Source organism: Nonomuraea guangzhouensis (genome assembly GCF_019396345.1).
Taxonomy (GTDB): domain Bacteria; phylum Actinomycetota; class Actinomycetes; order Streptosporangiales; family Streptosporangiaceae; genus Nonomuraea; species Nonomuraea guangzhouensis.
On record NZ_JAHKRM010000035.1, the window covers coordinates 56,434 to 113,596 of the forward strand.

The 57,163-nt window shown below is 70.0% G+C and carries 50 protein-coding genes (2 of these 50 running past the window's edge); 36 read left to right on the forward strand and 14 right to left on the reverse strand.

The window, feature by feature from the left end:
* A protein-coding gene (locus KME78_RS65415) for an SGNH hydrolase domain-containing protein (RefSeq protein WP_308127433.1) crosses the window boundary here: on the reverse strand, positions 1-302 show its start. 439 nt of this gene lie to the left of the window's left edge; 302 of the gene's 741 nt are visible here — the first part of the coding sequence; it begins with the start codon at positions 300-302; the stop codon falls past the left edge of the window.
* A gap of 210 nt (positions 303-512) precedes the next feature.
* On the opposite strand from KME78_RS65415, the gene KME78_RS50445 reads away from it, so the two are divergent.
* Complete coding sequence (locus KME78_RS50445; RefSeq protein WP_219537148.1) at positions 513-860, forward strand: hypothetical protein; 348 nt, start codon at positions 513-515, stop codon at positions 858-860.
* An 8-nt stretch (positions 861-868) separates the two neighbouring features.
* Here KME78_RS50445 and KME78_RS50450 read toward each other — a convergent pair whose 3' ends face one another.
* Complete coding sequence (locus tag KME78_RS50450) at positions 869-2,254, reverse strand: SPFH domain-containing protein (RefSeq protein WP_219537149.1); 1,386 nt, start codon at positions 2,252-2,254, stop codon at positions 869-871.
* Between the two features lie 119 nt (positions 2,255-2,373).
* On the opposite strand from KME78_RS50450, the gene KME78_RS50455 reads away from it, so the two are divergent.
* The 4 genes from KME78_RS50455 to KME78_RS50470 all read left to right on the forward strand — a co-directional run bounded on the left by KME78_RS50455 (position 2,374) and on the right by KME78_RS50470 (position 7,608).
* Positions 2,374-3,264: an arginase family protein gene (locus tag KME78_RS50455; protein WP_219537150.1), complete on the forward strand. Its 891-nt coding sequence runs from the start codon at positions 2,374-2,376 to the stop codon at positions 3,262-3,264.
* Positions 3,265-3,635: 371 nt separating this feature from the next.
* The gene (locus tag KME78_RS50460) at positions 3,636-4,829 is read left to right on the forward strand and encodes a hypothetical protein (protein ID WP_219537151.1); all 1,194 of its coding nucleotides are present in this window, start codon (positions 3,636-3,638) and stop codon (positions 4,827-4,829) included.
* A gap of 1 nt (position 4,830) precedes the next feature.
* Positions 4,831-6,894, forward strand: a complete 2,064-nt coding sequence (locus KME78_RS50465) for a tetratricopeptide repeat protein (protein ID WP_219537152.1) — start codon at positions 4,831-4,833, stop codon at positions 6,892-6,894.
* Between the two features lie 3 nt (positions 6,895-6,897).
* Positions 6,898-7,608, forward strand: a complete 711-nt coding sequence (locus KME78_RS50470) for a flavin reductase family protein (RefSeq protein ID WP_219537153.1) — start codon at positions 6,898-6,900, stop codon at positions 7,606-7,608.
* On the opposite strand, the gene KME78_RS50475 is transcribed toward KME78_RS50470, so the two are convergent.
* On the reverse strand, positions 7,525-8,115 hold the full coding sequence (locus KME78_RS50475) for a helix-turn-helix transcriptional regulator (RefSeq protein WP_219537154.1): 591 nt from the start codon (positions 8,113-8,115) through the stop codon (positions 7,525-7,527). The genes KME78_RS50470 and KME78_RS50475 overlap by 84 nt on opposite strands.
* Positions 8,116-8,615: 500 nt before the next feature.
* On the opposite strand from KME78_RS50475, the gene KME78_RS50480 reads away from it, so the two are divergent.
* From KME78_RS50480 to KME78_RS50495, 4 genes are all read left to right on the forward strand, one after another.
* Entirely contained in the window at positions 8,616-10,223 is a 1,608-nt protein-coding gene (locus KME78_RS50480; RefSeq protein ID WP_219537155.1) for a phospholipase A2, read from the forward strand.
* Positions 10,224-10,297: 74 nt separating this feature from the next.
* On the forward strand, positions 10,298-12,250 hold the full coding sequence (locus tag KME78_RS50485; protein ID WP_219537156.1) for a S8 family peptidase: 1,953 nt from the start codon (positions 10,298-10,300) through the stop codon (positions 12,248-12,250).
* A gap of 142 nt (positions 12,251-12,392) precedes the next feature.
* Positions 12,393-13,427, forward strand: coding sequence for a hypothetical protein (locus KME78_RS50490; protein ID WP_219537157.1), 1,035 nt, complete (start codon positions 12,393-12,395; stop codon positions 13,425-13,427).
* Positions 13,428-13,526: 99 nt separating this feature from the next.
* On the forward strand, positions 13,527-14,858 hold the full coding sequence (locus KME78_RS50495; protein ID WP_246653952.1) for an MFS transporter: 1,332 nt from the start codon (positions 13,527-13,529) through the stop codon (positions 14,856-14,858).
* Positions 14,859-14,869: 11 nt separating this feature from the next.
* Here KME78_RS50495 and KME78_RS50500 read toward each other — a convergent pair whose 3' ends face one another.
* The 3 genes from KME78_RS50500 to KME78_RS50510 all read right to left on the reverse strand — a co-directional run bounded on the left by KME78_RS50500 (position 14,870) and on the right by KME78_RS50510 (position 19,321).
* Positions 14,870-16,093 (reverse strand): serine hydrolase domain-containing protein, encoded by a 1,224-nt coding sequence (locus tag KME78_RS50500; protein ID WP_219537158.1) that lies wholly within the window; start codon positions 16,091-16,093, stop codon positions 14,870-14,872.
* 278 nt (positions 16,094-16,371) lie between these two features.
* Positions 16,372-18,474 (reverse strand): substrate-binding domain-containing protein, encoded by a 2,103-nt coding sequence (locus tag KME78_RS50505; RefSeq protein ID WP_219537159.1) that lies wholly within the window; start codon positions 18,472-18,474, stop codon positions 16,372-16,374.
* A gap of 142 nt (positions 18,475-18,616) precedes the next feature.
* A complete protein-coding gene (locus KME78_RS50510; RefSeq protein ID WP_219537160.1) occupies positions 18,617-19,321 on the reverse strand; it encodes a TetR/AcrR family transcriptional regulator in 705 nt (234 codons plus the stop codon).
* Between the two features lie 123 nt (positions 19,322-19,444).
* Here KME78_RS50510 and KME78_RS50515 point away from each other — a divergent pair, with 123 nt between their 5' ends.
* Positions 19,445-20,344 carry an NmrA/HSCARG family protein gene (locus tag KME78_RS50515; RefSeq protein ID WP_219537161.1) on the forward strand — a complete coding sequence of 300 codons (900 nt, stop codon included), beginning with the start codon at positions 19,445-19,447 and terminating at the stop codon, positions 20,342-20,344.
* Between the two features lie 112 nt (positions 20,345-20,456).
* Here KME78_RS50515 and KME78_RS50520 read toward each other — a convergent pair whose 3' ends face one another.
* The 3 genes from KME78_RS50520 to KME78_RS50530 all read right to left on the reverse strand — a co-directional run bounded on the left by KME78_RS50520 (position 20,457) and on the right by KME78_RS50530 (position 24,628).
* A complete protein-coding gene (locus KME78_RS50520; RefSeq protein WP_219537162.1) occupies positions 20,457-21,134 on the reverse strand; it encodes a hypothetical protein in 678 nt (225 codons plus the stop codon).
* A 112-nt stretch (positions 21,135-21,246) separates the two neighbouring features.
* On the reverse strand, positions 21,247-22,254 hold the full coding sequence (locus KME78_RS50525; protein ID WP_219537163.1) for a hypothetical protein: 1,008 nt from the start codon (positions 22,252-22,254) through the stop codon (positions 21,247-21,249).
* A gap of 49 nt (positions 22,255-22,303) precedes the next feature.
* Complete coding sequence (locus KME78_RS50530) at positions 22,304-24,628, reverse strand: AfsR/SARP family transcriptional regulator (protein WP_219537164.1); 2,325 nt, start codon at positions 24,626-24,628, stop codon at positions 22,304-22,306.
* A 202-nt stretch (positions 24,629-24,830) separates the two neighbouring features.
* Here KME78_RS50530 and KME78_RS50535 point away from each other — a divergent pair, with 202 nt between their 5' ends.
* From KME78_RS50535 to KME78_RS50605, 15 genes are all read left to right on the forward strand, one after another.
* On the forward strand, positions 24,831-26,363 hold the full coding sequence (locus KME78_RS50535; RefSeq protein WP_219537165.1) for an amino acid adenylation domain-containing protein: 1,533 nt from the start codon (positions 24,831-24,833) through the stop codon (positions 26,361-26,363).
* A gap of 13 nt (positions 26,364-26,376) precedes the next feature.
* The gene (locus KME78_RS50540; RefSeq protein ID WP_219537166.1) at positions 26,377-26,595 is read left to right on the forward strand and encodes an acyl carrier protein; all 219 of its coding nucleotides are present in this window, start codon (positions 26,377-26,379) and stop codon (positions 26,593-26,595) included.
* The gene (locus KME78_RS50545; protein WP_219537167.1) at positions 26,592-27,932 is read left to right on the forward strand and encodes a flavin monoamine oxidase family protein; all 1,341 of its coding nucleotides are present in this window, start codon (positions 26,592-26,594) and stop codon (positions 27,930-27,932) included. Before KME78_RS50540 ends, KME78_RS50545 begins: the two co-directional genes overlap by 4 nt.
* A complete protein-coding gene (locus KME78_RS50550) occupies positions 27,925-29,628 on the forward strand; it encodes a class I adenylate-forming enzyme family protein (protein ID WP_219537168.1) in 1,704 nt (567 codons plus the stop codon). The genes KME78_RS50545 and KME78_RS50550 overlap by 8 nt, the downstream gene beginning before the upstream one ends.
* Positions 29,625-30,992 carry a KamA family radical SAM protein gene (locus tag KME78_RS50555; RefSeq protein ID WP_219537169.1) on the forward strand — a complete coding sequence of 456 codons (1,368 nt, stop codon included), beginning with the start codon at positions 29,625-29,627 and terminating at the stop codon, positions 30,990-30,992. Before KME78_RS50550 ends, KME78_RS50555 begins: the two co-directional genes overlap by 4 nt.
* Entirely contained in the window at positions 30,989-31,981 is a 993-nt protein-coding gene (locus KME78_RS50560) for an ATP-grasp domain-containing protein (protein WP_219537170.1), read from the forward strand. The genes KME78_RS50555 and KME78_RS50560 overlap by 4 nt, the downstream gene beginning before the upstream one ends.
* On the forward strand, positions 31,978-33,207 hold the full coding sequence (locus KME78_RS50565) for an AMP-binding protein (protein WP_219537171.1): 1,230 nt from the start codon (positions 31,978-31,980) through the stop codon (positions 33,205-33,207). Before KME78_RS50560 ends, KME78_RS50565 begins: the two co-directional genes overlap by 4 nt.
* Positions 33,204-34,457 (forward strand): MFS transporter, encoded by a 1,254-nt coding sequence (locus tag KME78_RS50570; protein WP_219537172.1) that lies wholly within the window; start codon positions 33,204-33,206, stop codon positions 34,455-34,457. Before KME78_RS50565 ends, KME78_RS50570 begins: the two co-directional genes overlap by 4 nt.
* Positions 34,454-35,302, forward strand: coding sequence for an SDR family NAD(P)-dependent oxidoreductase (locus tag KME78_RS50575; RefSeq protein WP_219537173.1), 849 nt, complete (start codon positions 34,454-34,456; stop codon positions 35,300-35,302). The genes KME78_RS50570 and KME78_RS50575 overlap by 4 nt, the downstream gene beginning before the upstream one ends.
* Positions 35,299-35,700, forward strand: a complete 402-nt coding sequence (paaI, locus tag KME78_RS50580) for a hydroxyphenylacetyl-CoA thioesterase PaaI (protein ID WP_308127434.1) — start codon at positions 35,299-35,301, stop codon at positions 35,698-35,700. Before KME78_RS50575 ends, paaI begins: the two co-directional genes overlap by 4 nt.
* Entirely contained in the window at positions 35,700-37,019 is a 1,320-nt protein-coding gene (locus KME78_RS50585; RefSeq protein ID WP_219537174.1) for an MFS transporter, read from the forward strand. Before paaI ends, KME78_RS50585 begins: the two co-directional genes overlap by 1 nt.
* 9 nt (positions 37,020-37,028) lie before the next feature.
* Positions 37,029-38,285, forward strand: coding sequence for a phenylacetate--CoA ligase family protein (locus tag KME78_RS50590; protein ID WP_219537175.1), 1,257 nt, complete (start codon positions 37,029-37,031; stop codon positions 38,283-38,285).
* Between the two features lie 91 nt (positions 38,286-38,376).
* Positions 38,377-38,928: an RNA polymerase sigma factor gene (locus tag KME78_RS50595; protein ID WP_219537176.1), complete on the forward strand. Its 552-nt coding sequence runs from the start codon at positions 38,377-38,379 to the stop codon at positions 38,926-38,928.
* Positions 38,925-39,614, forward strand: coding sequence for a hypothetical protein (locus tag KME78_RS50600; RefSeq protein WP_219537177.1), 690 nt, complete (start codon positions 38,925-38,927; stop codon positions 39,612-39,614). Before KME78_RS50595 ends, KME78_RS50600 begins: the two co-directional genes overlap by 4 nt.
* A 74-nt stretch (positions 39,615-39,688) precedes the next feature.
* Positions 39,689-40,177 carry a hypothetical protein gene (locus KME78_RS50605; protein WP_219537178.1) on the forward strand — a complete coding sequence of 163 codons (489 nt, stop codon included), beginning with the start codon at positions 39,689-39,691 and terminating at the stop codon, positions 40,175-40,177.
* On the opposite strand, the gene KME78_RS50610 is transcribed toward KME78_RS50605, so the two are convergent.
* Positions 40,152-40,853, reverse strand: coding sequence for a TetR/AcrR family transcriptional regulator (locus KME78_RS50610; RefSeq protein ID WP_219537179.1), 702 nt, complete (start codon positions 40,851-40,853; stop codon positions 40,152-40,154). The two genes, KME78_RS50605 and KME78_RS50610, sit on opposite strands and share 26 nt — an antisense overlap.
* Positions 40,854-40,915: 62 nt before the next feature.
* Between KME78_RS50610 and KME78_RS50615 the strand changes: the two genes are divergently transcribed.
* Genes KME78_RS50615 through KME78_RS50625 form a run of 3 tightly spaced genes read left to right on the forward strand, consistent with a single transcriptional unit; the run spans position 40,916 to position 45,604 of the window.
* Complete coding sequence (locus tag KME78_RS50615; RefSeq protein WP_219537180.1) at positions 40,916-41,095, forward strand: hypothetical protein; 180 nt, start codon at positions 40,916-40,918, stop codon at positions 41,093-41,095.
* A gap of 39 nt (positions 41,096-41,134) precedes the next feature.
* On the forward strand, positions 41,135-41,431 hold the full coding sequence (locus KME78_RS50620; RefSeq protein ID WP_219537181.1) for a hypothetical protein: 297 nt from the start codon (positions 41,135-41,137) through the stop codon (positions 41,429-41,431).
* A gap of 36 nt (positions 41,432-41,467) precedes the next feature.
* The gene (locus KME78_RS50625) at positions 41,468-45,604 is read left to right on the forward strand and encodes a DUF8616 domain-containing protein (RefSeq protein WP_219537182.1); all 4,137 of its coding nucleotides are present in this window, start codon (positions 41,468-41,470) and stop codon (positions 45,602-45,604) included.
* A 51-nt stretch (positions 45,605-45,655) separates the two neighbouring features.
* On the opposite strand, the gene KME78_RS50630 is transcribed toward KME78_RS50625, so the two are convergent.
* Entirely contained in the window at positions 45,656-48,976 is a 3,321-nt protein-coding gene (locus tag KME78_RS50630; RefSeq protein WP_219537183.1) for a S8 family serine peptidase, read from the reverse strand.
* A gap of 90 nt (positions 48,977-49,066) precedes the next feature.
* Here KME78_RS50630 and KME78_RS50635 point away from each other — a divergent pair, with 90 nt between their 5' ends.
* The gene (locus KME78_RS50635) at positions 49,067-50,077 is read left to right on the forward strand and encodes a TrmB family transcriptional regulator (RefSeq protein WP_219537184.1); all 1,011 of its coding nucleotides are present in this window, start codon (positions 49,067-49,069) and stop codon (positions 50,075-50,077) included.
* A 144-nt stretch (positions 50,078-50,221) separates the two neighbouring features.
* Here KME78_RS50635 and KME78_RS50640 read toward each other — a convergent pair whose 3' ends face one another.
* On the reverse strand, positions 50,222-51,631 hold the full coding sequence (locus KME78_RS50640; protein WP_219537185.1) for a glycosyl hydrolase family 28 protein: 1,410 nt from the start codon (positions 51,629-51,631) through the stop codon (positions 50,222-50,224).
* A 153-nt stretch (positions 51,632-51,784) separates the two neighbouring features.
* On the opposite strand from KME78_RS50640, the gene KME78_RS50645 reads away from it, so the two are divergent.
* Positions 51,785-52,234: a hypothetical protein gene (locus tag KME78_RS50645; RefSeq protein ID WP_219537186.1), complete on the forward strand. Its 450-nt coding sequence runs from the start codon at positions 51,785-51,787 to the stop codon at positions 52,232-52,234.
* 11 nt (positions 52,235-52,245) lie between these two features.
* Positions 52,246-52,608, forward strand: coding sequence for a cupin domain-containing protein (locus tag KME78_RS50650; RefSeq protein ID WP_219537187.1), 363 nt, complete (start codon positions 52,246-52,248; stop codon positions 52,606-52,608).
* Here KME78_RS50650 and KME78_RS50655 read toward each other — a convergent pair.
* Positions 52,592-52,987 (reverse strand): YybH family protein, encoded by a 396-nt coding sequence (locus KME78_RS50655; protein WP_219537188.1) that lies wholly within the window; start codon positions 52,985-52,987, stop codon positions 52,592-52,594. The two genes, KME78_RS50650 and KME78_RS50655, sit on opposite strands and share 17 nt — an antisense overlap.
* Positions 52,988-53,168: 181 nt before the next feature.
* Between KME78_RS50655 and KME78_RS50660 the strand changes: the two genes are divergently transcribed.
* The 5 genes from KME78_RS50660 (at position 53,169) to KME78_RS50680 (ending at position 56,444) form a co-directional block, all read left to right on the forward strand.
* On the forward strand, positions 53,169-54,323 hold the full coding sequence (locus KME78_RS50660; RefSeq protein ID WP_219537189.1) for an FAD-dependent monooxygenase: 1,155 nt from the start codon (positions 53,169-53,171) through the stop codon (positions 54,321-54,323).
* A gap of 64 nt (positions 54,324-54,387) precedes the next feature.
* Positions 54,388-54,951 (forward strand): TetR/AcrR family transcriptional regulator, encoded by a 564-nt coding sequence (locus KME78_RS50665; protein WP_219537190.1) that lies wholly within the window; start codon positions 54,388-54,390, stop codon positions 54,949-54,951.
* A gap of 18 nt (positions 54,952-54,969) precedes the next feature.
* A complete protein-coding gene (locus KME78_RS50670) occupies positions 54,970-55,365 on the forward strand; it encodes a tautomerase family protein (RefSeq protein ID WP_219537191.1) in 396 nt (131 codons plus the stop codon).
* A gap of 87 nt (positions 55,366-55,452) precedes the next feature.
* Entirely contained in the window at positions 55,453-55,974 is a 522-nt protein-coding gene (locus tag KME78_RS50675) for an RNA polymerase sigma factor (RefSeq protein WP_219537192.1), read from the forward strand.
* Positions 55,971-56,444, forward strand: a complete 474-nt coding sequence (locus tag KME78_RS50680) for a hypothetical protein (RefSeq protein ID WP_219537193.1) — start codon at positions 55,971-55,973, stop codon at positions 56,442-56,444. Before KME78_RS50675 ends, KME78_RS50680 begins: the two co-directional genes overlap by 4 nt.
* A 24-nt stretch (positions 56,445-56,468) precedes the next feature.
* Here the strand turns inward: KME78_RS50680 and KME78_RS50685 are convergent, their stop codons facing one another.
* Positions 56,469-57,163, reverse strand: the 3' portion of a protein-coding gene (locus KME78_RS50685; protein WP_219537194.1) for an alpha/beta hydrolase family protein. 226 nt of this gene lie beyond the right edge of the window; only the last 695 of its 921 coding nucleotides appear in the window; its start codon lies beyond the right edge, outside the window; the stop codon is at positions 56,469-56,471.

A 57,163-nucleotide genomic window follows, 5' to 3' on the forward strand; every position in this document is an offset into this window, starting at 1 on the left:
CGGTAGGAGGCGAGGTTCTCCTTCAGCGTCTTCCAGGTGTCCGCGGCCGTCATGGCCGTCACCTTGTTGTCACCGGCGACGATGTTGCCGCCGCCGTCGGAGGTGGCGTTCCTGAACGCCACGCCGCCGGCCTTCAGCGCCGCCTCCAGGGCCGGGGCCTGCGCGCCTGCGATGGAGTCACCCATCCACAACACCCTGACGCCGGTTGCGGCCTGTCCATTGGATGCGCCGCATCCCGCGAGCGTGGCCGCGATCGCGACGGCTGCGGCTATAGGGGAGAGGTTCGTCGGTTGCATGGCCATCAGGAAAACAGGCGAATCCACCGGCCGGCCGCGTTGTCATCGTTTCATCACACGATGGGGGAACGGCTGTCACCGATGTCCGGTGAATGGCCGGTTGGTGACCTGGTCTTGCCGCGCGCGGACGTAAAGAGTGGCCCCAAGAGACCTGCGATCCGTGGCCACGGCGCCGGCGTATTCGCGCACCACTCCGGAACGGAAAGGAAAGGCGTCATGACCCTGCACATCAAGAAAATGGCCGCCGGGCTGTGCACGGCGTTCGCGCTGATGGCGGGCGGGATCGCGAGCACGGCTCCGGCGTCGGCTGAGTCCACGGCCGACTTGGCGCTCGCCGTGAGCTGCTCGAACTCGGCCGCCCCTGGGGGCTCCTTCCTGGAAGCCACCTACTCCCAGCCCAACGCCTGCCTGAAGTGCCGAGCCTCAGGAGAGGTCTACGAGGCGACCGGAAACTACCGCGCCTACTGCAAGAACGTCCGCGACGGAAGCAGCGTCGTCGCAGTTCAGCTCTGGCTCTTCTGCGTGGTGTGCAGGAACGAGGAGGCGGCGGCGGGCGCGCTCTAGCGCGGTGATCAGGAGGCCGGCCGGTCCCCGTCGAGTGCGGAACGCAGCACGCCGACCACGATGGCGAGCTCGGACAGCAGCCCGGACACAGTGGTGCGGTCGCCGCCGTTGATCGACACCATGCGCAGTTCCTCCGGTTTGGGGAGCTTCGCCATGATCTCGGGCAGCAGGCCGATCAGCTGGGCCTGCAGGCTGGCCGGGGTCTGCTGGTTGTCGATGTCGGCCCGCAGTCGCGTGCGCTCCACGTCGAGCAGGGCCCGCTCGTGGTCGGACTGTGTCCGGGAGCGGGCCAGATCCAGCTCGCCGTCGAGCTCAAGGCGCTTCAGCTCCTGCTCCCGCTCGACCCGGAGTCGGCCGGTCTCGGCCTCCTCGGCGTGACGTTCGCGTTCCATCCGCAGGGCGTGCCGGGTGGTCTCGGTCTCCAGTTCGGCGACCGCCCTGGAGTCGTCGTGCTTTCGCTGGGTACGGCGCAGCCGCTCGGCCACCTCGGTGTCGAACTGCCACGCCTCGTTGCGGGCCCGCAGTTCGGCGAGCTCTCGCTCGTACTCCAGGCGCTGGGTCTCCTTGAGCCGCTCGGTCGCCATCTCGCGCTGGGCGACGGCCTCCTCGGACTGCAGTTCGGCCAGCCGGGCGATCTGCCCCTGTTCGGCCCGGTACGGCTTCTGCAGGTTCTCCCAGAGCCGCGACGAGCTGACGACGGCTTCCTTGATCTGGACGGTGACGATGCGCAGGCCGAGCCCCTGGTCGCTGTCGGCCTCGCCCTCGGCCACCGCGCGTAGCCGGGCAGTCAGCTCCTCGATGATGGGCTGCTTGTCGCTGAGCACGTCGCGGACGCCCATGGTCGCGACCTTGTCCTTGATGGCCGCCTCCGCCTGTTCGCGCAGTTGGAGGTTGACCAGCCGCATCGGGTCCTCGGAGTCGCCGAAGTCCAGTTTGCGGTAGGCGATGGGGAAGGTGTGGATGATCCACTGAACGTACCCCTGCACCAAGACGCCCTGGAGTTCGCGGCAGATGCAGTACGCGTTGATCAGGATGGTCTGGGTGGCGCCCGGAACTACCAGGAAAGAGTCCGTGGCCGGGTTGAAGCGGAATGAGACGCCTAATCCGATGTGCAGGGGCTCTTCGCGGCCGCGGCGAGTGTGTACGACGAAGGCGTTCGGCGGGACGAGGACGTTCTTCCAGCGCCAGAAGCCGGTGATCCGGACATCCACCGGACCCGGTGTCAGCCTGTCCGGTGCCGAGCCCAGAGCCCGGTCGCGCTTGGCCAGCGGGCCCGCCACGGGCGCCGGCTCACCGGGGGCGGAGCCGCGGCGAGCCCTCAGATCGTCCTCGAGCACCGCCTGCTGTGCGACCACCTGTTCCAGATAGGCGTTGCCTCTGTCAGCGGTGCTCATCGTCCCCTCCGCCCAACCTCACGACTGCCGATGAGTCTCGTCTACGCCGCCGAATCACCGCAACCGAAAAGTGCTTGCTGGAGCCGGCGGGGTAGGAGAGCCGAGGGGAAGGAGCCGGGATGTGGCGTCGTGGTCAGGTGGAGATCATCCAGGTGCGTACCAACCTCGGCCTGGTGCCCGGCGTCGAGCGACTTGGTGGCGCGCTGCTTGACGAAGGCCTGGCCAAGGCGCTTGACGCGACCGTCGGGCCGGTGGTGGAGGCGCCCCCGTACTCGCGGGATCGCACTCATCCGAGTCGGCTGCTCAACGCCGAGGCCATGGCCGAGGTCGCACTGCGCCAGGCGGTCGCGGTGGGAAACGCGCTCGACGCGGGCCGCTTTCCCCTCGTGCTCGGTGGGGACGACAGCGTCATCTTCGGCAGCCTGCTGGCGCTGCGCCGCAGAGGCGCCCATGGCCTGGTGTTCCTCGACGCGCACACCGACTTCTACCCGCCCGAGGACTCCCCGACCGGTGAAGCGTCGGACTCCGAGCTGTACCTCGCCTTCGGGCACGGCACCGACCTCATCGCCGACCTGGACGGCTCGAAGCCGCTGGTCGCCGCCCGCGCCGCGGCGCTGATCGGCCGGCGCGACCCCGACGAGCAGCGGGAGACCGGCGCCGCGCTGAGCGCCACCGACGCCCTGGTCGTCTCCCTCAGGGAGATGCGCGAGGCGGGGGCGGAAGCCACGGCAAGGCGGGCGCTGGCCCACCTGGATGGCGCGGGCGTGGAAAGGTTCCTCCTGCACGTCGATGCCGACGTGCTCGACGACGCCCTCATGCCGGCGGTGGATTATCGCCTGCCGGACGGGTTGGGCAGGCGGGAGTTCGCTGTGCTGGCGGGGACGCTGCTGGCCGATGGGCGGGTCGCGGCCCTCGACGTCACGATCTACAACCCCACGCTCGACCCCGGTGGCGAAGCGCGGCGCAACCTCACCGGCTGCCTGCTCGACGCGTTCGAGCATGGGCGTTAAGTGGCGAGCACGTTCTGGCCGGGGGCGTGACGGTGGTCGGATGGGCGCCGGTCGTGTCCTGAATCGCCATGCGGTCCATGATGGCGCATCGGGTGGCGATCCGGGCGTACGCAATTTTGCGAATGGGCGGAAACTCCGTCGGCATGCATTCTTGGGGCTGTCGCCGAAATCGGCGATATACACCCCAGGAGGATTCCATGAAGTCGACCAGCCGGATCAAGAAGATCTCCGTCCGCCGTACCGGCGACGTGCGTCTCACGAGCGCCGCCTGCTCCTGCCCTTACCCGGCCAGCAACTGACGCGCGAATAGCGGATAACGGGGGGCCGTGCGCTCCGGTGCACGGCCCCGTCTTTCCCTACGGAGAATGTCCATGGGTGACGTCGCGGTTGCTTTTCACGAGTTGAGTTTCGTCCCCGAGGGGGACGAGGTGGTGGTCGGCAGGGTCGATGCCGATTCGTACGCGGTCCTGCCCGCCGACGGCGCCGCCCTGCTGCGCGAGATGACCAGAGGCGTGCCCCCCGAACGCGCCGCGCGCTGGTACGAGGACACCTACGGCGAGCCCGTCGACATCGAGGAGTTCCTGGAGACCCTGCATGAGCTGGGGTTCGTGCGTACCTCGGTCGCGCCGGAGCAGGCCGGGACGGGACGTCTCCCGCTGCGCGGGCTCGGCCGGGCGGTGTTCTCCCCGCTCGCCTGGATCGGCTACGCCGCGGTGTTCGCCCTCGCGGTGCTGGCCGTCGTCGGCGATCCGGCGCTCGCGCCGAGTCCCGGGCACATTTTCTTCACCGATTCGCTGCTCGTCGTGCAGCTCGGGATAACGTTCGGGCAGCTGCCGTTGATATTTTTGCACGAAGCATTTCACACACTTGCCGGCCGGCGGCTCGGGCTGCACAGCCGGCTCGGTGTCAGCAACAGATATCTGTACATTGTTTTCGAAACGCGTATGAACGGGCTGCTGAGCGTTCCGCGGGCGAAAAGATATTTGCCGTTCCTGGCCGGGATGGCGTGCGACGTGGTGGTGTTCGCGATTCTCGAACTGGTCGCGGACGCCACCCGGCAACCGGACGGCGATTTCTCGCTGATCGGCCGGATCGCGCTGGCGTTCGCGTACACCGTGGTGATGCGCTTCGCCTGGCAGTTCCAGCTCTACATGCGCACCGACCTCTACTACGTCTTCGCCACCGCGCTCAACTGCCACGACCTGCACGAGGCCAGCACGGCGTTGCTGCGCAACCGCATCTGGCGGCTGCTCGGCCGGACCCGGCGGCTCGTCGACGAGCAGCAGTGGACCGAGCACGACCGTCGCGTGGGCCGCTGGTACGGGCCCTTCATCGTGCTCGGCGTCACCGTCATGCTGCTGATCGCCGTGCTCGGCTCCGTGCCCGTCGTCGTGCAGTACGTCCAGACCGCGGCGCACGGCATGCGGCAGGGGCCGCTGCATCCGGCGTTCTGGGACGGGGTGCTGGGGCTGGCACTCGTGGCCATCGCGTTCGTCCTTCCGGCCTGCCTGGCCCGGCGCAAGCGCAGGCGCCCGGCCTCCGTCACCACCGAGGAAGTGAGCTGACATGCGTCACCTGTGGATCGTCGGCGACCGCCGGGCCGACCGGCTGCGCGCCGCCGCCGAGTACGGACCCGGGATCGTCGCCGGGTGCCATCGGCGGCTGCGTGGTCCCTACACCGGGGTCGACACGGTGCTGCACGCGGTGCTCCCCGAGGCGTTCGCGCGGTGGCCGGAGCTGGTCGAGCGGCATCGGATCGCGTTGCTGTACGGCATTCCCGAGCTGGCCGAGGTGATCGGGGCGGGGCCGAGGCAGCTGGCGTTCACCGGGCCGTTCGAGCAGCGGACCCGGTTCTACGGGGCGCAGATGATCCGGTGCATGAATCAGGGGATCGTGACGTTCCTGACCGAGTACGCACGGCTGGCGCGAACACCTCTGGTGGTGGTCTTCGACGACCTGCACGCGGCCGAGGAGACGACGCAGGAGCTGGTCGCGTTGCTGCTGCGGCGGGCGGATCCGGCGGCGCTGCGCGTGGTGGCCGGCGGCCGGCGCGACGGTCTCGGCGATCAGCTTTCGGCGGCGCTGACCCGTCACGCCGACATGGTCGCCGCCACGCCCTCGCCTGCTTCAGCGGGGAAACCGGCTGATAACGAGCTGGTTCGGGCGTTCGTGGCGGCCGACGGGGTCAGCGACGACCCGGCGGAGATCGCCGCGTATGACGCCGCGGACGCGGGGCTGCGGCGTGAGCTGCACGACCGGCGGGCCGCCGAGCTGGTCCCGGGCGCCGGCTCCGGGCTCAGAATGGGGGCGATCCCCTATCACCTCGAACGCGGCGGCGACCCCGGCGGGCGCGGACGGGAGGCGCTGTGCGACGCGCTGAAGCTCAGCGCCGAGATCGGGTTCTCGGCCGCGACCGTCGACTTCGGCCTGCGCGGCAGGGAGGTGACCGACCCGGACGCCTGCCCGGACGACTTCCGGCTGTTCACCTCGCTGGCGGCGAACGCGCTGGTGCCCCTGCACCGTCCCGACGAGGCGTACGCGCTGTACATGGATCTGCGCACCCGCTACACCGACGCGCGGGCCCACATGATCACCAGTTACGGCATCGCCATGCTGTACACGAGGTTCTTCACGCCCCGCGACCACGAGACGGCACTCGCCTGGCAGAACAACGCGGTCGCGATCTCCGCCCTGCTGCCCGACCCCGGGGAGCGCACCACGCGCCAGGTGTTCAACGACAACGCGCTCGCGCTGATCGAGATGCACCGCGGCAACCTCGACCGCGGGCTGGACCTGATCGAGGCGGGCATCGCCCGGCTGGACCAGGAGCTGACGCCCGACGACTGGGTGGTGCACCGCTCCCAGCTCCTCTACAACAAGACCCGGCTGCTGGCCGCGCTCGGGCGGCACGAGGAGGCCTACGAGGGCTTCACGAAGCTGATCGAGATGGACCCGTACTACACCGACTACCTCAGCGAGCGCGCCAGGATCTCCCGCCGCCGCGGCGACCTGGCAGCCGCGCTGGACGATTACGACCGCGCGGTCGCCCTGGCGCCGCCGTACCCCGAGCTCCATTACAACCGGGGGACGTGCCGGGCTGAGGCGGGGGACGTCTCCGAAGCGCTGGCGGACTTCGGCTACGTGCTGGAGATGGAGCCCGATGACGTGCCCACCCTGTTCCGGCGCGCGGAGCTGCTGTTCGACGCTGGCGATCTGACGGCGGCCGAGGCCGATGTGACGGCCGGGCTGGCGGTACGGCCCGGCGACGCCGAACTGCTGTGCCTGCAGGGGATGATCGCGCTGGAACGCGATGAGACGGAGCGGGCGGCGGATCGGCTGGACGCGGCGCTCGTGGCCGCGCCCGACTACGCGGCGGCGCTGGTCAACCGGGCGGTGGCCAGGTTCAGGCTCGGCCGTCCCGACGGGGCCGTCGACGACCTGACGCGGGCGCTGGAACTGCTCGGGGACGATCCGGATCTGCTGCTGAACCGCGGCCTCGCGCATGAGGCGGCGGGCCGGCCCCGGCAGGCGGTGGACGACTTCGACGCGGCCATGTCCCTGCCCGGCGCCGACACGGCGGAGCTGGAGCCCGCCCGCGAACGCTGCGGCAGACTCCTGGCCGGGGTGTGACCGATGCCCCCTGCCTTCGAGCCGCACGGCCGGCGCGTGAACGGCGAGGCTCATCACCTTCGTGAGGCGCTCGTTCCGCGAGACCGCTTCCGCGATGCGCTGGCCACCGTCGCCACGGCCGTGTCAGTGGCCGCGACGTTCGACGAGGGCGGCCGCCCGCGCATGGTGACCATCGGGTCGCTCTGCTCGCTCTCGCTCGACCCTCCGCTCGTGCTGTTCTGCCTGGCCAAGGACGCGGGGTCGCACGCGGTGTTCTGCTCGGCGGCGCGTTTCGCGGTCACCGTGCTGGCCGAGGACCAGGCGGACGTGGCCCGCCGCTGCGCGGGTCCACGCCAGGCGCGTACGGCCGTGCCGTACGCGCTGATGGACGAACTGCCCGTGGTGCCCGGAGCGCTGGCCCATCTGTCGTGCTCCGTGCACGCGCTGGTGGCGGGCGGCGACCACACGATCGTCATCGGCCTGGTGCGGCGAGTGGCCGTCTACGGCGGTTCTCCGCTGCTGTATCACCAGCGCGACTTCCACGGACTCGGCGCCCCATGGGGGCTCGTGACGGACACCGAGTCGGGAATCACGAAGGGCGCGCCTGGGGGATGCGGGGACGCGGCTTCACGAGGGTTCGGGGACGACGCGTCAGGGGGGTTCGGGGACGAGGCCGAACCGCTGTGCGAGGAGCACGGCGTTGACCCGGTCGCTGATGCCCAGCTTGCGGTATAGCCGCTCCTGGTGCTTGGTCACCGTGCGCGGCGACAAGCCCAGGCGCCTGGCGATCGCGGTCGGGCTGAGCCCCTCGCAGAGCAGCCGCAGTACGTCCTGCTCACGGGGCGTCAGTCTGGCCTGAGCCGCCCGTTCTCGCCGTACCCGCGCGATCGCGGCATGCGGCTCGGTGAGCGGACCCGTCAGTTTCTCCAGCGCGTCCAGTTGCGGGCTTTCGAGACCTTCGGCCCTCGCCTCGATCAGCTCCGCCAACTGGACGGCGGGAGAGTTGGGTGTCGGCGTCCAGTGCCACACACCCTCGCGACAGACGAGGACTCCCAGCCCGCGTCCGATTCTCACCAGTTCGCCGGCCAGGGTGCGGTCGCCCTGGGAGGCGTCCCAGAGCAGCCGCAGAGTGTCCGTGTCGACGATGCCACCGAGTAGCGCCGCGATGTGCTCGTCGGATTGCTCCGGCGAATCGCCGACGGCCCGAACGCGCGCTGTGACCGACCCCGAGTCGTGATGCACCTGCATCTCCTCATGCTCGAGTTACTCCTTTCGTTGCCCGCCTTGAGAGGCGTCCATCGAGTTCCATTCGTCGTGAATAGCGCTCGGGATGCGTACCTGGAATTTCGGTCGGGTTGTCGCCCTGTTCCGGAAAGGCGGTCTGTCGCCGACTACGGAGTCGACTCTTGACGATTACTCAGATGCGTGATCCAGCGGTGCGAAGGACCGGTAAATGTCCGGTCGCTGTCCTGTTTCTCGCACTCGCCGCATGAGAGCGTGAGGTGCCCGGTAAAAGGGCCACTTCGGGGAGCTGTGTTCTCGCTCGCAGGCATGAGTTCGGGCCGGCGAGCAATGCGCCGGAATCTGCGGCGCATTCACCTGTCGGCATGACCTCGCTGGTCAGCGCGGAAAGCGCGACGAAACGCGTCCGCGCGATGTCTGATGCACCCCCGCCTGGAAATCGCCGCATGCATTGATCCAGGTAATCGATCACCTCAACCGATGAAGGAGCAAGTGCGCGCATGTCCACTTCACGCTTGCGTAAGTTATCCATTGGTTTAGCCGTGGCGGCCACGATCCTCCCGATCCTCGCCGCCGTGCCCGCCGCCGCCGAGGTCGCCGAGCCGGAAAGTGGCGTTCAACAGATCGGCCCGGGCCAGTATTTTCCGGAGAGCAAGACCTTCGAAGTGAGCGAGACCGACGTGGCGGCCGGAGCGATCGGCCGCAGGCACCGGGTGGCCGCCGTGGACGGTGGCCTGGCCCGTCCGGAGGCCGTCAACCGCACTGACCTGGCGGTGTTCGGGCCCGGCTGGCAGGCCGAGTTCCTCGGCGGGACCACCAGCCGCTCACTGAACGTCCAGGGCGACACGATCACGGTCTCTGAGCAGGGTCTGCCCGGCTCCATCCAGTACGACCTCAAGAGCAGCGTCTCGTTCCCGGCCGGCGGGGGCGTCCGTAAGTTCGAGGCGGCCGACGGTTCCAAGCTCAGCGAGACGACCCGCTGGGACTCGACGGCCGGTGCGCTGCGTAGCACGGTCGCCGAGACGCCCGCCCTGGACCTCGGCCCGCCCGCCGACGGCACCGCCACCAGCTCGGCCGACTACGCCCTCACCTATACCTGGGCCCAGGTGAACGCCGCCGACCCGGCGTCCTGGCGGGTGACGAGCGTGGGCGACACCGCGTACGGCACCTCATCCGTCAGCTACGACCCGCAGGGCCGCGTGGCCTCGGTGACGGAACCGGCTGCCGGTGAGAGCCCCCAGAGCGTGCTGACCTTCGCCTACGCCACGGCGACGACCGCCACCTCCGGAACGTTCGGTGACTTCGCCGGCCGCGTCAAGGAGGTCTCGCTGGCAACCGGCTCGGCCGCGGCGCAGGTCGTGGCCAGGTACCGCTTCGACACCGCCGGTTACCTCCGCACGGTGACCGACCCGGGCGTGGGCGAGCAGGCCGGTTACGCCTACGACGCCTCCGGGCGGGTGTCCGTCCTGTCCTCGGAGGAGAAGGGCGCCTGGCAACTGAGCTACGCGGGTAGCTCGGCAGCGCCCGCCGCCACCTCCACAGGTCCCGACGGCCTTCCCGACGCCCCCGACTCGGCGAGCAGCACGCAGCCGCCGCCCGGGGCCCCGAGCCTCACCGACCCGTCCGCCACCGGTCCGCCCACCGCTGAGTTCCCGCCCGGCGGCATTGACGGCACCCAGGCATATCCCCGGCAATGCTGGTTCGCCACGGCCTGGCTCTGGTACACGCGCAACGGCTGCTCGGCGTGGGTAGCGCACTACGGCTGGCACAAGCCCTTCTGGCGTCAGCTCCCCTCCCGCCGGTGGGTCGTCGGCATCCTCTACGACCACTGCACTTCCCCCGTCGGCAGTTTCCCCGGCGGATTCGACTTCCGTGCGGCCTGCGACATGCACGACTACGGGTACGGGCTGATCGGCAACACCTACAAGGGCTACCGCTATTACCTGGACAGGGGGCGGAAGACCGACGTGGATGACGTCTTCTACACCACCCTGCGGATCTACACCTGCTCCGCGTACAAGAAGCAGGGTAACTGCCGAGCCTGGGCCTGGATCTACCGCCTGGGTGTCCGCGCGGGCAACCCGCGGAACGGCGCGAACGCGACCTGACTCGTCGGGGCAGGCCCGCCGCGGGCCTGCCCCCTTCTTTCTGCGGGAAGCAGCTCGACTGACAGGAAACACACGTGAAGAAATGGCCTGCGGTACTGGCGGTCTTAGCCTCGATCGCCGCGACGATGGTCTACGGGGTGGCGGCGCGAGCCGTATCGGATGATCCGAAGATTGAGACGGGGTTGGCCAAGCAGCTGTCCGCCGGTGGAACGGCCCGAGTGATCGTGACCGCCAGGACCAGAGCCGACCTGATCGCCGCGACCGGCGCCGATCCGGTGCTGCGGCGCTACACCAAGCTGCCGATGGTGGCGTTGCGGGTGGACAGGGCGGGGCTGGCCCGGTTGACCCAGCAGCCCGAGGTCGTGAGCGTGGTCGAGGATCGGCCCGTGCCGCCGGTGCTCGGCACGAGCGTGCCGCTCATCGGTGGGGACAAGACCCGGGCGGCGGGGCTGACCGGCACCGGCACCGCGGTGGCCGTACTGGACACCGGGGTCGCGGTACGGCACCCGTTCCTGGGCGGCCGGGTGATCGCGGAGGCGTGCTTCTCTCCCGTCGATGCCGACTACGGCGCCACCAGCCTCTGCCCGAACGGCGCCGAAACGGCCGAGGGGCCGGGAACGGCCGACTCCGATCAGGGGCCGTGCGCCTCGCTCGACTGCGCGCACGGCACACATGTGGCCGGGATCGTGGCCGGCGGTGTCGGCGTGAGCGGCTCCGACGGACCGGGCGTGGCGCCCGCGGCCGGCATCGTGGCGATGCAGATCTTCAGCCGGTTCGGCTCGGAGGACTTCTGCGGTCCTGGCGGCGCGCCCTGTGTGCTGAGCTTCACCAGTGCCCAGCTCGCCGCGTTGGAGAAGGTGTACACGCTGCGCGAGTCGGGGGTGCCGATCGTTGCGGCCAACCTCAGCCTCGGCTCCGGGCGGTACACCTCCGCCTGTGACGCCGACCCGCGCAAGGCGGTGATCGACCGGCTGTGGGCGAGTGGGGTGGCCACCGTGGTGGCCGCGGGCAACGACGGGTACGGCGACGCCGTCAGCGCGCCGGCGTGCGTGTCCACGGCGATCACTGTCGGGAGCACGACCGACACCGATGAGCTGTCCACGTTCACCAACCGGGGTCCGTTGCTGGACCTGCTCGCGCCGGGCACCGGCATCGTCTCCTCGGTGCCTGGTGGGCGGTGGGCGTCGATGAGCGGGACGTCGATGGCGGCGCCGCACGTCGCGGGGGCGTTCGCGGTGCTGCGGCAGGCGCTGCCGTCCGCGAGCATCGGCGATCTGGAGGCGAGACTGAAGTCGTACGGCAAGGCGATCGGCTATTCGGGGGCCACCACGCCGCGGATCAATGTCTACGACGCGGCCATGGGGACGACTCCTTCCCCTTCGCCCACGCCCACCCCGACGCCGACTCCGACGCCCCCGCCTGACGGGAAGTACTGGGTGGACACCTTCGCCAACGCTCAGGGGTATCCGTGGACGTACTGCGTCGGGAAGTGTCCGTCCCAGGGGCAGCTCTGGGAGGCGACCAACTACGTGTTCTGCAAGAAATGGGGCGATGAGGTCAGGGACTCGGCCGGTAACTACAACCGTTGGTGGCTGTTGACCGATCTGGACTCGATGCGGGCCGGTGGGAGCGAGCGGGCCTATGTGTCCGCGTACTACCTGAGCCGGTGGGGCAACGACGAGGCCCGCGACAACAACGGCACGGTCATCCCCGACTGCACGGGGAAGAGCGCCGGCAAGTACTGGGTGGACACCTTCGCCAACGCCACGGGGTACTCCGGTCCGTTGAACGGCGCGACGGCGCAGGGCACGCTCTGGAAGGCGACGAACTACGTCTTCTGCAAGACGTGGGGCAAGGAGGTCCGGGACTCCTCCGGTGATCACAATCACTGGTGGCTGCTGACCGACCTGGACTCGGTGAACTCCGGCGCGAGCGGACGGTCCTACGTCTCGGCCTACTACCTGAGCCGGTGGGGCAACGACGAGGCCCGCGACAACAGCGGCGCGGTCATCCCCGACTGCGGCTGACGCCCGGCCCGCCGCCGGCTCGGCCCAACTGGGCCGGCGGCTGGCCATCGTGAATACCGGCTGTGAACATAAGTCAACAGGGAGGCATCAAACGGCAAACTAGGCAAGAATCGGTGGAGACCGTAATCGAGGAGGTTTTCCCGTGCGCGCAGTTCTTGCCGCCGTGCTCGCGACGTTCACCCTGTTGGCCACCGGAGTCAGTCCGGCCAGTGCCGCAGCATCCCTGTCGGCCTTGCCCGGTGGAAAGGCCAACTTCGTGGTGTCGCAGGGCTTCCTGCGCGCCGCGTCCACCCAGAACTGGGTGCGTCTGGGTACGTACCAGTTCAAGACCAACGGCACTGTCAGTGCGAACGGCTACCTGTGGTGGCAGCGCAATCCCGAGGGCAGGCAGGCCACCGGTGTAGTCCCGGATTCGAGCTGCGCGACCAAGGCAGGCGGCAAGAGCACCCGCGTACGCGCCTGCGACGTCCTGACCGCCCCCGGTTACACCGGTGCCCCGGACGAATCCCGTACCGGGACCTACACCGTGGCCGGCGGCGTGGTGAGTATCCGATGGAAGATCAACCAGACCTGGACCGAGCAGTGGCGCGTACGGATGTCGCCTGACGGCAAGCTCGCCCAGCTGCAGTTCGCGAAGAGCACCCTGGCCACCCACGGATACGGCTACGGAAGCAACGCCTCGCTCTCCACGCGCCGCGCGATGAGCTCCGTGCGGGCCTTCCCCGGAGCGCTCCGGCAGGACCTGACCTCCTGGTCCGGCAACCACATCGTGAACTCGGCCAACCAGCCCTTCAGCCAGTCCTCCTTCCGCGGCTGCGCCACCACCACCTGGTGCCTGACCTACCTGCAGCCGGCCTCCAAGGGCGCCTGCCAGAAGTCCGGCGGCTGCCCCAACTACGGCGGCGGCACCAAGGCGAACGTCAGCTCCATCCAGTACTACCTCACCAAGATCTCCAACACCGACCGCCGCGACACCATGTGGCACTGGTGCACCTGCCTGGCCATGGAGCGCAAGACGTTCTGCTACTCGGGCAACTCCCACATGAAACCGCTGATGCAGATCATCGACGACAGCGGGGCCTTCCGCGGCTGGGTCGGCGCGGAGGCGTCCTTCTACCCCGGCGGGCCCAGGACGAAGGACATGATGTCCGTCTTCCGCCTCACCGACTTCCGCTGACGCGGCGGCACCTTCGGGGGTCCTAGGACCAATTGCCCGGTGCGGGTCCAGGACCCCCGCCGGAGGTGCGGAGCAGCAGATCAACGTAGGTTCGTTGGTATGACGAGGAACGCGTTGACGGCGGGCCTGGTGGCGATGGTGTCGCTGGTGGCCTTCGAGTACATGGCGGTCGCCATCGCCATGCCCGTCGTGGCCAAGGAACTCGGCGGGCTGGAGCTGTACGGGCTGGCGTTCAGCGGCGCGATGGCCGCGAGCGTGATCGGCACGGTGCTCGGCGGCCGGTGGGCGGACGTGCGCGGTCCCCAGGCTCCGCTGTGGACCGGGGCGGCGGGGTTCGCCGCGGGGCTGACGGTCGCCGGGCTGGCGCCGACCATGGAAGTGCTGATCGCGGGCCGGTTCCTGCAGGGCTTCAGCGGGGCGCTGGTCAGCGTGGCGTTGTACGTGGTGGTGGCCAGGGCCTACCCCGAGAGCCGGCACCCCAAGATCTTCTCGTTGTTCGCGACCGCGTGGGTGGTGCCCTCGATGGTGGGGCCGGCGATCGTGGGCGTGGTGACCGACACGCTCGGCTGGCGCTGGGTGTTCCTGCTGGTGCCGATCCTGACCGTGGTCGCCGGCCTGGTGCTGCTGCGCGGGCTGGCCGGGCAGCCCGTGAGCGGCGGGCAGAGCGAGCCCGCCCCCGGCCTGCTCGGCAAGGTCGGCTGGGCGGCCGTGACCGCCGTCGGCGCGGGGCTCATGCAGTACGGCAGTAGCGGGCGGCTGCCCCTGCTGATCGCCGGCATGGTGGTGCTGGCCGTGGCGCTCCCGAGGCTCCTTCCCCGCGGCACGCTCCGCGCCGCCCGCGGGCTGCCCGCCGTGGTGGGGCTGCGCGGTCTGTCGGCCGGGGCGTTCTTCGCGGCCGAGGTGATGGTGTCGCTCATGCTGGTCGACCACCGCCACCTGCCCACGTGGGCGTCCGGGCTCGCGCTCATGGGAGGGTCGCTGACCTGGTCGTTCGCCTCCTGGGTGCAGGGGCGCGAGTTCTTCGGCCAGAAGACGAACCTGCGGCTCGGCTCGGCCATGATGGCGCTCGGCATCCTGGTCACGGGTACGGTGGCGTTCACCTCGGTCCCGGTGGCGCTGGCGTATCCGGGGTGGATCATCACCGGGTTCGGGATCGGGCTGGTGTACCCGACGCTGTCGGTGCTCACGCTGGAGCTGTCGGCGCCGGGGGAGCAGGGCGAGAACAGCTCGGCGCTGCAGGTGGGTGAGTCGGTGTTCTCGGTGGTGGCGGTGGCGGTCACCGCCGCGCTGTTCACCGCCTCGGGGTCGGGTTACTGGGTGGTGTTCGCGGCCACGCTGGTCATGGCGCTGGCCGGGCTGGCCATCGCCGGACGGTCGATCAAGGACGGTTCGGCCACGACGGCGCAGGAGTGCCTTGCTCGTCCCGCGTGACGCGGGCCGCCTCAGCTCCGTTCGGCCAGGCATCGGTAGAGGGTGTCGATAAGTCTGGCGGAGAACGCCCCTGACATGGCCAGGTGGCTGCGGACGAAGCCGATGGAGACGCGGTTCACCGGGTCGCAGATACCTATCTCGCCGCCACCTCCCTCGGCCCCGTACGCCTCAGGGGTGGGACCGTAACGCGGCGATTGACCGGGCGCCGCGAAGTTGCCGATATAGCCGAGAGTCCTCGGGACGAGAAGCGCGCCCGGGCCGTCATCGCTGAGCGCGTCAGGGCTCTTCACCCGGACCGTGCTGAAGGCCGCCACGGTCTCCGGTGACAGCAACCGCACGCCGTCCAGCTCGCCGCCCATCGCCAGCAGCGCGAAGAGCCGGGCGATGCCGCGGGCGGTGGAGGTGCCGTTGACGGAGGGGATCTCGGCGGCCAGCACGCCGGGGCCGGCGAAGAACGTGTCGACCCGGTCGAGGAACGTGGCGCCGTCCCTCGCGGCGAACGCCTGGCCGGCCAGCGTGCCGGGATCGCGGGTACGCGCCTGCCGCGCCTCGTAGAGCCGTTCGAACTCCGGCGGAAGGCCCGCGAACGAGAACGGCAGGACCGGCGCGACCAGCGGTTGTTCGGCCGGTGGCGTGCCGATCCTGGTGTCCAGCCCGAGGGGGACGGCGATCTCCTCGTGGAAGAAGCCTCCGGCCCGCTGGCCGGTGACGCGGTACACGAGCTCGCTGAGGAGCCAGCCGTAGGTCAGCGCGTGGTAGCCGTGACTCGTCCCCGGCGTCCAGGAGAGCGTGGCCGCGGCGAGGCCGTCGGCGATCGCCTCGTAGTCGTCCCAGCCGGTGCCGTCCAGCTGGAGCAGCTCGCGCTGGCCGGGAAAGCCGAGCACACCGGCGGTGTGGGTGAGAACGTGCCGGACCAGTACCTCCGCTTTGCCCGCCGCCGCGAACGCCGGCCAGTACGTGCTCACGGGCGCGTCCACGTCCACCCAGCCCCGATCGACCAGGACCTGGACGCACAGTGTCGCCAGCCCCTTGGTCAGCGACATCAGCACGGCCCGGTTGCCGGCCCGCCACGGCCGGCCCGGCCGGATCTGGCCGCCCCAGACGTCCACGACCGGTTCGCCGTCGACGTACGCGCAGAATGCCCCGCCGCCGTCACCCAGTTCGGCCGTGTGGTCGGCGAAAGTCGCACGCACCGGCTCGAAGCCCTTGGCCACGTACGCCGTCACCACGTCCATCTGGCGCCTCCCCTTGCAGCCGCGACACCTGTGCATTCTTGACCGGCCTCAGGGAGCTGACCAGGTAAAAGACCGGACACTTGGGGACTCTCCACACCGACGCGACCCACGTGCGGGAGGAAGGCGCCGACAGCGTGCCGTGACAGCGCCATGTCCGCGAAATGTCCGGTCGAATGCCCTGGATCACGAACTTTCGACGGCTGAAACTCAGCCTGGCCAGGACGTGAGTCCGCTTCCGGGCGGCAGGCATTATGGCGCTGTTTTGCCGCACTTACAGGTCACTCCAACTGGTCGGCCGTGTAGTAGTCGCCGCCGATGATGATCTGCTCGTAGTTGGACTTGTCGACGATGAGCGGGTTGAGCAGGTAGGACGGGACGCCGTGGTCCTTGGTGTCGTTCACCACGGGCTTGCCGCCCTTGAGCACGGCGTCGGCCATCGCCACCGTGGCCTCGGCCAGCTTGCGGGTGTCCTTGAAGATCGTGGAGTACTGCTCACCCGCGACGATCGACTTCACCGACGCCAGCTCGGCGTCCTGACCGGTCACGATCGGGTACGGCCGGCCGGAGGTCCCGTAGCCGTTGCTCTTGAGCGCCGACAGGATGCCGATGGACAGTCCGTCGTACGGCGACAGCACGCCGTCCACTTTCTGGCTGTTGGCGTAGGTCTTGGTGAGGATGTCGCGCATCCGTTGCTGCGCGATGTCGGAGTTCCACTGCGGGGTGGCGGCCTGCCTGAAGTCGGTCTGGCCACTGGGGACCTTCAGCGTCCCGCTGTCGATCTTCGGCTTGAGTACCGACATCGCGCCGTTCCAGAAGATCGTGGCGCTGCTGTCGGCAGGGGACCCGCCGAACAGTTCGACGTTGAACGGACCCTTCTCACCCTTGTCGACGCCCAGCCCGGCCAGGAGGGAGGTGGCCTGCTGCACGCCGACCTTGAAGCTGTCGAAGGAGGTGTAGTAGGCGACGTTCGGGCTGTCGCGGATCGGCAGGTCGTAGGCGATGACCGGGATCTTCTTGTCGGCGGCCCGCTGGAGCTGGGAGGTCAGCGCGGTGCCGTCGACCGCGGCGACGATCAGGAGCTTGGCGCCCTTGTCGATCTGGTTCTCGATCTCGCCGGCCTGGGTCGGGGCGTCTTGCTCGGCGTACTTCAGGTCGACCCGGTAGCCGAGCTTCTCCAGGCGCGATTTGACGAGGTCGCCGTCGCGCGTCCAGCGATCGGACGACTTGGTCGGCATGGTGACGCCGACGAGAGCCCCCGCGCGGCCCGGGGGTGGCGGCAGCAGCGCCCAGATCACACCGCCGGCCAGCACCGCCACTCCGACGACCGCGCCGAGCACCGCGAGGAGCGGGCCTCGCCGTCGAATCCGCGCATCCGGAACGGCGGGAGGCGAGCTGGGGTTCTGCTGGGTGTAGGCGAGGGTCGGGTCGTGCGGTGGGGTGGGCTGTTCCGGCGGTACGTGCTGTTCGGGCGGTGCGTGCTGTTCGGGCGGTACCCCGAGGAGCTGGGCGACCTCGTCCTGCTGGCTCGCGATGAGGTCGTGCACAGGGGCCGGCCAGACCCGCGCCGACGGGGCGAGCTGACCTACAGATTCCAGGAGCTGGGCCGGGCTCGGCCGGTGAGCCGGGTCCTTGGCCAGGCACGGCTCGATGATCTCCCGCAAGGTTTCCGGAACCGCGGCGAGGTCGGCTTCCTTGTGCACCACGTTGTAGAGCGTTTGCGGCATCGAAGACCCGGCGAACGGGCTGACGCCGGTGCACGCCATGACGAGCACCGTACCGAGCGAGAACACATCACTGGCCGAGGTCAGCGGCCGCCCGTCGGCCTGCTCGGGAGACATGAAGTCGGGCGACCCGACCAGCCACCCCGTGCGGGTGATCTCGCTGCCCCCTTGGCTGTCCGTGGCCCGCGCGATCCCGAAGTCGATCAGTCGCGGCCCGTCGGCGGCCAACAGAACGTTGGACGGCTTCAGATCCCGGTGGATCAACTTGGCGCGGTGGATCTCCACCAGGGCGACCGCCAGCCCCGCCGCCAACCGCCGTACCGGCTCCTCCTCGAGCACCCCCGCGACGTCGACGGTATGACGCAGCGAAGGCCCGGGCACGAACACCGACGCCAACCACGGCAGGGGCGCGTGCTCGTCCGCGTCTATCACCGCGGCCGTGTACGCCCCCGACACCCGCCGCGAGGCGTTCACCTCCCGCCGAAAGCGCGCCCGAAACCCCTCGTCCTCCACGAACTGCGGGTGCACCTGCTTCACCGCGACCAGCCGCCCGTCCGAGCCGCTGCCGAGAAACACCCGTCCCATGCCACCCCGACCCAGCTCAGCCAGGACCCGGTACGGCCCGACGGCAGCCGGATCCGACGCCTCCAGCGGTTTCATCCGCATCCTTTCGGCCAGGACGAGTGAGGCCGGACAAGCCCTGCTCGGGAAGATCGAGAAGAAGCTTATCCACGGACAGTTAGCGACGGTGACAAAACCAGTCATTCCCTCTGCCGGAGCCGCCGCGATCTGCCCTAGGTCGTCAGGCCTCGGGGATGCCGGAGTCGGTGCGGTCGGCGTCGATCAGGTCGCTGAGCAAGGTGACGACCGTGGCGGCGAGGTCCTGCAGCGTGGTGTCGGGGATTGTCGGCTCGCGCCCGAATGCGCGTTGGACGGTACGCGCGAGCAGGTCCGCCCGCTGCTTCGGGCCGCCCGTGCCTTCGGCGCGTAGGAAGCCCTCGAAGGTGGCCTGGTAGGCGTAGCCGAGCTCGTCGGGTTGCATGTCGTCGCGGAGCAGGCCGTGCTCGGCGAGCAGGTCGAAATAGTCGCGTGCCATGGTGCCGTGCCGGTCGTCGCGGGCGGTGTCGGGGGAACTGGTCAGCTTGCCGAGCAGGTGGGGGTCCTGCAAGAGGAATCCGTGCAGCAGAGGTCGGTTGATGATGGCCAGGAAGTAGGCGCGGGCGAAGTTGCGTAGCAGGCATGTGCGCGCGTCCTGCCGCAGCGCCTGCCGTAGCTCGTCCATCGCGTACAGCACCTCGCGCGCGAAGACCGCGCTGAACAGTTGCTCGCGGGTCTTCCAGTGCAGGTAGACGGTGCCCTTGCCGATGTCGGCTCCGGCGGCCACGTCGTCGATGGTCACCCGTCGGTAGCCGTGGCGCAGCAGTAGGTCCGCCGCCACGTCGAGGATCCGGGTGGCTCGTTCGGCTCGCTGCCGCGGGTCTCGGAGTCGTTCGGTGCTGGTGCTCACGCAGGGACCGTATGACCAGATGCGAGATTTGGTCAACTCTCAGCTTGCAGTTGACTAACTTTCAAATTTCGTCATATGGTCACGTCGTCGAAGCAGCGGCATCACCTGCGACAGGAGCGAGTCATGAACAACCCCACGGACAATCACGGCAAGACCGTCCTCGTCACCGGCGCCACCGGGAATCAGGGCGGCGCCGTCGCCCGGCACCTGCTCGCCGACGGCTGGCACGTTCGCGCCCTGGTCCGAGACGACAGCGCGCCGGCGGCTGCCGCGCTCGCCGCCGCCGGTGCCGAGCTCGTCCGCGGTGACCTGGACGACCGCGCCTCCCTCGACGCGGCGATCCGTGGCGCGTACGGCGTCTACAGCGTCCAGTCCGCCAACGACAACGAGATCGCCCAGGGCAAGAACGTCGCGGACGCCGCCAAGGCCGCGGATGTGCGGCACCTGGTGTACTCGTCGGTCGGCGGCGTCGAGAGCCAGAACCGGTTCTATGTGGAGCACGGCTGGGGGCCCATCGACAAGTGGCAGATCGAGGAGCACCTCCGCGGTCTGGGTGTGCCCGCGACGATCCTGCGGCCCGCCGGGTTCATGGAGGACTTCACCAGCCCGGCGCGGTTCTTCCAGAACGGCTCGCTCAACGTGCCCTGGCACGACGACCTGGTCATGCAGCTCGTCGCCATCGATGACATCGGGGCGTTCGCCGCGCTGGCCTTCGCCGAACCAGAGGTCTACCTGGGCAAGGCCATGGAGATCACCGGCGACAGGCTGACCGCGCCGCAGATCGCCGACGCGCTGAGCACGGCGGCCGGTCGCCAGGTTCCGCACACCCAGATTCCGATCGAGGTCCTCTGGGAGCACAACCCCGAGGTCGCGAAGGTCTTCACCTGGGCGAACGAGACCTACTACGACACTGACCTGGCGCCCTTGCGGAAGGCTCATGCCGCTCTCATGGACTTCGGCACCTGGCTGGAGCGATCGGGCAAGCCGCGGCTCCTGGCGCAACTGGAGTCCGTGCCGGCCTAACCGATCGAAGTCTCCGGCCAAGACTCCCTGGAGGCCTACAGGTCTTCCAGGCCGAACTCGTCGTCGACGGCACTACCGGCCGCGCTGGGAGCTCGAAGCGCGCCGGATCTACTCAGTTCCGGCGATCGGCCAGCACGTCTCGGAGGGCTTCGCCGAATGAGGTCTGGGGGAATGCCTGCCGTCGGCTGGTGTAGGAGGGCAGGTCCAGGGCGCCGAGTGCGCGTTCCACCTGCCTTCCCGTACGCAAGGCGAGGACGAGGGTGACCGTGGGTTCAGCCCCGGCTTCGGTCCTGTGGACCACCTCTGCCGGCTGCGTGTAGATGCTCCCGGCCACGTGATGTGTGGTGCGCTCGTGCGCGATCCTGGCCAGGGCATCGGTGCGGGTCACCCGGTCGACGGGGCCCTCGCCACAGATGTTGAAAATTCGGAAATCTGCGCTGGACGGCTCCGCCACTTCGACGACGCCGACCTCGATGTTGTCGAGGGAACCGTAGGCGATGTAACTGATGAGGTCCCACGTGTGATCGTGCATCGGGGACACCTCGTCGGCCGTCAGGCGTCGACGCCGGGCGACCGGGGGCCACAGATGCAGGCGAAGTGTGGCGTGTCCCCACCGGGCGAGCGGCGCGTAGATGAAGCCGAGAGGATGCAGCAACGGCTCCACGTCGTGACAATCCTCGGCGAGGTCGTCGATCAATGCAGCGCACGCCTTCTCGAGAGGCTGAAGATCGCGCGTCTGAAGGAGGTCGGCAAGCTCCGTGAAGTTAAATCTGTCAGCCAAACGGGACACGGATCTCCCCAAGACGTCGCACCGATAGCTGCGCATCCACGCATCCGAAGATCGCGAGACGCAGGCTACCTTAGGGGATGCGGCAGTTCGCAGGTCGGGGACACGCCAACGGTCAGTCGCCGTAGGGGTTCGACGGGGCTGACGCCTGCTGGATGATGTACGCCACGTCATGGTCTGTGTGGGACCCCAGGGGAAGATCGAGCTGGTCGAAAAGCTGTCTGATTTCCGCCATGGTGGGTGTTTCGGCAAGCATGGTGTCAGCGGCGGCGCTGAAGCTCACCGGCCGGCCCTGCCGGAAGCTGATCGACAGGTGCGTCAAATAGTCCGCGTAGAGCTTCGTGTAGCTCCGGATCCGGTACGCGGGCCACCCTTTGTCGCGGACGGTCATCAGGAGATAGTCGTCGCAGCGGTCGAAGCGTTGGTTCGACCAGACCGAGGACAGCGACAACTCTATGTCCAGGAGTGAGCTCTGATCGTACTGGAAAGCCGCGAGAATGGTGGCGAGGCAGGACAGCTGAACATTCTTACCGGTGCCCTCGCCGTTGTTCTGCGGCCATAATTCGCGAGTTATCTGCTGCTGGTATCTGGCATAGGCGTCGCACAGCGGTAAATCGCCTGGATCAAGGATTTCAATGCGGACGCGAATGGGTCTGCTGCGTATTCGCGACAGCCGGGCGAGCTCGGGCAGGGTTTTGGCCCGTAGATAGGTGCCCGTACCGCCCTTGAATTCCCAGAACGCGCAGGCCTGGCGGGCGTCCGCGAAGGCCCGGCTGATCGCCGGACCGGCCAGGACCTCGACTTCCGCCAGTCCCTTGAGAAGTCCGCGCACCGGCGCCAGCTCTCCGGTGAGATCCTGCACCTCCCGGTGCTTGCCGAGCGTCGCGTCGAGCTCGTTGACGAGGTGGGAGAATCTGCGCAGCACCGATTCGCCCGTGTCCTGTTTGCGCCAGCGATCCCTGAGCAGCGAGAAGGCCAGCACGGCCAGCGTCACCAGAATCGCATTGCTCACCACGTCGATCGAGACGGTTTCCAGCACTCCGAGAACACTGAAAACAACTGCCAAAGCAAGCGCGAGCGCGGTGTCGGCCTGTTCCTTCGCCCGAATGAGCCACCGCCCCATGGCGCCACCTTTGGGAAGATCACGAGACCCCGACCTCTCTGGAGAACTTCTACCCGAAAGCGTCATCAGTCAGACATGGAGTGGTGCTCGCATTATGCGCGGCAGTCACACCACGCCCTGCGTTCTCAAATACCTCTTCTATTCGCAGGCTCTCCGAGTCTGTTGCAGCACGGCGCGGATCATTGGGCGGCGCGTCCAGCAGAACGCCCGGCCAGTCCGGCGGCCCTCCGGTCAGCTCGGGGAAGCCGTTCATCGCGTCCATGAGCCGCCAGCCGTGCGGCCGCTGGGTGGCGCTCTTCACCGCCGCGATGAGGTTGGCGCGTTCGGCGTTCAGCCAGGCCAGCGCGGTGGGCCTGTCCATGAAGCCGGGCGGGCGGTCGCGGTCGCCATCGGCGGTCGCGGAGGTGGGCGCGAGTACGGGTATCGGGGTGGATGCGGATGTGCGCAGCGTGAGCGGGTAGGCGAGGTTCCCGGCCTCTCGCAGAACGCGCAGGTACCAGTCCATCAGCGCGTCCAGCGCGCGGGTACGGTCGGGTTCGCTCTCCTCGGCCCGGGCGCGCTCGCGGGCGTACTCCCGCATCAGGTTGTGGAAGGTGTAGCGGCCCGGCTCGCCCTCCTCGATGAGGTGCGCGGCGGCGAGCCGGCACAACAGGTGATCGGTCTCGGCCAGGGGCGCACTGGAGAGCGCGGCGGCGGCCTCGGCGGTGAACGTGGGCCCGGGGATGAGGCCGAGCAGCCGGAACAGCCGCCGTGACGGCGGGTCCAGGCGGTGATAGGACAGGTCGAACGCACCTCGTACCGCCGCGTACGGATCTTCGCCCAGCGCCAGCGAGGACAGCCGGGTCATGGTGAGCCGGCGGACCTGGCCGGCGATGCCGGCGCCGGGGCGGCCGAGGATGCCGGCCGCCGCGATGCGCAGCGCCAGCGGGAGGTAGCCGCAGGCCCTGGCCAGTTCGCGGGCGGCGTCCCGTTCGGCCGCCAGGCGCTCGACGCCGAGGAGCCGGCCGAACAGGGTGCCCGCCTCGTCCGGGGCCAGCATGCCGAGGGGAACGGGGACCGCGCCGTCCCGGGCGACGAGGCCGGCCAGGCGGTCCCTGCTGGTGATCACGGCGGCGCAGCGCCGGCCGCCCGGCAGGAGCGGACGGATCTGCTCCTCGCTGCCGGCGTCGTCCAGGATCACCAGGATCCGCCGGTCGGCGAGCAGGCTGCGGTAGACGGCGCTGGCCTCCTCCTCCGCGACCGGCACGCGCTCCGCGGGCACCCCGAGGCCACGCAGGAACTGCCCGAGCGCCTCGATCGGGCGCAGTGGCCGCTCCGGCGAGTGGCCGTGCAGGTTGACGTAGAGCTGGCCGTCCGGGAACCGGGAGCGGATCCGGTGCCCCCAATGGAGGGCCAGCGCCGTCTTCCCGACCCCGCCCGCGCCCGTGATCATGGCGAGCCCCACCGTGTCGCCGCCGGTCGCGACCGAGTCCAGCAGACCGAGCTCGGCCGACCGGCCGGTGAACTGCCCCGGCTTCGGCGGCAGTTGCGCCGGCACCGCCGACACCTCCGCGAAAACCTCCGCCTCCGTCTCGGCCGGGGCGGAGAGACCGGGTGACCTGACGGTGAAGACGTTCCCCCGGAGGATCCGCTGGCGAAGGTGCAGGAGTTCGGGGCCGGGGTCCAGGCCCAGCTCGTCGATGAGGCGGCGTCGGGTGCGTTCGTACTGCTCCAGCGCGTCCACCCGGCGGCCCGCCCGGCATAACGCCAGCATGAGCAGCCCGACCAGGCCCTCCCGGAAGGGATGCTCGGCGACGAGGCCGGTCAGCTCGGGGACCAGGCCGGCGTGCCGGCCCGCCCGCGTCTCGACGTTCAGGCATTCCTCGGTGATCGCCAGCCGTTCCTCGCCGAGGGCGTCGCGCAGCCGATCCAGCAGCCCGCCGCCGGACACGCCCGTCAGCGGCTCGCCCCGCCACAACGCCAGGGCCCGTCTCAGCCCGGCGGCCTGCGCCTCGTCGCTCTCCATGGTCCGCGCCCTGGCGACCGCGATCCTGAACTCGTGTACGTCCACCTGCTCGGCGGCGAGCACGAGCAGGTAACCCCTCGGGTAGTACGCGATCGTGACGCCGGCCCTGGCCAGGGCGGGCCGTAATCGCGAGACGTACCCCTGCACCATGCCCCGCGCGCCCGCCGGGGCCCGCTCGCCCCACAGCCCCTCGATCAACCGTTCCATCGACACGGCCCGGCCCGCCTCCAGCGCCAGCAGCGCCAGCACCGCCCGCTGCCGCGGCGGTCCAAGGGGGATCTCCTGGTGTTCACGCCACGCCCGCACCGCTCCGAGCAGCCCGATCTTCAGTACGTGGTCGAGGGCCGGCAATTCTAATCCGTCTGGCATATCGCTCCCGGTCTGGCACTCGTGGTTACACACCGCCATACGAAAGACACGAGACGCAGTCCAGTAGAAATCCTGACGAAATCAAGCCCCCGTGCAGTGCAGTGCGGAACTCTGAACGCGTTCTCGGGGGTTCATTCGCACTCGAATGACCATGGGATGAAAGTACGCGGTGCTCGCCGGAGCATCTCGGAAAGAGGCAACCTTGTCTTATCCGCACGACCTGATGAAGGACTTCGCCGACGCGGTCAGTCGTTATCCAGACCGGCCGGCGATCACGCACAACGGCCGGACCATTACGTACACCGAACTCCACGCGTGGACGCGCACGATCGCCCGGCGGCTGGGACCGCGTCCCGGGGTGGTCGGGGTGATGGCGTCACGGTCGCCGGCGACGGTGGCCGGCCTGCTCGGCACGCTGGCGGCAGGCGGAACGTACGTGCCCATCAATCCGGCGCACCCGTGGCCGAGGCGACGGGCGCTGATGGCGGCGAGCGGCTGCACGACAGTGATCGCGACCGAGCCCGCCGCGACCGCAAGGCCCGGGAAGTCCGCAGAGTCCACTCAGCCCGCCGAGCCGGGCGTGCGCCTGGTCGATCTCCCGAACCTCCCCAACCTTGACGAAGCCGCCGACACACCGGAGACGGACGCGGTCGTCGCCGGGGACGATCCGGCCTACATCCTGTTCACGTCCGGTTCCACCGGCGCGCCCAAGCCCGTGGTGACCCCGAGGCGGGCCATCACCACCGCGACCCGCGCGCTGCGAGACCTGTTCGACCTCACCCCCGCCGACCGTGTCCTCCAGTTCGCGTCGCTGAACTGGGACACCTGCTTCGAGGAGATCCTGCCCACGCTCACCACGGGCGCGACGCTGGTCTTCCACGACCACGCCCATTCGGGATCGTTCCACCGCGTGCTGCGCATGATCGGCGCCGAGCGGATCACCGTGCTGGACCTACCGTCGGCGTTCTGGCACGAGCTGGTGCGCCACCTGGTGGACGAGCGGGCCACGCTGCCGGCGTGCGTCCGGCTGGTCGTCATCGGCGGGGAGGCCGTGAGCCCGGCGCGGCTGGCCGACTGGCGCGCGCTCGGCAGCGACGGGATCCGCCTGGTCAACACCTACGGGTGTACGGAGACCACGCTCATCACCCACGCCATAGACCTGCACGGCCCGCTGGCGGCCGGGGGAGTGGGGGAGCGGGTGCCGATCGGGCGCCCCCTGCCGCACGTCCGGCAGCACCTCGGCGAGGAAGGCGAGCTGCTGGTCGGCGGGCCGTCCCTGGCGCTGGGCTACCGGGGCCTGCCGGAGGCGACGGCGGAGCGGTTCGTCGAGCTCGGCGGCGAGCGGTACTTCCGCACCGGCGACCGGGTCAGCCAGGCGGTCGACGGCGTGCTCGCGTACGAAGGCCGGCTCGACCACGAGCTCAAGATCCGCGGCATCCGGGTCGATCCGGGCGAGGTCGAGGCGCAGATCTCCGGTCACCCGAGGGTGGGCGCCGTGGCCGTGGCGGGCGTCACCGTCGCCGACCACACGACGCTCGCGGCCTACATCGTCCCCGGCCCGCCCGCCGCCGACGACCCGACACTGGCCACCGACGTCCGCGACTACCTGCGGGACCGCGTCCCGTGCCATCTGGTGCCCAGCCGGATCACCGTCGTGCCCGAACTCGTCTACACGGCGAGCGGAAAAGTCGACCGGGCCGGTTCGCATCGGAGATACGCGTCCGCCACCGTTTGAGGGAGACCATTCCGTGAATGTCAATGCCGTCTCGGATGTATTTCGGCGGGTCCTGGAAAACCCGGAAGTCAGCGCGGACTCAGACTTTTTCGTAATGGGCGGGGATTCGCTGCTCGCCACCCGCGTCCTGAGCGCAATCGCCCGTACCAGCGGCGTTGAACTGGATTTCGACGACTTCCTCGACGCGCCGACGCCGAGCGCCCTGGTCAAGAAGATAGCGAGCCAGGCATGAGCGTCGTCGTCGTGGGCGCCGGCCTGGCCGGGCTCACCGCCGCCGCCGACCTCGTGGCCCGCGGCGTCGAGGTCACCGTCCTTGAGGCACGCGAACGGGTCGGCGGCCGTACGCACGGCATCGAGGTCGCCCCGGGAGCCTGGGTGGACGCCGGCGCCGCGTACCTGGGAGACCGGCACACCGCGCTGACCGCCCTGCTGGCCGAGCTGGACCTGAAGACCACCCCGACCACCATGACCGGCGCCAGCCGGTTCACGCTGGGGGGCGGCGGCCGGACCCGGGCCGGCCGGTTCCCGCCGCTGTCCGCGGTCGCGCTCGGTGAGCTGTTCGACGCGCTGGACGAGCTCGACCGTGGCGTACGCGCCGACGCCCCCTGGCTGTCCGCGCACGCCGCCCGGCTGGACCGGCTGACCGCGGCGGAGTGGGCGCGCGAGCACCTGCGCCACCCGGACGCGCGGCTGTTCTTCCCGCTGTTCCTCGGCGAGATGATGGCCGCGGACCCGGCGGACGTGTCCGTCCTGCACATGGCGTTCTACCTCCGCTCGGGCGGTGGCGTCCGCTACCTGAACGCCTTCGCGGGCGGCGCGCAGGAGAGCAGGATCGACGGCGGCGCGCACCAGGTGTGCGGGCGGCTGGCCGCCGGGCTGGGCGACCGGGTGCGGCTCGGCGAGCCGGTGCGTGCGATCCATCAGGACGGCGACGGCGTGACGGTCGTCGCCGCGACCGGATCGGTACGCGCCCGCGCCGCGGTCGTCGCGGTGCCGCCGCCGCTCGCCGACACGATCGACTACCGGCCAGGCCTGCCGGCGCCCCGCTCAGGGGAGCGCACGGTGCCCGGCTGCGCGGTGAAGGTCCACCTGGTGTACCCGGCGCCGGACTGGCGGGAGCGGGGGTTGTCCGGCTGGTCGGTCAACGCGCGGGGCCCCTTGCTGTCCACCGTGGACGACTCGCCTGTGGACGGCGGGGTGGGCGTGCTGACCGGGTTCGTGACCGGCAGGGAGGCGCACAGGTACGCGGCACTGCCCGCCGCCGAGCAGCGCGAGCAGGCGTTCGCCCAGGCCGCGCGGCTGTTCCCCGGGCTGCCCGAGCCGATCGGCTGCCACGTCACCGACTGGGTCCACGAGGAGTACAGCCGGGGCTGCTACGCGGCGCTGTTCGGGCCGGGGGACTGGTCCCGGCTCGGCCCGCGACTGGCGGTTCCCCACCAACGGGTGCACTGGGCCGGCACCGAGACGAGCACGGAGTTCTTCGGCCTGATGGAAGGCGCCATCCGATCGGGACACCGGGTGGCCGCCGAGATCAACGCGATGTACCGATGGAGGGACACCCATGACTGACAGCACGTCCATCGCCCCCCTGGCCGTACGGCAGGGATTCATGACCGAGCCCGAACTGGGCGCCGGCAACTTCCTCGACCACGCTCTGGCGGCCAACCCGAACCGGACGGTCCCGTTCGTCTACAGCCACCACAACGACCACCGCGGCCGGGTGGTGCTGCGCGGCCACAGCCTGGTCGACCTCGCGGCGCTGCGCGACCGGTACGCCAAGTGGTACTGGGCCAACGGAGTGCGGCCCGGAGAGCCCGTGGGGATCGTGGTGGCGGAAGGGCTTGAGCCGCTGCTCCACTTCCTGGCGCTCACGGCGCTCGGCGCCATCCCGACGATGATCAACGACGCGATGCGGGCCGACGTCATGGTCCGCTACCTCGACCACGTGGGCGTCGTCGGCATCGTCGCCGACGACACGACCAGGCTGTTACTGGCCTACCGCAACGCCCCGCAGACCAGGCCCAGGTTCATCGCCCTGGCCGCCGAGGTGCGCGCCCACGACGCCGAGTCCGGCCGGCTGCCGGAAGAGTACCCCTACCGGCACGCTCCGGACGACATCGTGGCGTTGATCCACTCCTCCGGCACCACCGGCACCCCGAAGTCGACGACCCTCGGGCACCGCAGCTTCTGGGACGGCAAGCAGGCGCGGATGGTGCGCTTCCCCGCAGAGCCGTACGACCGGCTGATGTCGCTCATGCCGCACACCCACGCCGGCGGGCTCAGCTACTTCCTCACGGCGGTGCTGCTCGGACTGCCGACCGTGGTCATGGCGGACTGGCGGCGCACGGTCGTGGAGCCGGTGATGGAGGCGTTCCAGCCGACCATGGTGGCCTCGTTCCCGAGGACGTTCGTGGAGCTGGCCACCGGCGAGCTCCCGATCAAGGGCGCGGCGAAGGTCCACTCCTGGTTCAACACCGGAGACAGCGCCCACTACGGGCACATCAGGCGGCTGGTCCAGCTCGGCGAGCGGCCCGCCGGGCTGATCAAGTCGTGGCTGCTCCCGGAGGGCGCCGCCGCCGGCGAACCGCTGCCCGGCTCCCAGTTCGTCGACGGGCTCGGCTCCTCGGAGATGGGAATGGCGCTGTTCGGCCAGGTGACCGCGCCGGAGACGCCGCGCGACGACCGGTGCGTGGGCAAGGCGCAGGACGCGGTGATCAAGGCCGCGGTGCTGGACGAGAACGGTGCGGAGTTGCCCGACGGGACCGTCGGCCTGCTGGGCGTGATCACTCCCTCGCGCACGCCGGGCTACTGGAACGACTCGCGGCTGACCCGCAGCTTCGAGCTCAACGGCTTCTGGCTGACCGGCGACGTGGCACGCAGGGACAGCGAGGGCAACTTCTACCACCTCGACCGCACCGTGGACGTCATCGACACCGCGACCGGGCCGGTCTACAGCCTGCCCATCGAGGAGATCCTCATCGCCGACTGCGCCGACCTCGTCCAGGACTGCTCGGTCGTCGGCGTGCCCGGCGGGGCAGGGGAGGGGCAGCGGCCGATCGCCGTGGTGCGGCCGCAGGCCGACGCCGTCGACGTCACGGCCGACGAGGTGCGGGAGAAGGCGAACAAGGCCCTCGCCGACGCCGGTCTGGCCACACTCGCCGCGGTCGTCATCGCGCGGACCGACGAGGACTATCCGCTTGGCCCCACGGGCAAGGTGCTCAAGCGCGAGCTCCGCACTCGCCACTCGGTGCTGTTCACCGGATGAACCATCAGATGAACGCCGCCCGCCACCCGTACACCTATGTGCGCCGTCCGCTCGTCGAGCCGGACTGGCGACGGCTGCCGGGCTGGCGCGGCGTCACCGACGCGCAGTGGCGCGATGCCCAATGGCAGCGCGCCCACTGCGTGCAGCACGCCGGGCAGTTACGCGCGGTGGTCGGCGACCTGCTCCAGGAGTCCTTCTACGCCGACCTGGCGGCCGACCGGGCCCGGTTCGCGACCATGTCCATGCTGATCACGCCCCAGTTGCTCAACGTGATGGCGCCGGACGCCGCGAGCGACCCGGCCGCCTTCACACGGGCGTTCCTGGCGGACCCGGTCCGCCGCTACCTGCTGCCGGTCGGCTCCGACCGGCATCCGGTCTGGCCCAGCCATCCACGCGCGCGCCGCGACTCGCTGCACGAGGCCGAGATGTGGGTGGTGGAGGGGCTGACCCACCGCTATCCGACCAAGGTGCTGGCCGAACTGCTGTCCACCTGCCCGCAGTACTGCGGCCACTGCACCCGGATGGACCTGGTCGGCACCTCGACCCCGCAGGTCGTCAAGGCCCGGCTCGCGCTCAAACCCGTGGACCGGCAGGAGCTGATGCTGGACTACCTCAAGCGCACGCCCGGCGTACGCGACGTGGTGGTCTCCGGCGGCGACGTGGCCAACCTGCCGTGGCCGCGGCTGGAGACGTTCCTGCTGCGGCTGCTCGAACTGGAGTCCGTACGCGACATCCGCCTGGCCACCAAGGCGCTGATCGGACTGCCGCAGCACTGGCTCCAGCCCGGCGTGGTCGAGGGGATGGGCCGGGTGGCCGCCGTCGCCCGCGCCCGTGGGGTGAACCTGGCCATACACACCCACGCCAACCACGTGCGATCGGTGACGCCGCTGGTCGCCGAGGCGGCCCGGGCCATGCTGGACGCGGGCGTACGGGACGTGCGCAACCAGGGCGTGCTCCTGCGCGGCGTGAACACGACCCCGGGCGACCTCCTGGACCTCTGTTTCGCGCTCCAGGGCGAGGCCGGGATCCTGCCCTACTACTTCTACCTCTGCGACCTGATCCCCAACGCGGAGCACTGGCGGATCCCGGTCCACCAGGCGCAGCGGCTGCAGGAAGCCATCATGGGCTACCTCCCCGGCTACGCGACGCCGCGGCTCGTGTGCGACGTGCCCTACGTCGGCAAGCGCTGGGTGCACCAGGTGGCGGAGTACGACCGGGAACGCGGCATCTCCTACTGGAGCCAGAACCACGGGATCGGACTCCAGCCGGCCGACCAGGACCGCCGCTTCCCCTTCTACGACCCGATCGACACCTTGCCCGAGCCGGGCCGCCGCTGGTGGGCCGACGGAGAGGGACGACCATGACCCAGAGCACGCTGCGCCGCATGTGCTGGATCTTCCCCGATCGCGAGTCCACCCGGGGCACCGCGATGTGGCACCCCTTCTTCTGGGACCTCTACGCCGAGGTGGCCGCGGAGCTCGGCCTCCGCTGGAGCCGGCATTCGCCCGACGCGGTGACGGTCGACGGCCTGGAGCCCGGCAAGCCGCGCGTCTACGTGGACGACGAACCCGTCACCCCGGAGGACACGCTCTTCATCACCGCGCTGTACTCGCTGCCCTACCAGTCCATGGACGTGTTCAACCAGTACGCCCTGTACGCCGTGCTGGAGCAGGCCGGCTTCTACCTGTCGTTCCCGCCGGGCCTGTCGCCCATCGCCAACGACAAGCTGGCCACGGTCCTCTACCTGCACGATTCGCCGATCCCGTCGGTGCCCACGCTCCGCATCGGCACCGGCCGGGACACCAGCAAGCACCTGTACGAGGTGGCGCTGGAGAACCTGACCTACCCGGCCATCGTCAAGCCGTCCGGCTGGTGCGGCGGCGGCGGGGTGAACCTGGCCCGCGACGCCGAGGAGATCCGTGGTCTGGCCAGCCTCGCGCAGGGCGGCGACACCACGCTCGTGATCCAGCCCTACCTGGGCGACGGCACGGTCGACTACCGGGTCTACGTCGTCGACGGCGAGCCGTACGCCGTGATGAAGCGGATCCCCGAGCCCGGCTCGCCGGTGGCCAACGCCAGCCGGGGCGGCGCGATGGAGTTCCCGCCCGTCCCGCCCGAGCTGGTCGAGGCGACGGCGTACTTCTACGAGAAGCTGCCCATTCCCTTCTTCTGCGTCGACTTCCTGTTCGACGGCGAGCGGTACTGGTTCTCCGAGCTCGAACCCGACGGTGTGATCGCGCCGGACTACGGCGACCCGCACCGCACCCTCCAGCGCGACGTCACCCGGGCCCGCTGGACCGCTTACCGCGACGCCCACACCCGCTGGCTGACCGAAAGTCCGGTGATGAAATGAACGAATCGTTCTCGCTGTCGCCCGAGGCGGCCGAGCCGCACCTACGCGTCCCGCGGCGAGCCCTGGAGCGGCTCAGGAGCGTGCCCGCGCTCGCGCCGCGCTACGCCGGCTGCGAGAAGGTGCTCACGCTGGAGGACCTCGCCGCGCTTCCCCCGCTGGTGAAGGACGACCTGAACGTGGCGCTGGCGCACCTGACGCCCAAGGCCGAGCGGGGCGCCACCTGGCTCTTCCAGAGCGGCGGCAGCACCGGCGCGCCCAAGGTCGGCTACGCCCCCACCGGGTTCTACATGGCCGGCGTGTACGAGCAGTGGCGGCCCCTGGAGCCCGACGACGTCTTCGTCAACGGCTGGGGCGCCGGCCGCATGTGGGGCGCCCACTTCCTGGCCGCCGCCTTCGCCGACCTGTCCGGCTGCCGGGTCATCGCGCTGGGTTCGGTGACGAAGGAGGAGTACGGCGACTGGCTGTCGTTCCTCGTCACCCAGGGCGTGACCGCGTTCGGCGGCACCCCCAGCGTGCTGCGGCTGTGGTTCGCGCACGCGCGGGCCACCGGCGTGCGCCTGCCCGCGCTGCGCAAGGTGCTCTGGCTCGGGGAGGCGTGGCACCCCCAGCTCGACGAGGACATGGCCGTGGTGGCGCCGGACGCGCGCCGCTGGGGCATGTTCGGCAGCACGGAGACCTGGGTCGTCGGCACCAACACCCCGGAGTGCCCGGCGGACGTCTTCCACCCGCTCCCCGCGCAACTCGTCCACGCGGACGCCGACGAGCTGCTGGACTTCACCACACTCGACCCGGACATGCTCAACCCGGTGCTGCGCTACCGGACCGGCGACGCCGGCCGGTTCGTGACGTGCGCGTGCGGCCGGGAGGACAGGGCGCTGCGGGTACTGGGCCGCCGGGACTCGGTGGTGCAGGTACGCGGCCTGGGGCTGCACGTGGACGACATCGTCGCCCAGGCGGAGCGCGAGCCGGGCGTCACCCGGGCGCAGATCCTCATCACCGAGCAGCGGGGCCGGGTGTCCGCGGTGGACGTGCTGCTGCTGACCGACCGGGACGCGCCGCCGGACCTGTCCGAACGGCTGCGCGGGGAGCTCATGGCCGCGACGTTCACGATCAGCACGGCCTTCCAGCACGACCCGCACGCGTTCCAGGTCAAGGTCGTGGACGCGCTGATCAGCAACGAGCGCACCGGCAAGACCTCCGGCTTCGTCGTACGGGAGGAGCCGTGAGATTCCCGGGATCCCTGGGCAGGCAGTTCAACCTGTACTGGGGCGGCCAGACGGTGAGTCTCGTCGGCGACCGGGTCACGGTGTTCGTGGTCCCGACCCTGATGATCTTCGTGCTGCACGCCTCCGCGCTTGAGGTGGGGATCGTGGCCATGGCCCAGTACCTCGGCATCCCGCTGCTGGGGCCGGTCGCCGGGGTGCTGGTCGACCGGTGGGACAAGCGCCTGACCATGCTGATGTGCGACGTCGTGCGGCTGGTGGCGGTGACGGCCGTGCCCGTGACGTACTGGTTCGGCGTGCTGTCGACGCCGGTGCTGTTCGTCTGCGTGGCGCTGATCAGCGGGGCGACGATCTTCTTCAACGTCGGCTACCTCGTCGCCGTGCCCACCACGGTGCCGGAGGACAAGCTGGTGCGGGCGTACTCGCGCCTTGAGGGCAGCAGCACGGTGTCCGAGGTGGCCGGGCCGTCGATCGCCGCGGGTCTCTACCACGTGTTCGGGGTGGCCGCGCTGCTCGTCGACGCGGCCAGCTATCTGGTCTCTGCGGCGTGCTTCCGCGCCATGCGGCCCTGGGGGACCAAGGCCGTCCAGCAGGGCTCGGTGTGGTCGCGGCTGGTGCTGGGGTTCCGGCTGAACTGGGCCGATCCGGTGCTGCGCCGGGTGGTCATCGCCGCCGTGACCCTGAACTCGGGCGGCCCGATCTTCGTCACGGTGCTGCCGGTGCTGGCGTACCAGGGGCTGGGCATCTCGGTGGGCGTGTTCGGGGCGGCGATGTCGGCGGGGGCGGGCGGCGCGGTGCTCGGCGCGCTCGCCGCGCCCAAGATCAGCGACCGGCTGGGCCTCGGCCGGACCATGGCCTGGGGGCTGCTGCTGCACTGCCTGGTCGGGCTGGGCATCCTCGCCGCGCCCGCGCTGCCCGCCGCACCCGTGATCGGCGTGACGTTCGGCTGCTACGGCTTCTTCATGTCGTGCATCAACGTCTGCAGCGCCCCGATCCGCCAGTCGCGGATGACGGCCGAGAACCAGGGCGTGATGCACGCGGCGTTCCGTACCGCGACGTGGGGAGTGATCCCGCTGGCCGCACTCGCCGGAGGGTCGGCGGTCACCCTGCTGACCGGCAGCCTGGGCGTGCTCGACGCGGCCAGGGCGGTCATGGTCGGCGGCACGCTGCTGGCCGCGTTCTCGTTCCTGCCCGCGGTGGGGATCCAGCGGCTGCTGGACCGCGCCAAGCAGTTCGAGGGGAGCCCGGCATGATCGTGCTGATCACCGGTACGTCGTCCGGCATCGGCCTGGCGACCGCGGTCACCGCAGCCCAGGCCGGGTGCACCGTGGTGGCGACGATGCGCGACCCGGGCAAGGACGGCGCGCTGCGCGAGGCGGCTGACCGCGCCGGGGTCACGCTGGATGTCCGCCGCCTCGACGTCACCGACGGCGCGTCCATCGCCTCGTGCCTCCAGGACGTGCGGGAGGCGTACGGGCGGCTGGACGCGCTGGTCAACAACGCCGGGGTGTCCAACTTCGACCCGACGATGGAGATGTCCACCATGGAGGCCCTGCGGGCCAACCTGGAGGTGAACTTCTTCGGTGTCGTAGCAGTGAGCCGGGTCGCGATGCCGCTGCTGCGCGCCGCCGGTGGCCGCCTGCTGACCATCGGCAGCGTGCACGGCGTCGTCGGCCAGCCGTTCAACGAGGCGTACGCGGCGGCGAAGGCCGCCGTCGAGGGGTTCATGGAGAGCCTGGCGCCGGTCGCGGCCGCGCACGGGGTGCGGGTCAGCGTGGTCGTGCCCGGCTTCGTCCCGGACACCGAGTTCGGCATTTTTCCGGACATCAATCGGAAGACCATCCGGGCGGCCTCGGGGCCGTACGCGGGGACGTTCGACGGCTACCTCGACTGGGTGGGCGGCGCGGGCTGGGAGGGCGCCGGCCAGTCCAAGTGGGAGGTGGCCGAGGTGGTGGTGCGCGCGCTGAGCGAGGACGAGCCGCCGTTCCGCGTCCCCACCAGCGCCTGGGTGACCGAGTACCTGGCGGGCAAGCTCGCCGACCCGGACGGCTCGGCCGTGCAGGCCCTGGCCAGGACCTGGATCGGAGCCGCGGTATGACCATGAACACCGAGGACCCGGCCTGCCGCTCGCTCGGCATCGCGCTGGAGGAGGTGGCCACCGGCCGGGCGCGGCTGCGGATGCGGATCACCGAGGAGATGGTGAACGGCCACGGCATCGCCCACGGCGGCTACCTGTTCCTGCTGGCCGACGCCGCGTTCGCGTACGCCTGCAACACCTACGGCCGCGTCACGCTGGCGCACAGCGCGCAGGTGACGTTCCTGCGCCCGGCCGCGGCCGGCGACGAGCTGGTGGCCGAGGCCACGGAGCGCGTCAGGTACGGCAGGAACGGTGTCTACGACGTGACCGTACGCCGCCCGGCGGGCGAGATCGTCGCGGAGTTCCGCGGCCAGAGCGTGATGGTCTCCGGCCGGCCCGACAGCGAAGGGAAGCACTGATGAGCGAGAAGCGGCGGACCGGGCGCTGGATCGATCACTGGGAGCCGGAGGACCCCGGCTTCTGGGCGGCCACCGGGCGCCGCGTCGCCACCAGGAACCTGGTCTTCTCCATCTTCGTGGAGCATCTCGGCTTCGCGATCTGGCTGCTCTGGAGCGCGATCGTCGTCCTGCTCCCCAAGGCGGGGTTCGCCTTCACCGTCGACCAGCTCTTCTGGCTGGTGGCGGTGCCGAACCTGGTCGGGTCCACGCTGCGGCTGCCGTACACGTTCGCGGTCTCGGCCTTCGGCGGCCGCAACTGGAACGTGGCCAGCGCGCTGCTGCTCCTGCTGCCGGTGGGGCTGCTCGCCTGGCTGGTCACGGACACGGCGCACCCGTACTGGATGTTCCTGGTCGCCGCCGCGGCGGCCGGGTTCGGCGGCGGGAACTTCGCCTCCTCCATGGCCAACGTCTCCTACTTCTACCCCGAGCGGCGCAAGGGGTTCGCGCTGGGCGTGAACGCGGCCGGCGGCAACCTCGGGGTGGCCGTCGTGCAGTTGCTGATCCCGCTCGTGGCGACGGCCGGACTGGTGTATGCCGGGCTGGTGTGGGTGGTGCCGATCGCGGCCGCCGCGTTGTGCGCGTACTTCTTCATGGACAACCTGGCCGTGGCGAAGACCGACTTCGGCACCCAGGGGAAGGCGTTCCTGCGCACGCACACCTGGGTCATGTCCTTCCTCTACATCGGCACCTTCGGCTCCTTCATCGGCTACTCGGCGGCGTTCCCGCTGGTCGTCAAGGCGACGTTCGCCGACTCCGCGTCGCCGTACTTCGCCTTCCTCGGTCCCCTGGTCGGCTCGCTGTCGCGGCCGGTCGGCGGGTGGCTGGCCGACAGGTACGGCGGGGCCAGGGTCACCGCGTGGTCCTTCATGGCCATGGCGGTGGGCGTCATCGGCGCGCTCGCCGGGCTCAGGCAGCACGGGTTCCCGCTCTTCCTGGGCGCGTTCATGCTGCTGTTCACCGCCTCGGGGATCGGCAACGGGTCCACGTACCGGATGATTCCGGCGATCTTCACCGCCCAGGCGGAGCACGGCGCGCCCGACGCGCGACTGCGCGCCCGGCGGGAGGCCGCGGCGGCCATCGGCATCGCCTCGTCGATCGGCGCGTTCGGCGGGTTCCTCATCCCGCGCGGTTTCGCCATGTCACTCGGGCAGACCGGGTCCATCGACCTGGCGTTGTACGTGTTCATCGGCGGCTACGCCGTGTTCCTGGCGACCAACTGGTGGTTCTACCGCCGCCGGGTGCTGGCCCGGGTGCCCAATCTGGCCCACAGCCGAATCTAGGAGCGACACATGCCCGCGAAATCCCTGCGTGACCTGATCGAGTTCGCCCGCCGCCACTCGCCGTTCTACGCGGAGGCGTACCGCGACCTGCCCGACGGCGTCAGCGACCTCACCCTGCTGCCGATCGTCGACCAGAAGGCGTTCTGGGCCGCGAACGTCTATCCGGACAACCGGCTGCTGACCGGACCGCTGACCGACGCCGGCGTGTACACCTCCGGCGGCACCACCGGCGCGCCGAAGTTCTCCCCGTGGACCCGCACCGAGCACGCCGACTCGGTGACCGCGTTCGGCGCGGGCATGGTCCGGGCCGGGCTGAAGCCGGGGCACCGGGTGGCGAACCTGTTCTCGGCCGGCGAGATGTACGGGGGCTTCCTCTACATCGAGCACGCCCTGCACAACGCCCCGGTGGAGAACGTCCGGCTGCCCATCGCCTGCCACGCCTCGGACGACTCCGTCGCCGACCTGATCGCCTACTTCGGCGTCGACGTGCTGGCGGGCCCGCCGATGAAGCTCGCGAGCGTGGCCGCGGCGGTGACCGCCCGCGGGCAGGTGGCCGACTCGGTGGAGCTGCTGCTGTTCGCCGGCGACCTGCTCTTCGACGACCTGCGTCCCCAGCTGGCCAAGGCGTTCCCCGGGGCCGGGATCGCCTCACTCGGCTACGCGTCGGTTGACGCCGGGCTGGTCGGCGGCCCGGTGCCGGGCGACGACGTGCGGGTGCACGAGGCGTTTCCCGACCGGACCCTGGTGGAGCTGATCGACGACACCACCGGTGAACCGATCACCGTGCCCGGCGTACGCGGCCGGGTGGTCGTCACCAACCTGTTCAGGACGCTGATGCCGATCATCCGCTACCCGGTCGGCGACCTGGGGGAGTGGACCGACACGGACTGCCGGGCATTCCGGCTGGTCGGCAGGTCGGACGAGGGCGCCAGGGTGGAGACGGTGGCGATGTCGACGGAGGCCATCCGCGCGGTCCTCGCCGAGGCGGACCCGGACCGGGCCATGTCGGGCATGCAGATGGTGCAGCGCCGCTGGAACAGCAAGGACGGCCTGCTGCTCCGGCTGGCCTGCGCCGAGGAGCCGCCGCCGGAGCTGACCCAGCGGCTCATCGACGCCGTGTACGCGGCCAAGCCGCTGTATCCCCAGTCCGTGGAGGAGGGGCTCGTCCATCCGCTGGCGATCGAATGGGTGCGGCCGTCGGAGCTGGTGCTGCATCCTCGTACCGGGAAGGTGCTGCAGGTGGTGGACGAACGCCCCCACCCCTGACGCGTCACAGGCTGGACCTGGGCGGGAAACACTTGCGGAGATGCCGGACACCTAGTGAGGTGTTCCGGCATTCTTCGGTAAGGAGACACCTGTGCAGGATCCACGCGTGCCCCCCGACACGCGAGATCGTTTCGAGCGGCTCTACCTCGATTGTTATCCGGCCGTCTATCGCTACGCGCTGCGCCGTACCGATTCGGTCGACGACGTCGCCGACGTGATCGCGGAGACCTTCCTCGCCGCGTGGCGGCGGCTGGACGACGTTCCCGACGGGGACGCCACCGTGCTGTGGCTGTACGGCGCGGCCCGCCGAGTCCTGGCCAATCACCGGCGCGGCGAGTCGCGCAGGAGCGCGCTGGCCTCGCGGCTCCGCGGTGAACTGGCCATCAGCCAGGACGAGGCACCCACCGATCCGCGGACCGAGGCCGTCCGCACCGCCTTCGCCGCCCTGGACCAGGCCGACCGCGACGTGCTCGCGCTGGCCTCCTGGGAGGAGCTGACCGGCCCGCAGATCGCCACGGTGCTGGGCTGCAGCAGCACCGCCGCCCGGCTCCGGCTGTATCGGGCCCGCAAACGACTGGCCCGGCTGCTCGACACGACGGATGAGGTCACTGTGATGACCGCGCTGAGAGGAGAGGCACGATGAACAAGCTCGACCGTATGGTGTCCGCCATCGATCCGGCCGCGGCCTACGCCGAGCCCGCCATGGGCCAGGGCGTCCATGATCTCCTCGCGGAGATCGTGGCGACCCCGCCCGCGCCGCGCCGCGGCCGTTCACCGCTGCGTCGCCCCCTGCTGGCGGGGGTGGCGGTCGCGGGTCTCGCGGCGGCCGCGGTGGTGGCCGCGCCGATGGTCTCAGGGCCGTCGAACGCGGCGTACGCGGTCACGAAGAACTCCGACGGCACCATTCAGGTGATCATCAAGGAGTTGCAGGACCCCGACGGACTGGAGGCCAAGCTCAAGGCCGTGGGAATCACCGCCGACGTGACGTTCACCGAGGCGGGCAAGCAGTGCGCCCGTGGCCGTTTCGTCGGCGCGGACCTGGCCTACGACCCACCGAACACCCAGAACATGACCGAACAGCAGCGCAAGGAGTTCGACAAGCCGGACAACTGGCGCTCCCGAGACGTCGCCGCGCCGATCAGCAAGGACACCTTCGTGATCTCCCCGCGTTTCATGCGACCGGAGGAGACGCTGGTCCTGGAGTTCCGACTGGGTAACCAGCCAGGAACGGACTGGGCGTTCCTCCCCTACCTGGCCAAGGCGGGCAGCCCGGTCGCGCCCTGCCAGCCCGTGAACGCGGACCCCGTAGAAGTGCCGGCCGGAAACTGAACTTTTCATCGGCGAGCGACATCAGAGAGGGGGATAACAACAGCTTTTCACGGAATGGGGCGATGGGGATGCGCATGACTCGACTGGTGACGGCGGCGCTGGCGGCCACGGGCGCGGCGCTGGTGATCGCGAGCCCGGCGGGGGCCACCGCCGCCGCGCCTGGCACCTTCGGCCCGTCCGGCTACGGTGGCGTCAAGCTGGGGATGACGGCCAAGCAGGCCAAGGCCACCGGCAAGATCGTGCTCAAGATGAGCGGCTACTGCTCCGGCTGGGACTACAAGGCCCACCGCAACCCCAAGGACGAGATCGGGCTCTACATCTCCAAGAAGCGCGGCGTCGCCGTCATCTTCGGGCAGGGTGGGGTGCGTACTCCCAAGAACATCGGCGTCGGCTCCACCCTCAGCCAGGTCAAGAAGGCCTACCCGAACGTCAAGGAGCAGGAGAGCGGCTGGTACGCCACCGTGCCGGGCAACTCCAAGGCGTACTACTACTTCGGCGTCAACCAGCGGAACAAGGTCGAGCAGCTCGCCCTCGGCCTCAAGACCCAGGACTGCGTGAACTAGCGGTAAGCATGCCGTCGAGGAGGACGTCGAGCGCCCAGTCGGCTCGGTCGGGGCCCTCGCCGGACACGAGGTCGTCGCCGAGCCGGGCGAGATGGGGATAGCGCTCCGCGTCCACGGTGGTGATCCGTGCGGCCAGGGCCGTCAGGTCATCGAGCTTCAGGGTGGCCCACTTCTGACTGCTCTGCTCGACGGCGATCGCGGTGGGGTAGAGCAACAGCAGGTCCAGGCCCCACGCCGCCGCCCGGTCCGGCACGCCGCCCTCGTTGAGCAGCCCGGCGATCGCGTCGCACAGGGCCAGGTAGTTGGGGCCGCTGGGCTGCGTGGACAGGGCCATCCGGGCGATCTCCGGATGAGCGAACAGGACGTCGCGGTAGCTGGTCAGCAGCGCCTTCAACCGGTCCCGCCACAAGCCGGCTCCGGGCGAGGCCGCCGTGACCGGCGCCAGCAGCGCGTCGAGGATCTGCGCGTGCAGATCTTCGGTGTCGCGGACATAGACGTACAACGAGGCCGGCCCGGTGTCCAGCGCCGTCGCGATGCGCCGCATCGTCACCTTGCCCAGACCCTCCTCACGCAGGATCGTCAGTGCGGCGTCGATGATCCCCTGCCTGGTCAGCGCGGGCTTCGCCGGCCGCTCCCGGCGGCTGACGGGTGTCCGGGCGGGGTCGCTGGAGGTCATGCGGGCAACCTAGCACGAACATGTTCGTGACGCTTTTCGCCCGCGCCCTGTAGGTTCGAGGCATGAGCGCGGACGACCGGCGGCCTCCGCTTTTCGAGGTCCTCCCGGACCAGGACGAGCGGCCTGAGCCGCTCACCTTGCACACCTCGGACGGCACCCTGAGCGTGGCGGCCGACCTCACCGCCGAGGAGTTCGAGATCCTCGACGAACTCAGGCGGGCGGCGGCCAAGAAGCAGAGGTGAGTTGTACGATTCTGAGGTGATTCGTGGGGGCGAAGAGGCATGACGGTGCCCGGATACAGGGCGGAGCCGCAGGGAATCCTCCGTTACGGGAAGGCCTCCGCCGAGGAGGCCGACCGCGTCCGGGGCATCTTGCACGACGTGCGTGAGGCGTTCGTGGCGGCGGGGCGGCCGATGGGGCACGACCAGTACGGCGCCCAGATGGAGAAGGACTTCCCCAGCATGCGCGACGGCATCATCAACGCCTTCAACGACTACATCGAGCAGTTGGAAGGCGTCGGCGACGGGACGGGCGCGACGGCCGTCAACTACCGGGCCGCAGAGCATCCCGGGACCTGACGGGCGGTGCTGCTCGACGGGGACATACCTGGCTGGATGCGGCCGTGGATCGGCTGGGCCGTCGGCATGGACTGGCCGCAGGGCGATGAGTCCAAGCTGTTCACGCTGGCCGACGTGCTGGCGGCCGCGGCCTACCGCGTCGCGGACGGCATCGGCCTCCCCGTTCCCGATCGGGACACCTGGGACGGCGAGGCGCTCCAGACCTTCGTCAGCCATGCCCGGCCCAGGGTCAGCGGCAGCGAGGCCGACCTGCTGAACCGCCTCGCTCGAACGGCGGTGGCGCTGAACGACCTCGGCGTGCAGATCCAGTACACCAAGCGGCTGATCAAGCTGTCGATCGGGTTCCTGATCTTCCAGCTGTGGACATTGGTGCCGGTCATCCTGAACCCGGCCACGGCGAGCGCCGGAATGGCGGTCGTGGGGTTGCGCGCCCGCTTCACCAAGGTGATCATCAGGCAGTTGGCCAGGCGGCTGCTGTTCAACATCGCGCTGTTCGGCGGCCTGATGCTCGCGATGGACCTGGGCGTGCAGGCCGGCCAGAGCCGGCGCGACAGAATCGACTGGGGTCAGGCGCTGGCCTCGCTGGGCACCGGCGCGCTGAACGGTGTGTTCCTGACCGGCGCGACGTGGCTGGCGCCGCCGCGGTCGCTGCTGGGCTTCATGCTCGCCTCCGGCACGGCGGGTGGCATGACCGACGCGACCATGCAGGCGTTCGAGGGGCAACCGTTCGATCTGGAACGCCTGCTCAAGGGCTTCACCTCAGGCGCCGTAGGCGCTGCGGACGCGCACTGGGCCGGCTGGAACCCGCACTTCGGCAGGGCGGACGGCGACGGCGCACCGCGCCCCGAACCTGACCCTCGCGGTGGCCCTGACACCCCGCCGCCGGATCCGCGACAGCCGCCAGACCCGCGAAGCCCTGATCCCGAGCCCTTCCACACAGGCAGGCGGGACGCGACCGACCTGGCCGGGTTGCGTCACGGGGCCGACTCGGCTCACGACCCGGTGCTCCGCCCTGGAGAGGCAGCCGCGCAGCGTCAGCAGTTCGTCGCCCGCCATCTCCGGGAGGAGACCTGGTCCGGCCTGTGGTTCCGCAACCCGGAAAGCACCGACATGAGCGTCACGGGCGACATGCGCCGCCGCCCGCCGCTGCCCGGTCACGTGGACGTGGGCATCCGCGCCACCTCGGACGGCTTCCTGGTCGGTGGCTTCCGCCGGCTGCCCGCCGACCTGCCTCCAGGCATGCACGACCTCGTACCGGGCCGCGACATTCGCATCGACGCCGCCGACCTGGCGGGCGTGCTGCGCGAGGACCGGCGGCTGATGGCCCAGCCGGACGCCGCGCTGCGGGTGTTCGGGCCGCACGCCCGTCATGACGCCGCGTTACTGCAGGACCTGGCCGACCGTACCGGCCGGGTCGTGCTCGCCGCCGACAACGGCATGCCGTTCGGCTCCGCGCAGGGATATCGCGGCCCGCTGGAGGGCCACTGGCAGCGCTTCGAGCCCGCCGACGCACCGAGTTCAGAGCCCCGCAGCCGGATCGACAGCATGCTCAACTGGGGCCAGACCCGGGCGGCGGGCAACCCGCCGCAATCCCTGTACCACTTCAGCAAGTTGGCCGAGCAAGGAATGAAGGGCGGATGGGAGGCCGCCGGGGCGGACAGCGCCAGGGTCACGCTCGCCGACGGCTCGTACGCCATGCTGTCCGATTTCCCCACCAAGCAGGCCAGGGACGCCAAGATGCTCGTCGCCCAGATCGGGGACGAGCTCGGACTCAAGATGCCCTCCACGCATCCGGTCCAGGACACGGGGCTGATGCTCGAATGGGTGTACGGCGATCCGGACAACATGAGCTGGAGCGGCCAGGCCTGGAACCTGCCGGGCACGGTGGCCACGCGCGAGGGCGTCCTGGCCGGTCTGCTCGGCGCCCTGTTCAGGGATGATCCCCTCTTGCTCGACGCGCTGTCCGGCGAGGCCGCCCTCATGCCCCAGCCTCATGTGGCCAAGCTGATGAGCCGGTTGTTCTTCCGCGAGGTGGGCACCCACCCGGAGGGATGGGCGGCCAATCCGCTCTCGCCGAAGGACATCGCCAGGGTTCAGATCATCGTGCGGGACCTCAAGGCCGACTTCGTCCGCATGGGCATGGCGGAGTCGCACCAGAGGATCACCGACTCCCTGCGGGAGATCGCGGAGAACGCGGTCGGCGTCGACTCCATCTTCGATGCCCGTCTCGACGAGACGCTGCCCGAGATCACCACGCAGCGGCTCAACGACCAGGCCGAGCAGCTCGCCGACCTGGCCGCCGGCCTCAGGGACACCACCCCGCCGGGCGCGGGACGCCCCCTCGTGGATCCCGTACAGCGGCTGGTGGACAACCTCGATGACATCGTGGCCTCGCGCGAGACCGACCTGGGGCGCGTCGTCACATTCGGCGACGGATCGCAGGCGCTGGCGCTGACCCACTGGGACGCCGCCGACGCGTTGGCAGGGGCGCTGGCCCGGCGCGCGCTCGGCCTGGACGGCCCCGCGGTGCACTGGGCCGACAATGGCACCGTCTACCAGACGTACGGCAGTGAACAGCTCCGCGCCGCCCTCGCCACCGGCGTCCGCGAGACCACCATGGTGTCGTTGACCGGGGCTATCACGGAGGTGGTGACGTTCAACGACGGAACCACGGCGCTGCGCCACGAGTTCGAGTTCGTCGCCGGGGCGGACAAGTTCGAGGCAACCGCTCATGCGGCGCACGCCGTCAGGGACGGTGTGCAGGGCCACTACCGGGCCTCGCCCACCGTCGTGTACGAACACCGCATCAACCCATGGCACTGGAGCGACGAGGAGCGCGCCGTTCCGGCGTCGCTCCGGCACGAACTGGACAAGCGCGCGCTGTACGCCTCGCTCATCCAGAACGGCGCGTCAACGCTGCGGTCGGAGAACCCGCGGATGGAGCACCTCGGAGGGGTGGACAAGCCGCTGCTCACGGACGCCGACAGCGCCGCGCTGCGCGCCAGGTACGAGGCGCTGCGGCCGGAGTTCGAGAGGTACGGCCTCATGAACGCCTACTACGACCACCTCGACGTGATCAACAGCGTGGGCCTGCACGCCCCGCTCGATCTCGGCCCGCTGCACGACCCCTCCCCGCTGGTCCCCGACTTCCGGGAGGCGCCGTGGCGGCCGCCCGGCAACCAGGTGCCGGCCTTGCCGCACCTCCTCGAAGGCGTCAACCTGCGCCAGGTCAACGAACTGGCCGTCGGGCGCGCGGACGACCCCTCGCTCGTTCCCTGGGCCGAGACGACCCTCGACAGGGCGGACGCCGAACTCGCCGCCAGGCCGACCACGTCGGGCCACGTCTCCGCCCGCGTCCCCAACGACTGGTTGCCGAGCGCCGTCCGGCCCGGAGACGAGGTCGTCTTCCACGGGATCCTGGACGGCGTCGACGACCCCGCGAAGCTGGCCGACCAGCCCGACAGCGTACGGCTGACGATCAGGGCGAGCGAGTACGCCGACGTCGGGGACCTGTCGGGCAAGCCCGCCCACGCGCTGTTCAGATCCGGGGTCAGGCTGAAGGTGCTGGCCGTGCAGGAGTCGTACGGTGAGCGGCACGTGTTCGCCATCCAGGTGCCGCAGGGCCACAGCGCCGACTCGACGGCGCTGCGAGTGCCGCGGATGAAGCCCCCACTCACCCCCGAGCTGGCCCACCACCTCGACCAGCACGTCGAGGAGACGGACGCGGGTGTCTGGCTGCGTGACCTCAATAACCAGCACGACATGGCCCTGGTCGCCTCCGCCCGCAAGGTGCGGCGCATCGACGGCGCCCTCTACGTGGATGGGCACGGCTCGAAGAGGGGTAACTCGATCGGCGGCCAGGACCTGGACGCGAAGCAGATGGCGGCTCTCCTTCTGAACATGCCGAAGCTGAAGCCGACCGATATCATCCTGCTGGCCAACTGCCACATCGGAGACGGCAAGCACCCCGCGATGGTCGCCAAGCTCACCGGCCATGTCGTCATCGCCGCCGATTCGGCGATCCAGGTCACGCCGGAAGGCCACATGCGCGCGGTCTCCGACGAGTTCGGCCACCTGGGAGGCCGCGGCCAGCTGCGCATCTACCTGCCGGACGACTCCGTCTCCGGAGCGGCGTACAACACGGTCAAGGCCTGGTTCCAGGCGCCACCCTGACGCTGGTGGAAGCGCCCCGCCGCGCCTGGTCGAGCACGGCGGGGCGCTTCCTCACTTGACCTGGTAGGCCCTGGTGACGGTCTCGGCGAAGCCGTTGCCGCCGCTGTCGGTGGCCTTGACACGTAGCGAGGCGAACTTGCCGCGCGCGCTGACCGGGTTCCAGGCCTCGGCGGCCCAGGCGTCCTGGCCCGACGGGTGCACCAGCGTGGGCAGCCAGGTACGGCCGTCGTCGTAGGAGATCTCCACGGTGAGCGTCCGCAGCTTCAGCGCGGGCGAGCCGTTCTGACGCTGGACGCGCAGCGGGATCCGCATGAGACCCACCGCGGCCCGGTTGCGGTCGTCCAGCTCCGGATTGATCTTGACGGCCAGCAGCGGCAGCACCTGCCGCCGACCCGGTTCGGGCGTCTTCGACCTGAACCGCCACTCGGCGCTGACCCGGGTGGACACCTTGGTCTGGGCCGGCACGCGGTCGGCCGTCATGGTGAACCGGTACTCGCTCTCCTTCTTCTCCGCGGGCACCTCGATCGTGCCGGGCAGGTAGTCGGCGGCGTAGATCTCCTTGCCGTCCCGGTAGAGCCTGGCCTGCGGGGCGACGTACTCGCCGTAGGAGACGCGGTCGGGCGTGCCGTCCTCGAACAGGGCGGTCGCGAACTGCAGCAGGTTCTCCTCCCGCCAGCTGTAGTCGCCGCCGGGGTTGAGCGCGGCCGCGAAGACGCCGGTGTTCCACCGGTCGTCGGTCTTCTGGCCGGCGCGGTAGACGGTGGTCTTGCCGAAGAAGAACTGGTCGGTGTCGTTCCAGCCGTCCGGCGGGGTCCGGTACTGGATGAAGGACGGGTACCAGCCGGTGTCGCCGGGGGTGTAGTACTCCGTCCGGTGGAACGGGAGCGCGAAGCGCGACACCTGGCCGTACGGCATCCAGGCCAGCTCCGTCCCGTACAGCACGGGCAGGGCGAAGTGCTCACCGAACTTGACGTCGTTCTGCGTGGCATAGGTGGAGCTGACCTCGGCGAGGTCGCGACGGCGCGGGCGGTAGCCGGGGTCGGCGGGGATGCGCGGCTCGGCCTTCATCAGGTGGTAGAAGTACGGGCTGTCGTCGTAGCTCCCGTCGGCCTTCGGCTTGGCCCACTGGGTCCAGCGGTAGAACGCGAACTTCTTGCTCGCCGTACGGGTCGTCGGGATGGCCTTGATGCCCTCGACGCGGTCGGCGCCCCACATGCCGCCCAGGTCAACGTCCACGCCGAGCGGCTGCCCGCCGTCGATGAGCTGGAGCATGCCGAGCATGCCGATGGCCAGCCGGGCGGTCGGCTCCTCCGTGCGTACGTCCACCGCCTTGGCCTTGCGGGCGTCGGCGGTGACGGTACGGTCGGCGTCGAGGGTGAACTCCGGATCGGAGGCCATCACCAGGGTGCCGTCATGGTCGCGCATGAGGCTGACGACGGTGAAGCGGTGGCCCTTCTCCAGCCTGAGGTCCAGCGCGCCGCCGGAGATGTCGTAGTTGCGCTGCTCCTCGGTGTCGAGGTCGATCAGCCCGGCGAACGCGGCCTGGGCGGGTTGCCCGTCCGTGCCGGTGAAGCGCAGCTTGAGCCCGCGCTTCTCCGGCTCGACCCGCATGCCGATGCCGGTGCGTACGGAGACGTCGGCGTTCCTGGCGATGACCGTGCCGCTGAACAGGCCGGTCAGGCCCGGCTGCGCGGTCACCTTGACCTGGGCGGTGCCGTGCGCGGGCACCTCCACCGTGGTGGCGCCGAGCTTGAACGGCGTCACCGTCGCGCCCTTGCCATCCTTGGCGATCACGCTCAGGTCCAGCCGGACGGCGGCGGCGCCGTCGTTGCGGTAGGTGAGCGTCTGCTCCTTGGGCGTGGGGCTGGGCAGCTCGATGTCGCCCATGCTCAGCGAGGCGGGCTCGGCCGTGACCTGCTGGGTGACGGCGCGGGCGACGTCCACGCGGCCGGAGCCCTGGACGTAGGCGCCCAGCTCGTCGCCGGGCGCGGTGGCGGCCATCAGCGCGGCCTTGATCTGGCCGGCCTTCCAGTCCGGGTGCTGGCCTGCGACGATCGCGGCCGCTCCGGCGACGTGCGGCGTCGCCATGGACGTGCCGCTCAGCGCCGTGTAGGAGTCGTCGACCGGGGAGCCGGCGGCGGTGCCCGCGGCCCGCGCGGCGACGATCTGCACGCCGGGCGCGATCAGGTCGGGCTTGACCGCGGCGTCAATCGCGCGCGGGCCCGTGCTGCTGAACTGCGCGACCGTGTCGTCGTCGCGGAAGGAGGCGCCGACCGACAGCGCGCGGTCCGCGGTGCTCGGCGAGCCGACCGACTGCGGGCCGTCGTTGCCCGACGCGATCACGAACAGCGTGCCGTACTTCTCCGACAGGCTGTTGACGGCCTGCTCCACCGGGTCGTCGCCGGGGGTGTCGGCCTCCCCGAGGCTGAGGTTGGCGACGCGGGCGCCGTTCTCCGCCGCCCAGGTCATGGCCTCGATGATGCCCGAGTCCGGGCAGTCCCCGCTCTGCAGGCAGACCTTGCCGATCAGCAGCTTGGCGCCCGGGGCGACGCCCTTGTACCGGCCGCCCGAGGCGGCGCCGGATCCGGCGATCGTCGACGCGACGTGGGTGCCGTGGCCATTGAGGTCGCGGACGTCGGGCTCGGAGGTGAAGTTCTGGGTCTTGGCGACCAGCCCCTGGAGGTCGGGGTGGTCGGGGTCGTAGCCGGTGTCGATCACCGCGACCGTGACGTCCTTGCCGGTCTGGCCGGCCGCCCAGGCCTTGGGGGCGCCGATGTGCGGGACGCTGACGTCGAGGGAGAGCTTGGCCTTGCCGTCCAGCCAGATCTTCGCGGGCGCGGCCGCCGCTCTGGCCTGCCCGGTCAGGGACTTCCAGAGCGTGCCGGCGGCGGCGCGGGGCTCGCTCTGGGCCATCCCGTTGATCGCGGGCAGCGGGCGCCCGCCCGCGACGCGCAGCGTGGCGGCGGCGGTCTGGTCCGGGTACGTCACGATCAGCGGGAGCGCCGAGCTGGTGGCGTCGTCGTAGCCGAGGGCGGCGAGCCGGGTGACGTTGAACAGCCGGGGGTCCAACCGGCCCGCGGCCAGCAGGGGCATCGCGTCGACGGGGACGATGCTGAGCCCGTCCTTGGCCCGGCGGTGCACGAAGGTGATCTTCTCCCTGCCGGGGCCGGGCTTGACGTCGAGCTGGGTCTGCTTGTCGGGAAGCGGGCGGAGGGTGACCTTGTCCCCGCTGATGAGGGTGATGGTCTTGGGCTGTTCCACGGAGGTGGCGGACTGGGCCGACGGGGCGGGAGTCGGTGCTGCCTGGGCCGGAGTGGCGGCCGCTAACAGGGCCGTTATCGCGACGCCCAGGAGGGCGGTTCTCTGAAGCACAACCGCTTTCTAGTTGTTTGTGACTTTTGGCGACAAGGTGATTGGTGTGGCCTATTGCGGCAACTGCCGGAAGTGGCCACGATCATAGGCATGCTTGAGGACGGCCGGGCGCTGGAGGTCGTGGGAGTCAGCGCGTTCGACGAGCGGGTCTACCGCGGGGTGCTGGCCTGCCCCGGCATCACGGTGCAGGAGCTCGTCATGAGGAGCGGGGAGAGCGCGGCCCGCATCCAGACGTCGCTGAGCAGGCTCCGCGCCAAGGGCCTGGTCAGCCGCCTGTGGGGGCGCTCGCCCCGGTGGACGGTGACGAACCCGGGGACCTCGATCCGCTCCCTGGTACGCAACCTGCAGAGCGAGCTGGACCGGCTCACCGACACGGCCGACGAACTGGAGGCGGCCTTCCGTACCGTCGGCCAGGACTCGGAGGAGGGCGGGCAGCTCGAGGTACTGGCGGGCCCTGAGGAGCAGGCCCGGTGGTACGTCCGGCTGCAGCAGGAGGCCAAGGAGGAGGTGCTGACCTTCGACCGGCCCCCGTACGTGCTGGACTACCACAACCCGCTGCAGACCGGCCTGCTACGCAGCGGCGTCCGCTACCGGACCATCTACGTGCCGGAGGCCTTCGATCACGCGGGGGCGCTCGACGAGGTGGGCAGCCTGATCAAGGCGGGAGAGGAGGCGCGGGTCCTGCCCCGGCTGCCGTTCAAGATGGCGATCGTCGATCGGTGGCGCGCGGTCATGCCGCTGCACATGGATCCGCCGCTGACGCGTGGCGTGCTGATCAGCGGATCCACCATGGTGGTGGCCCTGGTGGAGCTGTTCGAGCGCCTGTGGCGGGAGGCGTTGCCGGTGCGCCCCGAGCTGTGGCAGGAGCCGCCCTCGGCGCCGGAGCCCGCCGACGAGGAGCTGGACCTGGCGGAGCTCGGCCCCGAGGATCGCCGGCTCCTGACGCTGCTGGCGGCCGGGCTCAAGGACGACGCCATCGCCCGCCAGCTCGGCACCAGCCCGCGCAGTCTCCGCCGCCGCCTGCGTCACCTCCTGGACCAGCTGAACGCCGAGACCCGCTTCCAGGCGGGCGCCCAGGCCAGCCGCCGCGGCCTCGTATAGGCCGAAACAGAGAAACTCTCAGTAGTTGAACCGCTACGATTCGGCGTGAACGGGGGAGACTCCGAAGCCTGAGTAGGACGCGCCGCTGCCTGAAGCAGTGGCCACTTTCCCGTGCGGCCCCGCGATCTGGGGAGCGGGGCCGCCTTATTGCTCCACCCCGTTCACGAACACCTTCCGTAGCGTCAGGTCGTCGGTGAAGGTGATCGTGTTCGGGCCGGTGACGTTCGTGAACACGCAGTGCTCCAGGCGCACTCCGGACAGGTGGTCGGTCTCCAGGCCGACCAGGTTGAGCACGGCGTCGGCGCCGTCGAGCCTGGTCCGCTCCATGCGGATGTCACGTACGGACACCGGCTCCGTGCCCTGCTCGCCGCTCTGGTAGGCCATGTTGACGAACATCACCTCGCGGTCCACGTTCTGGCCGGTGAAGCCGCGTACGTAGACGCCTTCGACGTAGGCGCCGCGTTTCTTGCTGGCCTTGATGTAGACGGGATATTTCACCGGGTAGTTGCCGGGGAAGTCCGGCGAGTTGATCACGCACCGCTCGGCGAAGACGTTCCGGACGCCGCCCGACATCTCGCTGCCGACGGTGATGCCGCCCCAGCGGCCGGAGAAGGAGCAGTCCTGGACGACGATGTTCTCGCTGGGCACGCCCACCCTGCGGCCGTCGGCGTCACGTCCCGACTTGACCGCCACGCAGTCGTCGTTGGTGTTGAACCGGCAGTCGTGGATGTGGACGTACGACGACGCCTCGGGGTCGCAGCCGTCGGTGTTGTACAGCGTGCTGACGACGGTGATGCCGCGCACGGTGACGTTCGTGGACAGGACCGGGTTAACGGTCCACATGGCCGGCTCGAGGATGGTGAGGTCGCTGACCAGGATGTTCTGACATTTCACGAACTGGACCATGGCGGGGCGCAGGTAGTGCCCCGCCCCGAACACGCGCTCCTCGACCGGTACGCCGTCGTCACCCATCTTGCGCAGCGCGCGCTGGTCGGCGCCCTGGGGGCCGCTGTTGGCGTACCAGCTCTCCCACGGGCCCTGCCTGGCCTGGCCGTCGAGTGTGCCCTTGCCCGTGACCGCGATGTTCCGCTGGCCGTGGGCGTAGATGAAGGGGCTGTAGTTGTAGCACTCCGTACCCTCCCACCGGGTGAAGACGACCGGCAGGTACGCGTTCGGATCGGTGCTGAAGGCGATCACGCCGCCCTCGGACACGTGCAGCTCGACGTTGCTGAGCAGGTGGACGGCGCCGGTGAGGAAGCGGCCCGGCGGGACCACCACCCGGCCGCCGCCCGCGCGATGGCATTCGGCGATCGCCGCCTTGAACGCGGCCGTGCAGTCGGTCGTGCCGTCACCTACGGCACCGAAGGCGGTGATCTCCCACCTTCGACGGGGGAAGCGAGGAGGTCGGATCTTACGCAGGATGTCCGGCACCTTGCGCCACGGGTCAGCTGATCGTTCCTCGGCCTGCGCCGACGCGGTTCCCACGGTTCCGGGGGCCAGTGTGGCGGCGGCGAGAACGCCGCCGGCCTTCAGTAGAGATCGTCGAGAGGGCATGGTCACCACCGGGGGATGCGGAGACATCGGACCTCTGGAGCGTAAATGCGCGCCTGCTGGAATTCAATTCTTGACGAAGTTAATTGTGCGTTGGCCCCGCGATTCCCTGCGGGGAATCGCCAAGGCGCGGGCCGGGCCAGCACACTGCTGCGCATGAGCAACGAACTTCATGTGAAAGAACTCGATGTGAAAGTGCTGGCCGACCGCTATGTCGCCCAGTGGAACGAGCCCGATCCGGCGGCTCGAAGCGCGCTCATCCGCGAGCTATGGGCGCACGACGGGATCCAGGTCCTGGTCGACCCGCCCCAGGAGATCCGCGAAGCCGCCGAGCAGCTCGCCTTTCCGGTGCCGCCCCTGGAAGTCCGTGGCGTCGACGCCTTGGACGCCCGGGTGACCCGTGCCTACGAGATGTTCGTCGCGCCAGGAGAGTACGTCTTCCAGGCTCACGGGGACGCGTTCCTCCTGCTGCCCAACGTGGTCGGGGTCCGGTGGTCGATGGTGTCGGCCCGCGGCGCCGAGGCCGTCGGCGGGGGCCTGGACGTCCTGGCCCTGGACGGCGATGGCAGGATCCGTACCGACCATCAGTTCATCGAGGCGAGCTGATGGGGGAGAGCGTGCGTTTCACCAGGATCACGCGGACCGACGACGGCGGGTCGGCGTTCGAGGACGGCGAGATCGTGCTCGCCGGTCAGCGGGTCGCCGACGGAGTGCCGGCCATGGCGGTGGGCGGTGTGCCGTCAACGGGCGGGGTGCTGTTCCTGCGTAGCGCCGAGTTCGACAGCGCCCCGCACACGGCGCCGCGGGAGCAGTGGGTGGTGATGCTGCGCGGGACGATCGAGGTGGCGGTCACCGACGGCACCCGCCGCCGCTTCGGTCCCGGCGATCTGGTGCTCGCCGCCGACACGACGGGGACGGGACACGTCACGGCCGGGGTCGGCGCCCCGCCGTACGAGGCGCTGTTCATTCCGACGGTTTGATCGTGGTGCCCTGAGCGGAGGTGAGGTGCCAGGAGTCGTGGGCATCGGCGGCGTACACGTGGGTGTAGCGGCTCCCGGCGCTGAACGTGGTGCCGTCGGGGTTCGTGAAGTTCATCCCGGTACGGCCGACGACGATGCCCACCTTCCCGATGACCCGGACAATCGCCTCGTCGGGGAATGAATCGATCCGCGGAAACTGAAGCGACCCGGACGCCACCAGGTCGAGCACGATCCCCTTGTCGGCGACCGCCCCGTCCTCGATTCCCACCAGGATGAAGTCGTCGGCCAGCAGCTCCTTCAGGCGGTCGAGGTCGCCCGCAACCAAGGCGTCGAAGAAGCTCTGGTCGTGCTCGAGGAGGGTGGCGCGGTCCGTGGTCATGGGCGTCCGTTCGTCGGTGGTCGGGGACCGAGGGTAAACGTTGACGCCGGTGACAGGGTCAAGTCCGCAGGCTTGGGTATCTCGTGACCGGTGGTGGAGCAGGAGGAGATAGTCCCGCCGTACGCACGTCTGCTACTCTATGTGACGTATTGACTACCTTAAGTCATCAATGGGAGCTCGTGTGAAAGTCGCCTGCGTCGGCGGCGGACCCGCCAGCCTGTACTTCTCGATCCTGATGAAGCTGGTGGATCCGTCCCATGACATCACCGTTTACGAGCGCAACCCGGCCGGATCGACGTACGGCTGGGGCGTGACCTACTGGGACGAACTACTCCATGACCTGCACGCCGCCGACCCCGAATCCGCGCGCGCCATCCTCGAGAGCTCGGTCCGCTGGGACAGCTGGGTCGCCCACGTCGGCGACCGCGCGACGGTGACGGTGGAGAGCGGGGACGAGGGCTTCGGCATCGGCCGGCACGAGCTGCTCGGCATCCTCACCCAGCGGGCCCGCTCCCTTGGCGCGCGCATCGAGTTCGAGCACGAGATCGCCGACGAGGACGAGCTGGCCGATGCCGACCTCGTCGTCGCCGGCGACGGTGTCAACAGCGCGCTGCGCGAGCGCCACGCCGACCACTTCGGCACGGAGATCGCGGTCGGGCGGAACGTCTACACCTGGCTCGGCACCACCAAGATCTTCGACCATTTCAGCTTCGCCTTCGTGGAGACCGCCCACGGCTGGATCTGGTGTTACGGCTACGGATTCGGCGAGCACCACAGCACCTGCGTCATCGAGTGCTCCCCCGAGACCTGGCGGGGGCTCGGGCTCCACGAGGCGAACGAGGCCGACGGCCTGTCCCTGCTGGAGAAGCTCTTCGTCGACATGCTGGACGGGCACCCGCTGATCGGCCGGGCGCACCCTGACGGCAGCGCGCACTGGCTGAACTTCCGCACCCTGACCAACCGGAAGTGGTACCACGACAACCTCGTCCTGCTCGGGGACGCCGCGCACACCACGCACTACTCCATCGGCACGGGCACCGCCCTCGCGCTGGGGGACGCCGCCTTCCTGGTCGGCGCGCTGCACGGGGGCACGCCCCTCCAGCCCGCCCTCGCCCGCTACGAGCGGCAGCGCAAGGCCGCGATCCGCCCCACCCAGAGATCGGCCCGCTACAGCTCCCAGTGGTACGAGAACCTCTCGCGCTACATCGATCTGCCGCCGTCGCAGGTGGTCGCGCTGCTCGGCCAGCGGCATTCCCGGCTGCTCTCCCGCATCCCGCCCCGGCTGTACTACCGGATCGACCAAGCGTTTGGGTGCCTCTCGTCGCTGCGCTCGTGAAACGGCTTTCGGTGGATCGCGGCTGGGTTGCGTTCTGTACCTACTAGTATGTACGATCAGCGGCGTGGACACCAGGGAACGGCTGATCGAGAGCACCCGCGAGCTGCTGTGGGAGTACGGATACGTGGGCACCTCGCCCAAGGCGATCCAGCAGCGAGCCGGGGCGGGCCAAGGCAGCATGTACCACCACTTCCGCGGCAAGCCCGACCTGGCGCTGGCCGCGATCATCCGCAGCGCCGAGGAGCTGCGCGATCGCGCGGAGGCGGAGTTCTCCGGCCCCGGAGCTCCGCTCCAGCGGATCACCGCTTACCTGCGCCGGGAGCGGGAGGCTCTCCGCGGCTGCCCGGTCGGCCGGCTGACCCAGGACCGGGACGTGATGGCCGATCCCACGTTGCGCCGCCCGGTCGAGGACACCTTCGCCTGGCTGCGCACCCGGCTCGCCGGGGTTCTCACCGAAGCGCGGGCGGACGGCGACCTCGACACCGCGCTCGACCCGGCGGCCACCGCCACCGCGCTCGTCGCGGTGCTGCAGGGGGGATACGTGCTGGCCCGCGCCGCCGGCGACGCGGAGGTGTACGCGCAGGCCGTTGACGGCGCGCTCGGCCTGCTCGCCGGACACGCCCACTGAGCTGAAAGGATAAAAACGATGCCCTTTGTACGCATTGACGCGCTCCGCGCAGACGAGAAGCGGCTGGAGGCCCTGGGCCGGGCCGTGCACGATGCCCTGGTCGACGCCATCGGCATCCCGAAAGACGACCTGTTCCAGGTGCTCACCAGCCAGGACGGCACGCAGCGCCTGTTCCGCTATGACGGCCACTACCTCGGTGTACACCGGGACGACGACCTCGTGTTCGTCGCCATCACCATGCGCTCCGGACGCACCGCGGCTCAGAAGCAGGCTCTCTACCGCAGGATCGCCGATCTCGCCGAGGAGTACGCGGGCACCGAGCCGCGGAACGTATTCGTCACGATCACCGAGAACGAGCCGCTCGACTGGTCGTTCGGCAACGGCGTGGCGCAGTACGCGGAGGCCGGCCTGTAAGCGTGATGGCGGCATCTCGGTGCGGATGAGTGAACCTGGCGGCCCCGCTCACCGACTGTGCTTGGTGACGGGCGACAGGAGAACGAGATGACCGACGAGTTACTGGTGGTCCGCTGCCAGCTCGGCGAACGTGCGGCGTTCACCGAGCTGGTAGCTGCCTGGCATGTGCCGGTATGGAGTTATGTGCGGCGCATGCTGGATGCCGACAGGGCCGACGACGTGACCCAGGAGATCTGGCTGGCCGTGATCCGCGGGCTGCCCCGGCTGAAGGACCCTGGCCGGTTCACCCCTTGGCTGTTCACGATCGCCAGGCGGGCGGTGACCAACCGGCTGCGCGAACAGTACGGCGAGGCCGAGACGCCGGCCCCGCAGGAGCCGATCGCCGAGGACTCGATCACCGCGCTGGTGGACCATGCCGAGCTGGTCGCCGGACTGTCCGGGCTGCCGGCCCTCGAACGGGAGATCCTGGTGCTGTTCTACCTGGAGGATCTCTCGCTCGAGGACTGCGCCGACATCTGCGCCGTCCCGGTCGGCACGGTCAAGTCCCGGCTCAACCGGGCCCGTCGCCTGCTGCGTGAGCACCTGATCGAGAAGGGATTCCAGCGATGAACGACGACGAGCCACGCCTGTCGGCGGAGCAGATGATCGAGCGGCTGTCGGGGGCGCTGTCCCCGTGGCGGCGCCTCCGCGGTGTCGCGGCCCTGCTGGCCGGGCTGGCCGGGGCTGTCTTCGTCGTCCTGCTCTGGGCCACCGAACCTGATCCGTTGCCGGGCCGTACCCAGCTCGCTTTCGCCATGTTCACGCTGTTCTGCCTGGCGTGGGCCGGATACGGAAGCTGGGCGATCACGCGACGGGCCGCGCTGTTCGCCCTGGACCGGGTGATCGCCGCCTGGCTCGCCCTGGCCGCTTCGATCGCCACGACCGCCCTAACCGCGACCATCGCCGCCCAACGCGGATCCGGTCTGCTTCCAGCAGTCGTGGTCGGGGCCGTTTTCATGGCCGCGGCCGCCGTGCTCGCGGTGCGGGCCCATGCCCGGCGCGCCGCCCTGCTGCGCCGCAAGCGAGAACTGACCGGGTGACAGGTCGATGCGGTCGTCAGGGCATCAGTCGCACTCAACCCGCCCCAGCGGATCAGGCGCTTCCGTCAACGCGGAGCGCGCCGCCTGCCAGCTCAGGTCTTCGGGATAGAAAGCATGGCGCAGGTAAGCCCAGGTGAGCTGCTGGATCAGGGCGACTCGCTCGGGGTTCTCATCCGTCGTCTCTGTGACGTTGTATCCGGAAATTCCGCCTAGTGAGTGTTCTGCCCCGAACAGCGTCAGCAGGGACTTCCCGCCGGGACTCAGGAAGTACGGATCGGTAAACCAGTCCGGCCCGCGAACGGACAGGGCCGACTGGTCTCGATCCCCCGCGATCACCAGGGTCGGCGTGGTCATGTCCGCGAAGCTCGGGTTCATGAAGGGGAAGTGCTCGGCCGCGAACGGAGTCAGGTCAGCTCCACCCTGGCCGGGCGCGGCGAGCAGCACACCCGCGGTGATCCGTGAGTCGGACAGGTCCTCTCCCGCTTTGCCCTCTGGATCGAGGACTCGCGCGCCCAGCAGCATGCTCGCCGTCTGGCCGCCCCATGAGTGTCCGGCCACGGCGATGCGGCTTCGATCGAGGCGCCCGCTGAGGCCGGGAACGGAAGCCTCAAGGAGATCGAGCTGGTCGAGGACGCGCTTCAGGTCCTCGACTCGGAAACGCCAGATCTGTGGAGTACGGGGATCGTCAGGAGGAAGGCTCAACGTCCTTGAGTCGAGAT

Bases quoted from the DNA above. Each gene is read 5' to 3' on its own strand.
- KME78_RS50525 (WP_219537163.1), bottom strand. From the start codon at position 22,254: ATGGGGCGGTGGCTCATTCGGGCGAAGGAACAGGCCGACACCGCGCTC.
- KME78_RS50505 (WP_219537159.1), bottom strand. From the start codon at position 18,474: ATGAAACCGCTGGAGGCGTCGGATCCGGCTGCCGTCGGGCCGTACCGG.
- KME78_RS50470 (WP_219537153.1), top strand. From the start codon at position 6,898: ATGCCCCCTGCCTTCGAGCCGCACGGCCGGCGCGTGAACGGCGAGGCT.
- KME78_RS50625 (WP_219537182.1), top strand. From the start codon at position 41,468: ATGCGGCCGTGGATCGGCTGGGCCGTCGGCATGGACTGGCCGCAGGGC.
- KME78_RS50620 (WP_219537181.1), top strand. From the start codon at position 41,135: ATGACGGTGCCCGGATACAGGGCGGAGCCGCAGGGAATCCTCCGTTAC.
- paaI (WP_308127434.1), top strand. From the start codon at position 35,299: ATGACCATGAACACCGAGGACCCGGCCTGCCGCTCGCTCGGCATCGCG.
- KME78_RS50445 (WP_219537148.1), top strand. From the start codon at position 513: ATGACCCTGCACATCAAGAAAATGGCCGCCGGGCTGTGCACGGCGTTC.
- KME78_RS50565 (WP_219537171.1), top strand. From the start codon at position 31,978: ATGAACGAATCGTTCTCGCTGTCGCCCGAGGCGGCCGAGCCGCACCTA.
- KME78_RS50635 (WP_219537184.1), top strand. From the start codon at position 49,067: ATGCTTGAGGACGGCCGGGCGCTGGAGGTCGTGGGAGTCAGCGCGTTC.
- KME78_RS50600 (WP_219537177.1), top strand. From the start codon at position 38,925: ATGAACAAGCTCGACCGTATGGTGTCCGCCATCGATCCGGCCGCGGCC.
- KME78_RS50670 (WP_219537191.1), top strand. From the start codon at position 54,970: ATGCCCTTTGTACGCATTGACGCGCTCCGCGCAGACGAGAAGCGGCTG.
- KME78_RS50515 (WP_219537161.1), top strand. From the start codon at position 19,445: ATGAACAACCCCACGGACAATCACGGCAAGACCGTCCTCGTCACCGGC.
- KME78_RS50555 (WP_219537169.1), top strand. From the start codon at position 29,625: ATGAACCATCAGATGAACGCCGCCCGCCACCCGTACACCTATGTGCGC.
- KME78_RS50610 (WP_219537179.1), bottom strand. From the start codon at position 40,853: ATGACCTCCAGCGACCCCGCCCGGACACCCGTCAGCCGCCGGGAGCGG.
- KME78_RS50675 (WP_219537192.1), top strand. From the start codon at position 55,453: ATGACCGACGAGTTACTGGTGGTCCGCTGCCAGCTCGGCGAACGTGCG.
- KME78_RS50575 (WP_219537173.1), top strand. From the start codon at position 34,454: ATGATCGTGCTGATCACCGGTACGTCGTCCGGCATCGGCCTGGCGACC.
- KME78_RS50640 (WP_219537185.1), bottom strand. From the start codon at position 51,631: ATGCCCTCTCGACGATCTCTACTGAAGGCCGGCGGCGTTCTCGCCGCC.
- KME78_RS50460 (WP_219537151.1), top strand. From the start codon at position 3,636: ATGGGTGACGTCGCGGTTGCTTTTCACGAGTTGAGTTTCGTCCCCGAG.
- KME78_RS50495 (WP_246653952.1), top strand. From the start codon at position 13,527: ATGACGAGGAACGCGTTGACGGCGGGCCTGGTGGCGATGGTGTCGCTG.
- KME78_RS50545 (WP_219537167.1), top strand. From the start codon at position 26,592: ATGAGCGTCGTCGTCGTGGGCGCCGGCCTGGCCGGGCTCACCGCCGCC.
- KME78_RS50450 (WP_219537149.1), bottom strand. From the start codon at position 2,254: ATGAGCACCGCTGACAGAGGCAACGCCTATCTGGAACAGGTGGTCGCA.
- KME78_RS50560 (WP_219537170.1), top strand. From the start codon at position 30,989: ATGACCCAGAGCACGCTGCGCCGCATGTGCTGGATCTTCCCCGATCGC.
- KME78_RS50590 (WP_219537175.1), top strand. From the start codon at position 37,029: ATGCCCGCGAAATCCCTGCGTGACCTGATCGAGTTCGCCCGCCGCCAC.
- KME78_RS50530 (WP_219537164.1), bottom strand. From the start codon at position 24,628: ATGCCAGACGGATTAGAATTGCCGGCCCTCGACCACGTACTGAAGATC.
- KME78_RS50655 (WP_219537188.1), bottom strand. From the start codon at position 52,987: ATGACCACGGACCGCGCCACCCTCCTCGAGCACGACCAGAGCTTCTTC.
- KME78_RS50585 (WP_219537174.1), top strand. From the start codon at position 35,700: ATGAGCGAGAAGCGGCGGACCGGGCGCTGGATCGATCACTGGGAGCCG.
- KME78_RS50480 (WP_219537155.1), top strand. From the start codon at position 8,616: ATGTCCACTTCACGCTTGCGTAAGTTATCCATTGGTTTAGCCGTGGCG.
- KME78_RS50645 (WP_219537186.1), top strand. From the start codon at position 51,785: ATGAGCAACGAACTTCATGTGAAAGAACTCGATGTGAAAGTGCTGGCC.
- KME78_RS50550 (WP_219537168.1), top strand. From the start codon at position 27,925: ATGACTGACAGCACGTCCATCGCCCCCCTGGCCGTACGGCAGGGATTC.
- KME78_RS50465 (WP_219537152.1), top strand. From the start codon at position 4,831: ATGCGTCACCTGTGGATCGTCGGCGACCGCCGGGCCGACCGGCTGCGC.
- KME78_RS50615 (WP_219537180.1), top strand. From the start codon at position 40,916: ATGAGCGCGGACGACCGGCGGCCTCCGCTTTTCGAGGTCCTCCCGGAC.
- KME78_RS50500 (WP_219537158.1), bottom strand. From the start codon at position 16,093: ATGGACGTGGTGACGGCGTACGTGGCCAAGGGCTTCGAGCCGGTGCGT.
- KME78_RS50680 (WP_219537193.1), top strand. From the start codon at position 55,971: ATGAACGACGACGAGCCACGCCTGTCGGCGGAGCAGATGATCGAGCGG.
- KME78_RS50455 (WP_219537150.1), top strand. From the start codon at position 2,374: ATGTGGCGTCGTGGTCAGGTGGAGATCATCCAGGTGCGTACCAACCTC.
- KME78_RS50605 (WP_219537178.1), top strand. From the start codon at position 39,689: ATGACTCGACTGGTGACGGCGGCGCTGGCGGCCACGGGCGCGGCGCTG.